Genomic DNA, 56,734 nt, shown 5'->3' with positions numbered 1-56,734 from the left:
TCGGTGAGCACCGAGACCGGCAGCTCGGCCCGCTGGTCGTCGACCAGCACGACCACCGGTCCTTCGGTGACGCCGTGCGCCAGCTCACGCACCGCGCGGTCGACCTCGTCCTGGCCGATCGCCGGAGCGATCACGTCGGTCGGCAGATCCACGGGCCTCGGCGCGGTGAGCCACCCCGCCACCAGGACGTCGCGGGAGCCCGTCGTGTCGACCGTGAGCCCGTCGGACGGAGCCGTGGTCTGCACCTCGCCGTCGACGAACACGACCGTGCCGTCCACGGCCGGGGTGTCGAGCGCGTCGGCGAGACCTGTGACGGCGGCGTCCAGCTCGGCGTCGTCGACGCGGGTGACCGGATCGACCGGGCCCCCGCCGAAGATGTGACGCCACAGCCGGGCGGGCTCGAGGCCGAACCCGGTCACCTGGTCCACGGTCGCCGCGGCATCGAGGGACAGGCCTGCAGCGACCGGGTCGAGCTCGGTGCGCTGGTCCCCTGCGGACACCGGGATCGGCTCGGTCGTGGCCTGCTCGAGACCGTCCTCGAGCGCCGTCACGGCCGCGTCGGCACCCAGCCCACCGATCGGTACGCCGGCGACGGTGGTGCCGGGCGGAACGCGGTCGGCGAGGAACCACAGCGCGCCCACGTAGAGCCCCGCGAGCACGACGAGGGTCGCGACGACGACGCCGAGCACCCGTGTCCACCGGCGCCGCGCGGGCGGTTCGGACGACGCCTCCGGTGCAGCGGTGACGACGACCGGCTCGACGACCGGCTCGACGACCGGCTCGAGGACCTCGGTGCGATCTGCGTCGAAGGTCGGTTCCTGAGCCGGCTCCGGGGTCGGCTCAGGCTCCGGCGTGGGGGTCGGCGCTGAGGTTGCCTCGGGCGCCGGAGTGGTGGCCGGTTCCGTTTCGGAGCCCGGGGTGGCCTCGGGTGCGAGGGTCGGCTCGGGGGTGGCGTCGGCCACCGGCGCGGGCTCCGGCTCGGTACCGGGCTCCGGCTCCGCGGCCGATGCAAGGACCGCCCCGGCCGTCGCCTCCGCCTCCGGCTCGGGTGCGGCCTCGGGCGACGCCGCGGGGGCCGGCTCGGGCTCGCGCTCCGGCTCGGCTTCGGGCTCGGGCTCCGGCTCCGGCTCCGGCTCCGGCTCCGGCTCGGACGAAGCTGCCGCGACCGGCTCAGGCTCCGGCTCAACCGCCGCCTCAGGCTCAGGCTCAGGCTCAGGCTCAGCGTCGGGCTCGGACTCGGGCGAAACCGCCGCGACCGGCTCGGGTTCGCCCCCAGCCTCCGCTTCCGGCCCGGACTCCGCCTCCGCTTCTGGCTCCCGCTCACCGTCGGGCGAGACCTGCGCCTCGGGCTCAGGCTCGGGTTCGGCCTCGGGCTCCGGCTCGGACTCAGACGAAGCCGCGGCGACCGGCTCGCGTTCGGCGTCAGCCTCCGCCTCAGGCTCGGACTCGACCCCGGCCTCCGCCTCAGGCTCGGACTCCGCCTCGGCTTCTGGCTCAGACTCACCGTCGGGCGAGACCTGGGCCTCGGGCTCAGGCTCGGGTCCGGACTCCGGCTCCGGCTCGGCCTCAGACGAAGCCGCGGCGACCGGCTCGGGTCCGGCCTCACCGTCGGGCGAGCCTTCCACCTCGGGCTCAGCCTCTGGTTCGGGCTCAGACTCACCGTCGGGCGAGACCTGCGCCTCGGGCTCGGGCTCGGGCTCGGGCTCGGGCTCGGGCTCAGGCTCGGCCGACTCGGCCTCGGCCTCCGCCTCGGACTCCGCGCCGACCGCGGCCTCCGGCTCCGAACCCGCCTCCGGGTCCGCCGTGTCCGCGTCGTCGGTGGTCGCTTCGGTCTCGTCGTCGGCCGCGTCCGACGGCTGGTCAGACTCGGGCACAGCAGTGTCGGGCGCGGGCTCCTCGGGCGTCGCGTCCGGGGCGTCGTCGCGCTCCGTCATGCGTGGTGCTCTCTCCTGCGGGTCGGGAGACTGGCGTCTCTTCAGCGCCGAACGGCGATTCTACGTGCGGAGGGTCACGCGTCGGGGCGCGATTCGGCGCGCTCTCGGAACCAGGCACCGGGCAGCAGCAGGGCGAGTGCCACGACGAGCGCGCCCACGTACCAGATGTAGCCGTACACGTCAGCCGGCACCAAGGTGTCACCGCCCGGACCCTCGGTCCCGAGCACCGCGGTCGTCGTCGCGACGCCCAGACCGAGTGCGAGCATCCCACCGCCACCGGTCCAGGCACGCGCCACCACGCCGCCGAGCAGCACGATCGCGAGCGCGAGCACGAGGCCCCACGGCCGAGAGAGGCGATGCACGCCGGTCCCGATCACGCCGATGACGACGCCGAGGAAGAAGCTGCCGGCCCACCGGGCCAGCGTGCGAGGGCTCAGGTCCACGGCGGTCACGGTACGCGAACTCCCTGAGGCCACCGCACAGCCGACGCGTCAGATCCGGGCGCGAGGCGGTACGACTCGGTCGCGAGGACGGGCTCGAGGAGTCCGCCGCTGAGGGCGTACTGCGCCACGACACCCGGCAGCACCACGGCCTTCGCGGCCTGGACCTGGGTGACGTGCGCCCGCAGCGCCTCGAGCAGCGGGTCGAGCACCGGTGCCACGTCCACCAGGACGTCGACCTCGTCGGGCGGCACGGCCGCCGACGGCAGCGGCGAGCCCACCGACGAGACCAGACCCGCAGGCACGCGCGCCGCGCAGCTCTGCCTGCCCTGGACGAGCGCGTCACCGTCCTGGGCAGCCCACAGGACGCACGGCACCTCCCACCCGGGAACCCCGTCAACGTCGTCCGCCGCGAGGCGCACGGCGCGCATCATCACCCGGTGGGCCTGGACGTGGTCCGGGTGACCGTAGCCGCCGCCAGGCTCGTAACCGACCACCGCGTCGGGGCGCCGGGCCCTCAGCAGCGCGGCCAGCCCCGTCGCGGCCAGGCCGACGTCCGCCCGGGCGAACGCTCCGGCCGGCACGTCGGGGCCGATCATCGCCCGGCCGTCCGGTCCCCAGACCATCCCCGAGTCGACCCACCGGTCGCCGCCGCCGAGCTCGTCGAGGAAGGCGTGGTCGGCGACGCCGAGCGCGGCGAGTGCACCTGCGAGCTCGCCGAGACGGTGCCGAGCCAGTCCGGCGGGGTCACCTGCCAGGTGCTGGTCCGGGCCGAGCACCTCGCCCTGCTCACCGCGGGTGCACGTGACCACGGTGACCGGCCGGCCGGAGCGCGACCAGGTGGCGAGCAGCGCGCCGGTCCAGAGGGTCTCGTCGTCGGGGTGCGCATGCACCGCGACGAGCCCGCCGGAACCGGCGCCGGGGGTCACGCCCGCTTGGCCCGCGCGGTGATCCGGGCCCGCTCGGCCTGGTCGAGCACGACCTTGCGGATCCGGACGATCTCCGGCGTCACCTCGACGCACTCGTCGTCGGCCGCGAACTCGAGCGACTCCTCGAGAGTCAGCTTGCGCGGCGGAACGAGGCTCTCGAACGTGTCGGCCGTCGAGGACCGCATGTTCGTGAGCTTCTTCTCCTTGGTGATGTTGACGTCCATGTCCTCGCGGCGCGGGTTCTCCCCCACCACCTGGCCCTCGTAGACCTCGGCGGTCGGGTCGACGAAGAACGAACCGCGCTCCTGGAGGTTGAGCATCGCGTACGGCGTCGCCTTGCCGGCGCGGTCGGCCACGAGCGACCCGGTCGTGCGCAGCTCGATCGGCCCGGCCCACGGCTCGTAGCCGTGCGCGATCGACGAGGCGATGCCGGTGCCGCGGGTCTCGGTGAGGAACGTCGTGCGGAACCCGATCAGACCGCGAGCAGGGACGACGAACTCCATCCGAACCCAGCCGGTGCCGTGGTTCGCCATGGTCTCCATCCGGCCCTTGCGCGCCGCGAGCAACTGGGTGACGGCGCCGAGGTACTCCTCCGGCACGTCGACCGTGAGGTGCTCCATCGGCTCGTGCACGGCGCCGTCGATCCGCTTGGTGACCACCTGGGGCTTGCCGACGGTGAGCTCGAAACCCTCGCGGCGCATCGTCTCGACCAGGATCGCGAGTGCGAGCTCGCCGCGCCCCTGGACCTCCCAGGCGTCCGGGCGCTCGGTGGGGAGCACGCGCAGCGACACGTTGCCGACCAGCTCCGCGTCCAGCCGATCCTTGACCTGGCGCGCGGTGACCTTGTGCCCCTTGCCGCCCTTGCCCGCGAGCGGCGAGGTGTTGATCCCGACGGTCATCGAGATCGCCGGGTCGTCGACCGTGATCAGCGGCAGGGGACGCGGGTCCTCGAGGTCGGTGAGCGTCTCGCCGATGGTGATCTCCGGGATGCCCGCGACGGCCACGATGTCACCGGGCCCGGCCTGGGCGACCGGCACGCGCTCCAGCGCCTTGGTCTCCAGCAGCTCGGTGATCTTCACCGGGGCGACGGTGCCGTCCGCACGCGCCCAGGCCACCTGCTGACCCTTGCGCAGCGTCCCGTTGTAGATCCGCAGCAGGGCGAGGCGGCCGAGGAACGGCGAGGCATCCAGGTTGGTGACGTGCGCCTGCAGCGGCACGCCGTCGTCGTAGGTCGGCGCCGGGATGGCCTCGACGATGGTGGCGAACAGCGGCTCGAGGTCCGCTGAGTCGGGCAGCTCGCCGTCGGCGGGCTGGGTCAGCGACGCTCGGCCGGCCTTGGCCGAGGCGTAGACCACCGGGAGGTCCAGCACCGAGTCCAGGTCCAGGTCGGGCTCGTCCTCGTGCAGGTCAGAGGCGAGGCCGAGCAGCAGGTCGGTGGTCTCGTGCACGACCTCGTCGATCCGGGCGTCGGACCGGTCGACCTTGTTGACCACGAGCACCACCGGCAGCCGCGCCGCCAGCGCCTTGCGGAGCACGAAGCGGGTCTGCGGCAGCGGACCCTCGCTGGCGTCGACCAGCAGCACGACCCCGTCGACCATCGACAGGCCACGCTCGACCTCACCACCGAAGTCCGCGTGGCCCGGGGTGTCGACCACGTTGATCGTGATCCCGTCCGCCTCACCGGCCGCGAGCGCGGCGGGCCCCCGGTACCGGACCGCGGTGTTCTTGGCGAGGATCGTGATCCCCTTCTCACGCTCGAGGTCGCCCGAGTCCAGGGCCCGCTCGTCGACGTGCGCGTGCGCACCGAACGAGCCGGACTGCCAGAGCATGGCGTCCACCAGCGTGGTCTTGCCGTGGTCGACGTGGGCGACGATCGCGACGTTGCGCAGGTCGGTGCGCATGGGCATGCCAGGACTCGCAGTTCATGGGGAGGACGCACCGACGCCGGTGCAGGACGGGCCATCCTATCTCGCGCACGCACCGAGCAGCGCACCGAGCGCTCTCGCACCCGGACCCCGCGCTGAAGACCTCCGCTCAGAACCCGCGGCTCGGGTCCTGCGTCTCGGCGTCCTCCACACCGTGCCGCACCGCGTCCTCGCCGTGCCGCCTACGGCGACCGTGACCCGCGGCAGCCTCCGCCTCCTCGCGCTCGATCTCGAGCCGCTGGGCCTCGAGCATCGCGTCGCGTGCCTCGCGCCGCTTGCGCTGCTCCTCCGGGTCGGGCACCGGCACCGCGGCGATGAGCCGCTGGGTGTACGGGTCCTGCGGGTGGTTGACGACCTGCGCGGTCTCGCCGACCTCGACCAGCTTGCCGTTGTGCATCACGGCGATGCGGTCCGAGAGCAGCTCGACGACGGCGAGGTCGTGCGAGATGAAGAGGCAGGCGAAGCCGTGCTCGCGCTGCAGCTCCTGGAACAGCTCCAGCACGGTCGCCTGCACCGACACGTCGAGCGCCGAGGTCGGCTCGTCGGCCACCAGGAGCTTCGGCTCGAGCGAGAGGGCTCGCGCGATGCCGACCCGCTGGCGCTGGCCGCCGGACAGCTCGTGGGGGTAGCGGTTGCGCATCCAGCGGGGCAGCTGCACCTGGTCGAGCAGACGCTCGACCTCACGATCCAGGTCGGCGCCCTTCTTGCCGCCGTGCAGTCGCAGCGGCTCGCCGATCGACTCACCGATCGGCAGACGCGGGTTGAGGGACGAGCCCGGGTCCTGGAAGACGATGCCGACCTGGGTGCGCAGCGGACGCAGCGACTTCCAGGTCGCGCCGACCATCGAGATGCCGCACACGTCGAGCTCACCGCCGGTGACCGGCAGCAGGCCGACGACCGAGCGCCCGATCGTGGTCTTGCCCGAGCCGGACTCGCCGACGAGGCCGACGACCTCGCCCTGCCGGATCATCAGGTCCACGCCGTCCACGGCCCGGAAGGCCGGGGTGCGGCGGCGCCCCGGGTACTCGATGATCATGCCGCGCGCGTCCATGACGACCGGCGCGGTCGACGGCGCTGTCGGGGCCGGCGCTGCGGCCTCCGGCTCCTTGACGACAGGGGCGACCGGTGCCTCCGCGGCCGGGGCGGTCGTCTCCTCGGGCCCTGCCTCGGCGGCCGCCCCGAGCGTCGCCGTCAGGTCGACACCGCCCGTCCGGCCCAGGTGCGGCACCGCGGCCAGCAGCTTCTGGGTGTACGGGTGGGTCGGGTTGCCGAAGATCTCCGCCGAGGTGCCGTGCTCGACGACCACGCCGTCCTTCATCACGATGATCCGGTCGGCCATGTCCGCGACCACGCCCATGTCGTGCGTGATGAGGATGATCCCGGAGTTGATCCGCGACCGCAGGTCACGCATCAGCTTGAGGATCTCGGCCTGCACGGTGACGTCGAGGGCCGTGGTCGGCTCGTCGGCGATCAGCAGGGTCGGGTCGCAGGCCAGCGCCTGGGCGATCATGGCGCGCTGGCGCTGGCCGCCCGAGAGCTGGTGCGGGTAGGAGTGGAACCGGCCCGCGGGGTCGGGGATCTCCACCATGGTGAGCAGCTCGATCGCCCGCTTCTTCGCCTCGCTGGGCGCCATGTCGAAGTGGGTGCGCAGCGTCTCGACGATCTGGAACCCGACGGTGTAGACGGGGTTCAGCGCGGTCATCGGCTCCTGGAAGATCACCGCGATCTCGCGGCCGCGGATCCGGCGCAGCCGCGAGGAGGGCATGCCGATCAGCTCGCGGTCGCCGAGCTTGACGCTGCCGCTCGCCCGGCCGTTGGGCGGCAGCAGGCCGATCAGCGACATCGACGACTGGGTCTTGCCGGAGCCGGACTCGCCGACGATGGCGAGCACCTCACCGGGATGCACGTCGTAGTTCATGCCGGTGGCAGCAGGGAACCACTGGCCGTCGACGTAGAAGTCGACGCCCAGGTCGCGGACGCTGAGCACCGGGGTGTCGGTGGCGACGGACGCGTCAGTGGTCACAGGTGGGTCCTTCCTGCGGCGTGGGCGGAGGTGACCGCCGGCCGATGAGGGAGCATGGGGGCATGGACGTCTACGTGTCGACGTACGGGCGAGTGCTCACGGTGGTCACCGCTGCGGCGGGCGCGCTCGGCGTCGGCGGTGTGGTGTCCGGCGGAGACCTGCGCACCTCGGTGCTCGCGGTGGCGATCGCGGGCTTCGTGGTCGGCATGAGCTGGGCGCTGTTCTGGCGTCCGCGCGTGATCCTCGACGACGGCGGCGTCACCGTGGTGAACGTGGTCCGCACCATCCAGGTGCCCTGGCCGCTGGTGGTCGATGCCGAGGCCGGCTGGTCCCTGGTGCTCAGCACCCCGCGGCACCGCTGGACCGCCTGGGCGGCACCCCGGGCGAGCGGCACCCAGCAGACGCTGTCCCAGGCCGCGCGGCGCGGTCGCCCACCGGCCGAGCCGAGCCGTGCGTCCGCCGAGGTGGTCGCCGCGGCGATCCGGCGCCGTCAGGACGAGCTGGTGGCCTCCGGCGCCCTGGACGGCGCTCGCCGTGCCGCCGAGGAGCAGGGTGTGACCGAGACGGTCACCTGGCACCGCGGCACGATCGCGGGCGCGCTCGCGCTGGTCACGCTCGTCGGCGTGGCCGCGACGCTCTGACCGCGGGAGCCGCACGTCAGGAACCACCGGAGTAGCCGCCCTGCTGGCCGCCCGACCTGCGCACGTTGTCCGCGGCGCGCTCGACGTTCGAGTCGAGCGGCCGGCCGGCCGCGTCGATCCGGTCGTCCGGGCCGCTGCCGCGCTGGGCGAGCTTGGCCTTCTCCATCTTGCGCTGGGACGGGATGCGCTTCTGCCGCGGGTCGAACGCGTCGCGCAGGCCGTCGCCGATGAAGTTCACGCTGAGCGCGATCGCCACGATGAACAGGCCGGGCCACCAGAACAGCCACGGCCGGGTCGCGAACGCGCCCTGGTAGTCCGAGATCAGCCGGCCGAGCGAGACCTCGGGCGGCTGGATGCCGAACCCGAGGTAGGACAGCGCGGTCTCGAGCAGGATCGCGGAGCTCATCAGCAGCGTCGTCGCCACGATGATCACGCCGATCGCGTTCGGCAGGATGTGCTTGAAGATGATCCGGGTGTTGCTCGCGCCGGCGACCCGCGCTGCGTCCACGAACTCGCGCTCGCGCAGCGTGAGGAACTCGCCGCGGACCAGGCGGGCCAGGCCCGTCCAGAGGATGAAGCCCATCGCGACGGCGAAGAGCATGCCCGACACCCGGCCCGCGAGCTTTCCGATCACCGCGCCGATCACGAGCACCGGGATCGTGATGACCAGGTCGGTCGCACGCATCAGCAGGGTGTCCACCTTGCCGCGGAAGTAGCCGGCGGACGATCCGACGATCACACCGATGATCATCGACGTCAGACCGATGATGAACATGACCATGAGCGAGGTCTGCGCACCGCGCATCACGCGCGCGAAGCTGTCATGACCCACCTCGTCCTGGCCGAACGGGTGCTCGCCGAGCGAGAAGCCGGTCCCGCCGAGCCACGTCGGCATGGTCAGGGTCGGGCGCCCGCCCGGGTTGACCATCGCGCCGGTCTCGTTACCGGTGAAGTGCCACCAGCCCGGGATCGGCCCGACGCCGACCGAGGACGTGGCCAGCACGATGATGAAGAGCAGCACAGCCAGGCCGGCGAGGGCGCCCTTGTGCCGGAAGAACCGGCGCCGGACGATCTGCCCCTGCGAGAGGCCCTCGACCTCCTTGAGCTCGATCGCGTTCTCGGCGTGCTCCAGGCCGGCGTCCGGCTGAGTCGGTTCCGTGCTCATGCTTCCAACCTGATCCGGGGGTCGACGGCGGCGTAGATGATGTCCGCGATGATGTTCGCGAGGATCGCCAGCGTGGCGGTGATCACCAGGTACGCCATCACCGGCTCGACCTCGGCGCCGCCGAGGGACTGGATGAACAGCTGGCCCATGCCCGGCCGGGCGAAGACGGCCTCGGTGATGATCGCGCCTCCGATCAGCGTGATGACGTCGATCGGCACGATCGTGGCGAGCGGGATGAGGGTGTTCCGGAAGGCGTGCCGGACCACGACGACCCGCTCCGGCAGGCCCTTGGCTCGCGCCGTCCGGATGTAGTCCTGGCCCATCACCTCGAGCATGCTCGAGCGCGAGTACCGGGTGTACGCGGCGAACGCGATGAGGATGAGCGTCAGCGTCGGCAGGATCAGGTGCGTGTACGAGTCGAGCACGCCGACCCAGTAGTTCCCGCCGATGTTCGGCGTGCGGTCGCCGAACGTCGGGATCGGTCGGCCACGCAGGTAGTTGGAGTACGGCCCCCAGACCTGCATCACCTGGTCGATGAAGATCAAGGCTGCTACCAGGAACGACGTGATCGCCGCGGTCCGCATCGAGATCCCACGGTCGGGCCCGGCGAACAGCCAGCCGATCCCGAGGCCGACCACGATCGAGACCGCGGCGAGGCCGAAGATCATCAGCGTCGCGGTCACGCTGCCGTTGGTGCCGAACATCGGCAGGGCGAAGAACGACTGCATCGGGAAGTACAGGACCACACCGAGCGCGACGGCGGTCAGCGCGGAGAACAGCGCCCGCCGGTTGCGCAGCCCGGCGCCGATCCCGGCCACCGCGAACGCGATCGCCGTGCCGACCACCGCGAGGAGCACCGGGCCGACGGTCGGGTTCTGCCACCAGTCCGTGAGCTGGAGGTAGGCCAGCATGGCGAACGTCGCCGCGGCCCCGAGCAGGAAGGTCTGCACTCGCCGCCGAGCGGTGCCGCCGATCGCGAACATCCAGAGCACGCCGGCGACCGCTGATATCGCGGCGACCACCGGCCATGGGATGAAGGCGTCCGCGAGGAAGTCGTTGAAGCCGATCGCCGCCCACTGCTTGAGCAGGACCGCGACCCAGAAGGAGGGAAGCGAGTAGAGCAGGAACGACAGGAAGATGATCAGGTAGTCGAACGTCGAGTACTGCCGCAGTGCAGACACGATGCCGACGGTGACGCCGAGGACCAGGGCCAGGAACGTGGCCGCCGTGACCAGCTGCAGCGTCGAACCGATCGCGTGGGCGATCAGCGGGCCGACCGGCTCACCGCTGCGCCAGGCCACCCCCGGGTCGCCCTGGACGAAGTTCCACAGCCACTTGAAGAACCGGATGACCACCGGTGTGTTCAGGTCGAGCTGATCGATGCGCTGAGCGATGAGCTGTTCCTTGTTGAGCGCGGTGGACTGCCGCAGGTCGTCGAGCGGGTCGACGGCGCGGTTCACCAGAAGGAACATCAAGAAGATCGCCGTGAAGAGCGTCGCCAGCCCGGTGAGGGTACGGCGGACGAGGAACGAGAGCACCAGGGGGCCTTTGCTCCGGCGGAAAGACTCAGCGGGTGATCCTAACCCCGGTGGAGGCGGTCACCCGCACGAACGGGGGCGTTCCGGGCACTGACCAGCGGCTGCGCCCGGCAGAACTGAGGGCGCCGGGGCAGGTGCTCCGGCGCCCTCAGTCAGGACCTCCGGTTGGGAGGGACCGCAGCCCCTCCCAACCGGGCGGTCAGGGTCAGGAGATCAGCTGGCCGCCGCGGCGTCGCCCGGCGTCCACTCCCAGAACCCGTAGAAGATCGTCGGCGAGAGCGAGATCTTCTGGACGTTGCCGATGTTCGCCGGGTTCCAGCCGGTGACGCCCGGGAACTGGAACAGCGTGACGCCGAAGGCGTCGTCGACGAGGTGCTTCTCGATCTGACCGAGGATCTCGCCCTGCTTCGTCGAGTCGGTCTCGACACCGAGCTGGTCGAACAGCGCGTCGACCTCGGGGTTCGAGTACCCGTAGAAGTTGTTCAGGCCGCCGGTGCGGTAGTTCGCATCGGACTCGGTCACGGCCGTCGAGGTGGACTGCCACCCGAACAGCGCCGCGTCGTAGTAGTTGATCGCACCGTCGAGGTCAGCACCCCAACCGTTCTGGACCTCGTAAGGAACGACGTCGAAGCCGGCGTCCTTGGCCGAAGCCGCGATCAGCTCGTACTCGTTCTGACGACGCGGGTTGTTGGGGTCGTAGAGCAGGCGCACCTGGACCGGCGTGGTGACACCGGCGTCGGCGAGCAGGCTCGCGGCCGTCTCGATGTCCGGCGAGCCGTAGACGTCGGCCTGGCCGTTGGCGGCCACGACGGCGTCGTAGTTCGGCGAGCCGGGCACCACGGTGAACGACTGACGCAGCTCGGCGTTCGGGTTGAGCGGCTTGATCAGGTTGTCCACGATCTGCTGGCGCGGGATCGTGTGCAGGAACGCCTGGCGAACCTTGAGCGCCACGTCAGCGTCGCCGCCGTAGGTGGCCGGGTCGAACGGGCCGCCGTTGGCGAACTGCAGGTCGACGTGCTCGAACACGGCCTCGTCCTCGGTGGTGACGGTCAGGCCGTCGATGGCCTTGAGCGCCTCGAGGACGTCCGCGGTCGACTGCGGGCTGATCAGGTCGACCTCACCGTTCTGGAGCGCCTGCACCTGGCCCATGGCGTCGCCGTTCCAGCGGATCGTCACGGTGTCGATGGTGGCCGCGTGGTCACCGGTGTAGTCCGCGTTCGCCTTCAGGGTCATGTACTGGTCCTGGACGAAGTCGGTCATCAGGTACGCACCGTTGGAGAGGTACAGCGACGCGTCGTCCGGGAGCGAGGTGTAGTTGAAGTCGTTGCTCCACACCTGCGAGATCGGGGCGATCGAGGTCAGGTCCTCGTTGTCGATCGCGTCGACCAGGGCCTGGGTGGCCTCGGTCGGGTCGTCGATCCCCAGCGCGCGCTGCGCCACGACGTGTGCCGGCATGAACGACCCGGTCATGCAGGTCTCCCAGTCGGCGAACGGCTTGTCGTACGTCAGCGTGATGGTGTTGCCGTCGATCGCCGGGGTCTGCGAGATGTAGTTCTGCACGCAGCCGCCGCCGGCGTCGAAGTAGATGCCCGCGTCGAGCTCGTCCTGGTTCGTGACGTTGTAGTCCTCGTCGTACGTCGGCTCGACGTTGTTGAACTTGCCGCTCTGGGCAGCCCACTCGAGGAGGAAGTCGGCCGGGGTGACCGCGACGCCGTCGGACCACATGGCGGTGTCGGCGAAGGTGTACTTGATGGTCAGCGGGTCGTCCGAGACCTTCTCGTAGCTGCCGAAGCCCGGGTCCTGAACGAGGTTCAGGTCCTTGTCGTAGTAGTTGAAGCCGTCGGTCATCAGGTACTTGATGATCGCGTTGGCCGTCGCGTTACCCGTCGCAGTGTTCTGGTTGTACGAGTAGAACGGCTGGTTCCAAGCGATGTTGACCGCGGTCTCCTGACCGAGCCCGGCATTGTCGGAGGTGGACGACGAGCTCTCGTCGCCACCGCTCGAACCCGAGCACGCGGTGAGCGCGAGCGCGCTCGCGGCGAGCACCGCCACCGCTGCCGACTTGCGTGTGATCCTCAATGTTCCTCCTGGTAAGGGAGAGCGGCCGCCCCCATTGCTGCACACACCCGTGGGTGCGCCACAGACTGACCGCTGTCGCGTGGGTGACACGGTAGCCCTCGGCGGAACGGGTGAAGTAACCCCTCCCGCCCGCCCAGGGGGATCGTTACGGGATTGATACTGCCAAGTACGTCCCGACATGCGAGACAGATCGTGGGTCAGCGATGGGAGGCGTCCACCGCGACAGACCGGCGGCGCCCGCCCCAGTTTGATCACGTTCCCCCTGGTCAGACCGCACTCGCCGGGCCGGCGAGAGGCGACGGCGCGCCGTCTTGCCGGTCAGTGCGTGGACAGGTTGTCCGCACCTCGGGCACCCCTCGGCCGCCACCGCGGAGCCGGGGCACCGGGACGAACCGGAACAGCCGAAACACAGGTTTTACTTCCGCCACGCCTAGAGTGCTCGCGTGCTGCCCGAGGTGACCCGATGACCCGCGTTCGCGGGCTGCTGATCTTGCTGTCCGCAGCCATGGTGGTCGACACCGCCGGCTACTCCGCGATCACCCCGCTGCTCCCCCACTTCGTCGACACCTACGGCCTCGGGCGGGTCGGCGCGGGACTGCTCGCCGCGGCCTACCCGCTCGGCACGGTGGGTCTCGCGCTGCCCGCCGCATGGCTCGTGGCTCGCGTCGGGCCGAAGCGGGTGACGCTGCTCTCGCTGACACTGCTCGGTGCTGCCTCGCTCGGCTTCGCGCTCGCCACGACGGCGCCGCTGCTCGCGCTCGCGCGCCTCGCGCAGGGCTGCGGCGCGGCCGGCCTGTGGTCCGCAGCGCTGGCCTGGGCCATCGCGATCGCACCCGCCGGCCGCCGCGCGGAGGTGATCGGCACAGTCACCGGCGCGGCGATCGTCGGTGCGGTCGGCGGTCCGGTGCTCGGGGTGCTCGGCGACCTGATCGGCATCCGGACCGTGTTCCTCGTGTTCGTCGCGGTGCCCGCCGTGCTCGGTGCGCTCGTGGCCAGGCGCCCGGCACCACCCACGGTGGCTCGAGCGTCGGGCCTCCGGGACCTGGTGCGGGCCGCGCACGACGGCCGGGTCCGGCTCGGCGTGTGGCTCATGGTCGTCCCGTCGATCGGGTTCGGCGTGATCGCCCTGCTGGTGCCGCTGCGGCTGGACGCCCGGGGCTGGACCGCCGCAGGGATCGGCGCCGTGTTCCTGGTCGCCGCCGTCACCGAGGCCCTCGCCTCGCCGGTCGCCGGCCGTGCCGCGGACCGCTACGGCCCGCACGTCCCGGGCTGGGTCGCGCTCGCCGCATCCGGCATCGGGCTCGCGCTGCTCGCACCGCGCTGGGGCGGCGGCCCGGCGAGCGCCTGGACGATCGCCGTGCTCGTGCCGCTGACCGGCGCCGTGCTCGGCTCGCTCTGGACGCCGGCCATGACGCTGCTCACGCACGGTGCCGAGGACGGCGGGGTCGATCCCGCGTTCGGGTTCGGGATGGCCAACCTCTCCTGGGGCGTCGGGACGGGCATCGGGAACCTCGCCGGTGGCGGGGTGGCCGAGATCGCCGGCGACTGGGCCGCGTTCGCGCTGGTCGCGGCGGTGGCGGCGGGCAGCGCCGTGGCGGTTCGGCGGATGGCGACCCCGCGGGTGCGCGAGCTCTAGCCCTCGAGGGCGGCGATCGGGACCCCGCCGGGACGTTCGAGCGCCGCGAACAGCGCACGCGCATCGGCATCGGCCGGGCGCGCGACACCCTCGGCCCAGTCGAAGTACCCCTCGAGCATCGCGACCACCGGCGCGGCGTCGGTCAGCCGTCCGTCGTGCTCGAGGCGTGGGTCGATGTGCAGCGCCACCAGCAGCATGCCGGGGACCCTCGGCAGCCCGGCGCCGAGCGACGGCTGGAAGTACGGGACGTCCAGGAGGCGTCCGCCGCCGCGCGCGTAGAACCGGACCCGGCGGGCCGGGTCGCCGCGCAGCGCGTGCGCCTCGTGGCACGCCGGGTCCTCGACCTCGGTGAGCACGACAGCCGGGGGATCTACCCGGGCCAGCCAGCGTGCCACCGCGGCCGCCAGGAGAGTTGCCCCCAGCCCGGTCGACCGGTGGCCCGGCGCCACGGCGAGGTAGCTGAGCAGCGCGACCCCGGGCGAGAAATCACCGACCGCGACGGCCTGCGGCTCCCCGTCGCGCGCCGTGACGAGCACCTCCGTCTCGCCCGCAGCGACGCCCTCGACGAGGCTCTCGACCGTGACCAGCTCGGTGGGCTCGAAGGCCGGCTCGAGCAGCCGGGCGTGGACCTGCGCGATCTCGGCCGGGTCCCGGACCTCCCGCAGCGTCACGGCGAGCCTCGGTCCGCCTCGACCTGGTCGCGCAGGGCACGCAGCTCGCGGGTGGCACGCCAGTTCAGGAACGCGAAGACCCCTGCGAGCACGACGAGGATCAGCACCGCCGCGAGGGTCGGCAGGCCGGACAGGTCGTACCCGGCCTGGAGCACCGACACGAGGCCGGAGAGCCCGATGATCATGATCCCGATCCCGACGGCCTCGATCAGCTGCCGAGTGCGCGCGCTCTGCTCGTTGCGGCGCTCCTCCAACCGGTCGGCGATCCGCCGGCTGGTGATCTCCAGCAGCTGCTGCAGCCGGTTGCCGAGCACCTGCTCCTTGGCCTTGACGAAGCCGTCGCGCAGCGCCGGGTAGCCGGACGACTCGAGGACGGTGTCCAGGTCGAGGCGCAACGACGTCGACGTCACCAGCGCCGGGGACTCGATGAAGAGCATCGTCGCCTGGTTGGACTGCACGAACCGCTGGAGCTCGAGCTCGCTGCGCTCGATCGCCACGATGGTTCGCTGCAGGGTCTCGATGCTCACCCGGTCCCGTGCCGCTGCTGCCGCACGCTGCCGGGCGGCCGCACGGCGAGAACGCTTCGGCGCGGCCGGTTCGGGGGCCTCGGCGAGCAGCCGGTCCACGACGTCGACCGCCGCGGCGATCTCCTGCGCGTGCTTGGCGACCTCGTCGTTCCAGCCCGCGTACATGCCGTGCAGGCTGTGCGCGAACTCGACGTATCCGCGGACCGTGCCGACCGAGTAGGCCGGTGAGCGGAAGCTCGCGAGCAGGGTCGTGTTCGCGTTCGCGACGAGGATCTCCTGGTGCAGCGTGAGGATCGGGTACTCGCGCAGGTCCTCGACGTCGTAGCTGGCCCAGTCGGCGATCGACGTCGCGCCGCCCGGCATCGGGTGGACCAGCGGCTGCGCCCCGAACAGCCGCGGCAGCACGCGCGCGTCGTCCGCGACCCGGCCGACGGTGTCCTGGGCGCCCGCACAGATCCGTGCCCGGTCGATGACGCCTATGACCGAGTACATGCCACGCCGCCAGCCGACCGACACCCCGGCCGGGCGCCCGTCCACGCCGACGTGGTGCGGCACGGCTCGGTCGACCTCGTCCGCGACCCGCCGGATGATCGTCGAGGCGACCGCGGCCAGGCGCGGCCACCGGGTCGGCGTCCCGGCCGGGTCGTCCGCCCGCACGAGGGCCAGCAGACCGCCGAGCTCGTCGAGGTCGCCGTACACCGGGGACGCCGTCGAGACGATCTCCGCCAGGTCGGACGGGTCGGCGTCGGCCACGGCGAGCTCGAAGCGCACGCAGTGGTTGCCCAGCTCGGAGAACTGCACCTTGACCCGGATGGGCCGGGTGCAGGCGCCGTGGCGGACGTCGGGGGTCCGGCGAAGCTCGAGGTCGGGGAGCACCAGCTCGGTGCCCGCGAAGTGGCGACCGAGCGCGTCGTCGCCCTGCCAGGCGTCGGAGATCTCCAGCGCGGCCGACGGGGGCTCGGTCGGCACGAGCCCGCCGAGGTCCCAGTCGCGACCGTGCGCCCGGACGGCCGCGACGACCTGCTCGTTGATCGCGGAGGCCGGCGAGCGCAGGCTGAACGGGTAGAGCACGACGATGCTGCCCTCGTCGACGCGCAACCACTCCGAGCTCCGCGCGGCGTCCAGCGCCTCGAGCGCGGCGAGCTGGCTGCGGACCTCGCTCGCGTCCTCGCCCCGGAGCAGCGGTCCGGCCAGGTCGCGGCGCAAGGCCTCGATCGCCGGCGCGACGCTCGGCTCACCGTCGCCGAGGAAGCCGATCGCGGCGCGGCACGCGGTGTCGACCGCCTCGAAGTACGCCACCTCGCGACGGACCTCGTCACGCACCTGATCGAGGCAGTCCGCTCCGGCAGCCTCGGCCGACGCGACGATCCGTCGGACCTCGGCCAGCGCCTCGCCCACCACGCGCTCGGCCACGGGCAGGCAGCCGGTCAGCATCGCGGACTCGACGGCGAACTCGTGCCTGAGGAACAGCAGCAGGTCACGGCACACCTCAGTGCCCTCGCGCCGGTCGGCCGGCAGCTCCTGCCAGGCGGCGTCGACCACGTCCATCAGGTCGGCCATCGTCCCGTGGTCCCAGGTGAGCTCCCAGGCCCGCTCGCACGCGTGCCGGACGTGCAGCAGCAACGCGGTCAGGGCCGCCGGCCGGGCCGCCGCCGACCGCACGACCTCCGGGACGAGCGCGCGGGCCGAGGCCGCACCGGAGGCGGTCCAGGCGTCGGCGTCGCCGAGCAGGTCCGTGAGGTGCGCGAGCCCGTCGAGGGCCTCGGCAGGCAGGGGCGCCGTGCCCCCGTCCTGCCCGGCGAGCGCGTCGAGGAGCCAGCGCTGCAGCGCGCGCCCGTCGCCGGCGAACATCGCCCCGGCGGCGGCATCGACCTCTGTCTCGACGGTCACCCGGCGAACCTACCCGGTGACGCCCACGGTCGCGCCGGCGGTCGTGTCGGCAGCTCGAACTAGCGTTCGACCCGTCGAAGGAGGCTGGGATGAAGGTGCTGGTGGCGACCGAGACGACCCAGGGTGCGCGGGCGGACGACTACTCGTGGGCCACGCCCGGCGAGCTCGTGATGTTCGGCCTGATCTGCGCGACCGACCTGCGCGGGGTCGGACGCGGCTGCGGGTGCGGGCGCGGCTTCGCCGGGCTGCACTCCGAGCGCGCGACGACCACGGCCGAGGTGGTCGAGTGGGGCTCGAGCCTGGACGACCTCGCGCTCGCGTTCCGGGACAGCCTGCAGCGTGGCGGCTGGCTCGAGAGCGCCACCGCGGAGGAGGCGGACGACGCCGTGCACTCCGCCGTGATGGAGGTGCTGCTGGTCGCCGACCGCTACCCGGCCGGCACGGTGATCGGCACCAACCTCGGCAACCAGTACGTGCGGCAGGAGGCGGCGGCGCGCTGATCGTCTAGCGTCACGTCATGGAGTTCTCCGACCCGCAGGTCATCCTGTTCGTCGCGGACTGCGAGCGGGCCGCGACCTTCTACTCCCACCTCGGCTTCCGCGAGACGTTCCGCTCCCCGGCGGCCGACCCGGTCAAGATCGAGATGCTCCAGGGCGGCTTCGGCCTCGGGCTGGCGCTGCCCGAGCCTGCGGCGCAGAGCCACGGACTCACTCCCGTGACCGCCGGGCACCGGGCGTGCCTCACGCTGTGGACCGACGACGTCGCAGGCGCCTACGCGACGGCACTCGAGGCGGGAGCGACCGCCTTGCGAGGACCCCACCCGTTCCGCGACGGCCTGCTCTCGGTCGCGTTCGTCGAGGACCCGGACGGCCATCCCGTGCAGCTGGTCGAGAAGGTCGCGCCGTAACGACGGCTACACGTTGAAGCGGAACTCGACCACGTCGCCGTCGGCCATGACGTAGTCCTTGCCCTCGATCCGGGCCTTGCCGACCGAGCGGGCCGCGGCGACCGAACCGGTCTCGACGAGGTCGTCGAACGAGATCACCTCGGCCTTGATGAAGCCCTTCTCGAAGTCGGTGTGGATCACGCCGGCCGCCTGCGGGGCCGTCCAGCCCTGACGGATCGTCCAGGCCCGCGACTCCTTGGGGCCGGCGGTGAGGAAGGTCTGCAGGCCGAGCGTGTGGAAGCCCACCCGCGCGAGCTGGTCCAGACCAGGCTCGCTCTGCCCGGAGGCCTCGAGCATCTCGGCGGCGTCCTCGGGGTCGAGCTCGACGAGCTCCGACTCGAGCTTGGCGTCCATGAAGACGCAGTCCGCCGGGGCGACGAGGGCCCGCATCCGGGCCTTCATGTCGTCGTCGGCGAGGCCGGCGTCATCGGTGTTGAAGACGTAGATGAACGGCTTGGTGGTGAGCAACCCGAGCTCGCGCAGGATCGCGGGCGTCGCACCCACCTTGGCGAGCCGGTCCGCGGCCGCGAACAGCGTGGTGCCCTCGCCGAGGATCTCCTGGGCGGCCTGCGCGACGGTCAGCACCAGCGGGTCGGCCTTCTTGCCGCGCACCTCCTTCTCCAGCCGCGGCACGACCTTCTCGAGGGTCTGCAGGTCGGCGAGGATCAGCTCGGTGTTGATCGTCTCGATGTCGTCGGCCGGGTCGACCGTCCCGGTGACGTGCACGACGTCGGCGTCGGTGAAGGACCGGACCACCTGGCAGATCGCGTCGGCCTCGCGGATGTTCGCGAGGAACTGGTTGCCGAGGCCCTCGCCCTCGCTCGCACCCTTGACGATGCCGGCGATGTCCACGAACGACACGGTCGCCGGGACGATCCGCTCGGAGTCGAACAGGTCCGACAGCGTCGCGAGGCGCGGGTCGGGCAGCGGCACCACACCCACGTTCGGCTCGATCGTCGCGAACGGGTAGTTCGCCGCGAGCACGTCGTTGCGGGTGAGGGCGTTGAAGAGGGTCGACTTGCCGACGTTGGGCAGCCCGACGATGCCGATGGTGAGAGCCACGGGCGAGAAGTCTACGGGCGACCGCGCCACCTCCCGTGCCGGTGCCCCGGGACGACCGCGGCCGTCCCCGCCGCGGGACCGCCCTCAGGCGACCGAGACCAGCTGCTGGAGCAGTACCGGACCTCGCCGGTCGATCAGGTGGCCGCCCCACCGCACCCCGATCACCAGCAGCACTGCACCGAGCACCACACCGACGAGCAGCGCGACCCAGCCGAGCGCGGCGGAGCCCCACAGCACGGCGAGCAGCCCGAGCAGGTTCCCGGGCAGCGCGAGCACACCCACCACGAGGAAGCCACCGAGCTGTCCGAGCACGGACACGACCGACGCCCCCTGCCTGGTCCCGAACGGGTTCTCCCCCGCCTGCTGGACCCGCAGCACCACGAGCGCGGACATCACGCTCGCCGCACCCAGCGCCGTGAGCAGCGTGCCGAGCGCCCCACCGAGGAGCGCGGGCAGGTCGGCCAGGTGCCCCGCGATCACGCCGAGCACCACCGTCAGCGCGATCAGGAGCGGGACCATCACGGCGCCCGCCCCGAGCACGCGACCGGCCCGGTCGTCCACGCCGCGCAGCGGTGAGGCGACGTGCAGCCACAGCGCCGTGCCGTCCGAGGAGGTGTCGGTGGACAGCGTCCAGCCCATCACCGCCGCGAGCAGCGGCACGAGGGCGATCACGCCCTCGCCGACCCCGAACGCCCACATCGCCAGCGGCATCAGCGGCACCGCGAGCAACGCGGTCGAGTAACGGGGGTCCCGACGCCAGTAGGTCAGCGAGCGAGCGGCGATCGCGCCGAGCGGCCGGTCCGGGAGGACGCCGAACCACCCGAGGCCACGCGCGCTGCCGCCCGTACCCGAGGCCTCGCCGAGTGGCTGGACCAGCGCACGCGCCAGTGCGCGGTCCCACACCAGCACGACCACCGCGAGGCTCACCACGAGGACGCCGACCCGGGCTGCCACGAACGACCAGTGACCCGCGACGACGTCGGCCGGCGCCTGCCACGCCGCCCCGAACGGCGTCCAGCCGAGCACGTCGACGACACCCGAGAGGGACTCCCGCAACCGGTCCGCCCTCAGCTCGCCGGTGACCAGCCGGCCGAAGAGCAGGTACCCGACGGCGAGCAGCAGCATCACCGCGACCCCCGTGACCTCGCGTGACCGGCGGCCGCTGAGGGCCCGCGCGGCGGCCGTGGTCGTCGCGCGCGAGGCGGAGACCGCGAGCGCGACGGCCAGCGCTCCGGTGAGCAGCGCCACCAGGACCGCGGCGGGCGAGCGCCACCAGACCATCGCCGAGCCGGCCACCGCGAGGACGGTGACCGCACCGGGCACCCCGATCAGCCCGGACAGCCCCAGCCCGGCGAGCAGGCGACGCCGAGGGATCGGGAAGGTGACGAAACGCGCCGGGTCGAGCGTCGCGTCGACACCGAAGGCGACCAGCGGCAGGACCGCCCAGCCGAGCACGAGCGCGGACCCCGCCACGACCAGCACGGCCTGCTTCAGGACCACCGAGTCCGACATGGCCAGACCCACCAGCCCGAAGGACACGAGCGCGAGCGCCCCGAGGCCGTAGAGGGCGCCGAACACCATCGCGACGACCTGCCAGGGCGAGCGCCGCAGACCGTTGCGCAGCAGCGCGAGCTTCAGTCGGACGAGGTGCGCAACCACGCGAGCCCCTCCCCCGTGGTCCGTCCGCCGACCAGCTCGACGAACCGGTCCTCGAGGCTCGCCCCGGCCCGCACCTCCTCGACCGTCCCGGCCGCGAGGACCCTGCCGCCCGCGATCACCGCGACGTGCGAGCACATGCGCTGGACGAGGTCCATCACGTGGCTCGAGACGATCACCGTGCCGCCGGAGCCGACGTACGACGCCAGCAGGTCGCGGATGTTGGCCGCCGAGATCGGGTCGACCGCCTCGAACGGCTCGTCCAGCACGAGCAGCGAGGGCGCGTGCACCAGCGCGCAGGCGAGGGCGACCTTCTTGGTCATGCCGGCCGAGTAGTCGACCACCAGGGTGTCGCGATCGGCGACCAGGTCCACCGCGGCGAGCAGGTCCGCGGTGCGCGCCGCGACGGTCGGCCGGTCGAGCCCTTGGAGCAGCCCCGCATAGGTGATCAGCTGCGCTCCGGTGAGCCGGTCGAACAGCCGCAGGCCGTCCGGCAGCACGCCGACCGTGCCCTTGACCGTCGGGTCCGCCCACAGGTCGCGGCCGTGCACCAGCACCCGGCCCGCGTCAGGCACGAGCAGCCCGGTGGCCATGGACAGGGTCGTCGTCTTGCCCGCTCCGTTCGGGCCGACCAGCCCGTAGAAGGACCCGCGTGGCACGTCGAGGTCGATCCCGGCGACGGCGACCTTCCGTCCGAACGACCGCCACAGCCCGCGAACCGCCAGCGCGGGCACCGGCAGCGAACCCGCCGGCGTCGTCGCGGCCGGGTCGGAGAGCTGGGCCGGGCCTGGCGACGGGGCCGGGGGCACCGGCGGCTCGGGCGGCGGGGGCGGAACGGTCACCGGGCCACGGTAGGCGAGGCCGGCCACCGTCCGCGTCCGCCCGACGGATGAGTGTCGGTGCGCGGTGGCACCGTGACCTGCATGGACGTCATGGTGGCAGTGCTGTGGGTGGCCCTCGGGCTGGTGCTCGGCCTCGCGGCGGGCTGGACGGTCGGCACCGCGCGCGGCGCCGCACGCGTCCGTTCGGCGGAGCTGACGGCCGCGCGCGCGACCGCTCGGTGGGAGGCCGAGCGGGGGCACCAGGCCGAGCAGTTCAAGGCGCTCGCCGCCGAGGCGCTGACCACCAGCAGCGAGCAGTTCCTCGCCCTGGCCCACCAGCGCCTCGCCGCCGCGCAGCAGCACGGCGAGATGGAGCTCGACCGCCGGCAGGACGCCGTGCGGGAGCTCGTCGAACCGCTCAGCAGGACGCTGGAGGCCGTGCGGCAGGAGGTGAGCACCGCCGAGCGCGCCCGGGCGGAGGGCACCGCGGCGCTGCGCGAGCAGGTCACGGCGATGCGCGAGTCGTCCGAGCGGCTGCGCGGCGAGACCGCACGCCTGGTGACCGCGCTGCGCGCGTCGCACGTGCGCGGCCGTTGGGGCGAGCTCCAGCTCCGCCGGCTCGTCGAGACCGCGGGGATGCTGCCGCACGTCGACTTCGTCGAGCAGGCCCAGGTACACACCGACGACGGCACCGTGCGGCCGGACATGGTGGTCAACCTCGCAGGCGGCAAGAAGGTCGTGGTCGACGCGAAGGTCGCCTTCCTCGGGTTCCTCGAGGCGGCCGAGGCCGACGACGCCGGGCTGCGGTCGGAACGGCTCGCGGCCCATGCGCGGCACGTGCGCGCGCACGTCGACGCCCTCGCGGCGAAGCGGTACTGGGAGCAGGTCGCCCCCGCGCCGGAGTTCGTCGTGATGTTCGTCCCCGCGGAGGCGTTCTGGCAGGCCGCCGTCGAGATCGACCCCGGGCTGGTCGAGTACGCGTTCCAGCGCAACGTGGTGGTCGCGACACCGTCGACGCTGCTCGCACTGCTCCGGACGGTTGCGTACGGCTGGCGGCAGGACTCCCTGGCGGCCAACGCCCAGGCGGTCCTCGACCTCGGACGAGAGCTGCACGGCCGGCTCAGCACGCTCGGCACGCACGTCGCGCGGCTCGGCCGCGCGATCGACACGGCGACCACGGCCTACAACCAGACGGTCGCCTCGCTCGAGACCCGGGTCCTGGTCAGCGCGCGCCGGTTCGCTGCGCTGGACGTGGTGGACGGTGAGCTCGAGCCGCCGCGGGCCGTCACGTCGCGTGCCGCCGTGCCCAGCGCCCCCGAGCTGGTCGACGACCTCGCCCCGTGAGCGCGCCTGCCTCGGCGCGCTCGGTGCGTCCCGGCGTGCTCAGTGCGTCCCGGCGCGCTCGGTGCGTCCCGGCGCGCTCGGTGCGTCCCCGGTGCTCAGTGCGTCTCGGCCGGCGAGCGACGACCGTGCGCGTCGTCACGACCCGCAGCGCGCAGATCCGTGCGCAGCTCGCGCGGCAGGGAGAACATCAGGTCCTCGGTCGCGGTGCGCACCTCGCTGACCTCGTCGAAGCCGAGCGACGCGAGGCGCTCCAGGACGTCTCGGACCAGGATCTCCGGGACCGAGGCGCCCGACGAGACCCCGACGGTCTGCGCGTCGGCCAACCACGCCGGGTCGATCTCGGCCGCGGTGTCGATCCGGAACGACGCGCGCGCCCCGGCGTCCAGCGCAACCTCGACCAACCGCACCGAGTTCGACGAGTTCGCCGACCCCACCACCACGACGACGTCGCACTCGGGCGCCATCTTCTTCACCGCCACCTGGCGGTTCTGGGTGGCGTAGCAGATGTCGTCGCTGGGCGGGTCCTGCAGGTTCGGGAACCGCTCGCGCAGCCGACGGACCGTCTCCATCGTCTCGTCCACGCTGAGCGTGGTCTGGCTCAGCCACACGACCTTGTCGGGGTCACGCACGACGACGTCGTCGACCTCGTCCGGGGAGTTGACCACCTGGATGTGCTCGGGCGCCTCGCCCGCGGTGCCCTCGACCTCCTCGTGCCCGTTGTGGCCGATCAGCAGGATGTCGAGGTCCTGGCCGGCGAACCGCACGGCCTCCTTGTGGACCTTGGTCACCAGCGGGCACGTCGCGTCGATCGTGCGCAGGTTCCGCGCCGCCGCCGCCTGGTGCACGGCGGGCGAGACCCCGTGGGCCGAGAACACCACGCGCTCGCCCTCGGGTACCTCGTCGGTCTCGTCGACGAACACCGCACCGCGCGCAGCCAGGGTGGCCACGACGTGCTTGTTGTGCACGATCTCCTTGCGGACGTAGACCGGCGGACCGTAGTGCTCCAGGGCCTTCTCGACCGCGATGACGGCCCGGTCGACCCCGGCGCAGTACCCGCGGGGGGCGGCGAGCAGCACACGCTTCATGGGTACGAGTCTAGGTAGCCCGGCCGGGTCGGCCTCTCGGGCGGCCCGGCCCGGACGGGTCGGAGCCGTTGCTTCACGCCCGGATGCGGCAGGCTTGGGCGGGTGAGCGACCTCCCCGCCAAGGCGCTGGACACCTCGGCCGAGCAGCCGTGGCCGGTGCGGCACCTCTCGGCGAAGATCGGCGAGTACATCCAGCGGATGCCCGGGGTCTGGGTCGAAGGACAGCTCGTCCAGCTCAACCGCCGCGCCGGGATGAGCTTCATGACGCTGCGCGACACCGAGGCGGACGTCAGCCTGAGCCTCGTCGCGCACACCCGCGTGCTCGGTGAGATCGGCGAGGGCGCCCACGTCGTCGTGCACGCCACCCCGACGTTCTGGTCCAAGCGCGGCACTCTCCAGCTGCAGGCCGACACCATGCGGGTCGTCGGCCTCGGCGACCTGCTGGCTCGGATCGAGCACCTGCGCGGCGTGCTCGCGGCCGAAGGGCTGTTCGACCGGGAACGCAAGCGACCGCTGCCGTTCCTGCCCGCCGTGGTGGGCCTGGTGTGCGGGCGGGAGTCGAAGGCTGAGCACGACGTGGTGGTCAACGCCCGCGCGCGCTGGCCCCAGGTCGAGTTCGTGATCCGCGAGGTCGCGGTCCAAGGACCGCGAGCGGTGCCCGACGTCAGCGCGGCGATCGCGGAGCTCGACGCGATGGCCGACGTCGAGGTGATCGTCGTGGCCCGGGGCGGCGGCTCGGTCGAGGACCTGCTGCCGTTCTCCAACGAGACCCTGGTGCGCGCTGCCGCGGCCTGCCGCACACCGCTGATCAGTGCGATCGGTCACGAGACCGACGCTCCGCTGCTCGACCTGGTGGCCGACTACCGCGCCTCGACGCCGACCGACGCCGCCAAGCGCCTGGTGCCGGACGTCGCCGAGGAGCGCCTGCGGATCAGCCAGGCCCGGGCGCGCACGCTCGCCGCCCTGGACCGGATGCTGCACCGCGAGTCCGAGCGTCTGGCAGCCCTGCGATCGAGGCCCGCGCTGGCCGCGCCCACGTCACTGCTCGACCGGCACGCCGAGGACGTCGAGCGCCGGCGTTCGGCACTGCGCCGGGGGCTGGCGGCCGTGCTCGACACCGAGTCGGCGGCGCTCGGCCGGCTGACCGCCCAGGTCACCGCGCTGTCCCCGGCCGCGACCCTGGCCCGCGGCTATGCCGTGGTGCAGCGCGCCGACGGGGCCGTGGTCCGCTCGCCCGCCGAGGTGAACGAGGGCGAACGCCTCCGCCTGCGGGTCGCCGAGGGTGAGATCGCGGCCGACGTCGTGGGCACTGCGGAGCGGGCACGCCCATGACGAACGAGGTCCCACGCGCGGCACGGTTTACTAGGTCCGTGGTCGAACTTCCCGCCGACGTGGCCGAGATGACCTACGAGCAGGCCCGGGACGAGCTCGTCACCGTGGTGCAGCGGCTCGAGGCCGGCGACCAGACCCTCGAAGGCTCGCTCGAGCTCTGGGAGCGCGGCGAGGCACTGGCCGCGCGCTGCCAGGAGTGGCTGGACGGCGCGCGCGCCCGCCTGGAGGCCGCGCGCTCCGGTCAGCCCGGCGCCGAGTCCAGTTCCCGCGCCGACGACGGCGCCGACCCCGAGGAGCCGTGATGAGCGAGCCCGTCGCCACCACCGATCACCCTGAGCGGGAGTACGACCCGCTCGCCGAGCGGACACCGGAGTCGACCGTCGAGGAGAAGGAGCGCCGCGCGCTCGTGGTCGGCGAGTCGCTGATCGACGTGGTGCACCGGGCGGACGGCGACGTCCGCGAGCACGCCGGGGGCAGCCCGATGAACGTCGCGATCGGCCTGGCCCGCCTGGGCCGCGGCGTCGACCTGCTGACCTGGTTCGGCAAGGACGAGCGCGGCACGATGATCGCCGAGCACCTCGCCGCGTCCGGGGTCGCGGTGGTGCCCGGTTCGGACGGCGCGGAGCGCACCCCGGTCGCCATCGCGACGATCGGCCCGGACGGCGCCGCGAGCTACGAGTTCGACGTGTCGTACGAGATCCCCTCGACGTGGACGGCCCCGCCGGCAGCGCCCCTCGTGGTGCACACCGGCTCGATCGCGACCGCGATCGAGCCCGGCTCGCACGACATCCCGCACATCCTCAGCGCGCACCGCCCGACCGCGACCATCACCTACGACCCGAACCTGCGCCCCTCCCTGATGCCGCCGCCCGAGGAGACCCGGCCGCTGGTGGAGCACCTCGTGGGGCTGGCCGACGTGGTCAAGGTGAGCGACGAGGACCTCGCCTGGCTCGTCTCGGGCAGCGAGCCGCTCGACACCGCGGCCGCGTGGCTCGAGCTCGGCCCGTCGGCGGTCGTGGTGACCCAGGGCGGCTCGGGAGCCGTTGCCCTGACGGCGACCGGCCTGCGCGTCGAGGTGAGCGCGCCCCGGGTCCAGGTCGCCGACACGGTCGGCGCGGGCGACTCGTTCATGGGCGGCCTGATCGACGGACTGTGGTCGGCCGGTCTGCTCGGCGGCGATCGGCGAACCGCCCTGCACGCCGCCGACGCCGATGTCTGGCGCGCCGTCCTCGACCGCTGCGTGCGGATCGCGGCCATCACGGTGAGCCGGGCCGGCGCCAACCCGCCGACCGCCGCCGAGCTCGACCAGCCCTAGACTGCCGCCCACGACGGCGGCGCCACCCGGCCCGCGTCAGGGTGCTGTGAGGAGCCGACGATGACCGTGCCGGAGATCAACATCTGGGCCGTCGTGCTCGCGACGCTGTCCACGATGGTGGTCGGCTCGTTGTGGTACTCACCGAAGGTCTTCGGCGAGTACTGGATGGCGAAGGCCGCGGTGAACCGGGACACGACGACGTCCCGCGGCGCGTGGCCGATCGTCGTGACCGTGGTGGTGAGCTTCGTGACGGCGTGGGTCCTCGCCGGGGCGACCGCCATCGCACACGACTTCTACCAGGGCTCGTTCCTCGGTGACGCCATGATCACGGCGCTGCTGCTCTGGGCCGGCTTCACGGCAGCCCGGATGATCACGCACGACGCGTTCGAGGCCCGGCCCGCCGGGCTCACCGCGGTGAACCTCGCGCACGAGCTCCTCACCGTGCTCGTGATGGGCCTCGTGATCGGCCTGATGGGGGTCTGACCGACCCGCCGCGCCGGGTCGGGGCGCACCTGCCAGGATGGCGGGCATGAACCCGGCCGAGGCATGGTCCGCGCTGCTCGCGGGCAACGACAGGTTCGTCCGCGGCGAGATGGAGCACCCGTCGCAGGACGTCGACCGGCGCGGCATGCTCGCCGCCGCACAGACCCCGTTCGCGGTGCTGTTCGGCTGCTCCGACTCCCGCGTGGCTGCCGAGATCGTGTTCGACCGGGGCCTCGGCGACCTGTTCGTGGTGCGCACCGCCGGGCACGTCGTGGACACCACCGTGCTGGGCTCGATCGAGTACGGCGTGCAGGTGCTCGGCGCCCCGCTGGTCGTGGTCCTCGGGCACGACTCGTGCGGTGCGGTGGCCGCTGCGGCCGAGGCGCTCACCACCGGCGTGATGCCCTCGGGGTTCGTGCGCGCGGTGGTGGACCGGGTGATCCCCAGCATCGTCGACCTGCCCTCCGCCGACGAGGTGCGCGCTGACGGCGAACCCCGGCGGGTCGTGGTGCCCTCCCCCGAGGCCCTCGGCCGCGAGCACCTGACGCACACGGTCGACATGCTGCTGTCCTACTCGCGCACGCTGGCCGAGGCCGTCGACGCCGGCCGCTGCGCCGTGGTCGGCGTCGAGTACACCCTGGCCGAGGGGCGCGCGCGAGCCGTTGACGTCCGCGGCGCTCTCACCTGAGCCGGGTGCACCGGGGCCGGACCCGGGACTTTTGAGCCTACTTTCTCGACAATTCATCTGGTATTCTTGATTCGATTCTTCCGCACATTCTCTGATAGATGAATGTGCATGCCCGACACCACTCTTCCGGTTCCCAGCCCGACCGCGCTGATGTCCGCTGCGGCGCGCGCAGCCCACCTCGAGGTCGACGGCCCGCCCCACCTGCTCGCCGACCCCTTCGCCGCCGCCCTGGTCGAGGCGGCCGACCCCGGACCCCTCGAGTACCACCGCCGGTTCCCCGCCGAGCCCGTGCTGGCGGGCTCCCGGGTCTCGGCGACCCTTCGCTCGAGGTTCGCCGAGGATCGACTCGCCGCCTCGACCGCCGACCAGTACGTGGTGCTCGGCGCGGGGCTCGACTCGTCCGCGCTGCGGTGCGCGGGCAGCCGCGCGGTGTTCGAGGTCGACCTTCCCGACGTGCTCACCTGGCGACGCGCGACCTTCGCGGCGGCCGGGATCGACACGCCACCGCACGCCCGGGAGGTCCCGGTCGATCTGGGCACCGAGCCCCTGCTGTCGACCCTGGTCACCGCCGGCCTCGACCGGACCCGACCGGCGTTCGTCTCGTGGCTCGGTACGACCATGTACCTCGACGAGCCCGGAGCCCGGCGGACGCTCATCGAGCTCGGCACGCTCGCGCCGGGGACCGAGCTGGTCCTCGACCACGTGCTGCCCGACCCGCAGCGGGACGACGCGGGCCGCGTCTACGCCCGTGCCATCGCGGCCGCCGCCGGCGCCGGTGGCGAGCCGTGGCACTGGGCGCCGACCCCGGACGAGGTCCGGTCGATGCTCACGACCTGCGGCTTCACGGCCGTGACGACGCTGCCGGACGCCGAGGCCGTGGGCCCGGACGCCTGGCAGCGCCCGGACCACCTGCGCCCCATGCGCCTCGTCGGGCTCGTGCACGCACGGGTGGCCTGAGCCTGCCGGGCGTCGCGCGGGCCCGGTCGATGCCAGGATGGGCGCATGACCGACACCACCCCCGCAGCGACGCCAGGGTTCCGGATCGAGCACGACACCATGGGGGACGTCCAGGTCCCCGTCGACGCGCTGTACCGCGCGCAGACCCAGCGGGCGGTGGACAACTTCCCGATCTCCGGCACCCGCCTCGAGCGCACCCACATCGAGGCCCTGGCCCGGATCAAGAAGGCCGCCGCCCTCGCCAACGCCGAGCTCGGCGTGCTGCCCGCCGACGTCGCGCAGGCGATCGTCGCGGCCGCCGACGAGGTCGCCGCGGGTCGCCACGACGAGCACTTCCCGATCGACGTCTTCCAGACCGGGTCGGGCACCAGCTCGAACATGAACATGAACGAGGTGCTCGCGACGCTCGCCACCCGGTCGCTCGGTCGCGATGTGCACCCGAACGACCACGTCAACGCCTCGCAGTCGTCCAACGACGTGTTCCCCACCTCGGTGCACGTCGCCGCGACCGCCGGCGTCACGCACGACCTCATCCCCGCCCTCGAGCACCTCGCCACGGCGCTCAAGGCCAAGGCCGAGGAGTGGGACACCGTGGTCAAGTCCGGCCGCACCCACCTGATGGACGCCACCCCGGTGACCCTCGGCCAGGAGTTCGGCGGCTACGCGGCGGCGACGTGGCACGGCATCGAGCGGCTCGTGGCGGCGCTGCACCGGACCGCCGAGGTCCCGCTCGGCGGTACCGCGGTCGGTACCGGCATCAACACCCCGGCGGGCTTCCCGCAGCGGGTCATCGCCCTGCTGCGGGAGGACACCGGGCTGCCGATCACCGAGGCGCGCGACCACTTCGAGGCCCAGGGCGCCCGGGACGGCCTGGTCGAGCTCAGCGGCGCGCTGCGCACCATCGCGGTGAGCTTCACCAAGATCTGCAACGACCTGCGGTGGATGGGCTCGGGTCCGAACACCGGTCTCGGCGAGATCGCGCTGCCCGATCTCCAGCCCGGTTCGTCGATCATGCCGGGCAAGGTGAACCCGGTGATCCCCGAGGCGGTGCTCATGGTGTGCGCCCGCGTGGTCGGCAACGACGCGACGGTGGCCTGGGCCGGCGCGAGCGGGGCGTTCGAGCTGAACGTGCAGATCCCGGTGATGGCGCTCGGCGTGCTGGAGTCCATCCGGCTGCTGGCCAACGCGAGCCGTCTGCTCGCGGACAAGACCGTGGCCGGCCTGACGGCCAACACCGAGCGGGCGCGCGCGTACGCCGAGTCCTCGCCGTCGATCGTCACCCCGCTGAACCGGGTGATCGGCTACGAGGCCGCGGCGAAGGTCGCCAAGCACGCCGTGGCACAGAAGATGACCGTGCGCGACGCCGTGATCGACCTCGGCTTCGTCGAACGGGGCGAGGTCAGCGAGGAACAGCTCGACGCCGCGCTCGACGTGCTGTCGATGACCCGCCCGCCGCGGGCCCGATGAGCAGCCGATGAGTCAGGAGACCGACGGCGTCCGACGCCTGCGCTGCGCACTGTTCGTCGACTTCGACAACGTCTACATCGGGCTGCAGCGCCTGGACCGAGCGGCGGCCGACGCGTTCGCGGCGTCGCCGGCGCACTGGCTCGCCGCGCTGGAGTCCGGGAGCGACGAGGACGGGCCGTTCACCCGCAGGTTCCTGGTCCGCTCGTGCTACCTCAACCCGTCGGCGTTCTCGCAGTTCCGGCCGAACTTCACGCGCGCCGGCTTCAGCGTGGTCGACTGCCCGTCGCTGACCCAGCAGGGCAAGTCCAGCGCGGACATCAACCTGGTGCTCGACGCCGTCGACGCGCTCGCCGCCCACACCCGGTACGACGAGTTCGTCATCGTCTCGGCCGACGCCGACTTCACTCCACTGGCGCTGCGCTGCCGGGCCGCCGACCGGCGCGTCACGATCGTCACGGCCGGCCCGGCGGCGAGCGCCTACCGCGCGGTCGCGGACACGGTGGTGACCGCCGACGAGCTGGTCGAGCTGGTCCGTGAGCCGACCGTGACCGACGAGGCTCCCACCGAACCCGCAGAGCCCGCGGAGCCCGCGGAGCCCGCGGCCGCGCCGGCTGCGAGCCGAGGCTCCCGCCCCGCGGCCGGCCCCGCCCGCCGAGCCGTGCTGCGGATGGTCCGCACCGCTGACCGGCCGCTGCACGGCGGGACGGTCGCGCAGGCCGCGCAGAACGCTGACCCGTCGCTCGCCGGGTCCGGCTGGGCGGGCGCGGGGAACTTCTTCGACTGGCTGGCGAACGTGGTGCCCGAGCTCGGCACGGCGTCCAAGCCGGCGCCCGGCTGGGTCTGGGACCCGCGCCGGTTCAGCGAGGCCGATCTGCCGGGCGTGGACGGCGTGGACCTGCCGCCGCTGCAGCGCCAGGTCGTCGAGGTCACCGACATCCCGAACCTGCCGACCGAGCGGTACGCGGTGCTGCTCGGCGAGCTCGCCCGGGACGTGGCTGCGACGCCGTTCGAGCGGGTCGAGACCGCCCGCCGGGTGCACGACGCGTGCCAGGCCAAGGGTGAGCCGATCGGACGCTCGTCGGTGAACGCCGTCATCGCCGGCGTGCTGTACTCGGGCCTCGACCTGGCCGCGTCCCCGACGCTCGCGCAGGTGACGCGCACCTGGACGGACTACGTCGTCGGGCTCTGCCGCGGAGCACGGATGGAGCTCGGCCCGCAGGACGAGGCAGCGATCCGGGCCTGGGTGGGCGGCTCGAAGCGCCGCTGACTACCCGGCCACGACCGACGTCGGGACGAGTCGGGTCCGCCGCTCACCGGCCAGCGTGGTCGCGACGAGCACGAGCCCGGCGCCGGCCCAGATGCCGAGCACCGTGAGCGGGAAGGCGGAGGCGGAGCCGTCGAAGAACGCGACCGACCGCAGCGCCTGCACGAGCGCACCCGGCGGGAGTGCCTGCCCGAGCGACGCCCAGCCCGCCGGCAACAGCTCGGGCGCGGTGGCTGCGGCCGACAGCGGGTTGCCGAGCAGGAAGATCGCCGGCGCGACCAGCGCGACGCCGAGGCGGCCGAGCAGGGCGTGCGCCCCGGCCACCGCACCGCTCACCGCGACGACGCCGAGGCCGAGCACACCGGCGACACCCCAGGTGGCGGGCACGATCTCGAGCCACGACCCGGCCACGAGCGTCACGACCGCGCCGGCGACCACGCCACCGACGAGCAGTGCCGTCAGCCGCGCGGCCGCGCCGCGCACCGCCAGCGACGCCACGAGGCCGAGCAGCAGCGATCCCATCACGACGGGCAGCGTCATCATCGGGAAGCCGACGCCGTAGCCGTCCCCCACGCCGCCGGGCACGACGACCTCGGTCGTGGCAGGCGGGGTGACGGCGACGCCCTGGGCGGTCAGGAGCTGGGCACCGAGCGCGTCGCCGACGCCCGCGAGCAGCGTCGCGACGGCCTGCCCGCCGCCCGGAGCGGTGAGGACCGTCACGCCCTGCTGGCCGAGGACGATCGCTCCGGCGACCTCTCGCGACTCGATCGCGGCGCGAGCATCGGCCTCGTCCACCGCCGGGACGACCTGGATCGCGCCCGGCTCCGCCTGCTCGAGCGCACCGGCGACCTGCTGGACCGCAGCCTGCGGCCCCACGACGGCGACCGGCACGTCCCGGGGGCTGGTGCTCACGGCCGGCCAGGCGAACGCGGTGACCATGACCCCGACGACCAGGGCGAGCAGCGCGCCCACGCCGCCGGCACGGCGCAGGCTCCAACGCGCCGGGACAGCCGGGGCGATCGTGGGTGCGGACATCGTGGCGACCATCTCTCCTCCTAAAACGAACGTTCGTTCTGTATAGTTAGCATGCGCCTCGGCGCTCGCCCACGTCAAGAACGATCGTTCGGAATAGGCTCGTGCCGACGGCCGGCCACCCGCCCCGGCCGCGTCGCAGACCCGGAGACCAGGAGCCCACAGTGCCTCGAGTGACCGACGAGCATCGAGCGGCCCGACGCGCCCAGGTGCTCGACGCCGCGCGTCGGTGCTTCGCCGCCGAGGGCTTCCACCAGACGTCGATGGACGACGTGATCCGCGCCTCGGGCCTCTCGGCGGGAGCGGTCTACCAGTACTACCGCAGCAAGGACGAGCTCATCGTCGCCGCGGCCGCCGAGGCGCTCAGCTCGATCCGTGACCGGCTCGACAGGCTCGACCTCGCCACCGGGACCTCACCGGCGGCGGCTGTCGTCGACGTCCTGCGGACCCTGCCGTTCGCGAGCTCGCCCGGAGGTGTGGACATCACCCGGATCGCACTGAACGGCTGGACCGAGGCGCTGCGGAACGACGAGCTGCACTCCCTCGTGCACGAGGGCTACGGCACGTTCCGCGCCCAGATCGCCACGCTGCTGCGCTCCTGGCGGGACGAGGGCCGGGTGCGGCCGGACCTCGACCCCGAGGCCGTCGCACCGATCCTCCTCAGCCTCGTGCTCGGCCACGTCGTGCAGCAGGCGCTCTTCGGGGACGAGGCGGACCCGGGGATCTACGAGCGAGGCATCGCCGACCTGCTGGGCGACTGAGCCCACCCCTCGAGCCGACCAGCCTCCGCCGGCTCCTCCAGGTCCTCCAGCCCCACCGGCCTCGCCGGCAGCAGGCATGCCGCAGCGTCGTCCCCGAGCCGTCGCACCGCGAGCACGCAGAACCACACCCAGGGCACCAGCGAGACCAGCGAGAAGACGACGCCGACCACGCCCACCGTCGACGGGACGAGCATGAGGACGCCGGCGACGCCACAGGTCCGCCAGGCTGCCGGCCCCCACACCCCGGTCCGCCGCAGGGCGAGCGCGAAGAGCAGCAGGGCGACCCCGCCCAGCACGTAGGAGACGAGGAACGCACTCCCCGAGCTGCGAGCGAGCGTGGCCTCGACCGCCCCGATCACGACCTCGCGCTCCGCACCTGCCGACGCCCGGCCGGCCAGGTCCCACAGCTCCGCCGCGACGTTGCTCGGCACGAACGTCACGACCGACACCAGCCCGGCCGTGACGCCGCCGAGGGCGAGCGCCGGCTCTTCGGCGGCGAGCCGCACCGCCAGCCCGAGGTACACGGGGATCAGCAGGACCGTCGAGACCAGGTAGAGAGCGTCGGCGTTGATCAGGCCCAGCAGCGGCGAGCGGGCGAAGACGTCGAGCCACGCCTCGGCGCTGCCCGGCGGCGGCCACACGGCGAACACCACGAGCTGGATGGCGATCAGCACGAGCACGGCGAACGCGGACCAGGACGCGCCGCGGTAGACGGGACGGCGGAGCTCAGACATCAGTTCTCCCGGTGATCAGTGCCCGAGGACGGCACGGACGGCCGCTCGGATGTCGGCGAGGGTGGTCTCGGTGTCCGGCACGGCGGGCCCGGACGGCCGCGCGGGTCTCCGGCGCCCGGCTGAAGAACAGCTCGAAGGCTGCGGGGTGGTCGAGGTGGAACCGCGCCAGCCCGACGAAGACCTCGGCGAGCTCGTCGATCGTGCTCGGCGCCGGGTCGACCAGGCGCCCGAGGTCCGCGACCAGGTCGGCCTCGAGCCGGTCCCGGACCGCCGCGAGCAGGTCCTCGATGCCGTCGACGTGGTTGTAGAGCGAGGCGACCGAGTACCCCGCCTCCGCGGCGACGCGGCGCACCGTCACGGCGGCGACGCCCTCCTCGAGGAGCAGCCGGGTGGCGGCGTCGACCAGAGCGCGGCGCGCTCGGCGGCGCCCGGCGAACTCGGGAGCAGCGCCTTGCGGGCGCGGCCCGCTGCGCGGGCGCGACGCCGCGTCTAGAGGTCGAGCCCCTCCAGCATCTCGGTGACCAGGGCGGCGATCGGCGAGCGCTCCGACCGGGTCAGCGTGACGTGCGCGAACAGCGGGTGGCCCTTGAGCGCCTCGATCACCGCCGCGACGCCGTCGTGCCGGCCCACCCGCAGGTTGTCGCGCTGCGCGACGTCGTGCGTGAGCACCACCCGCGAGCTCTGCCCGATCCGGCTCAGCACCGTGAGCAGCACGTTCCGCTCGAGCGACTGCGCCTCGTCGACGATCACGAACGCGTCGTGCAGCGAGCGCCCGCGGATGTGGGTCAGCGGGAGGACCTCGAGCATCCCGCGATCGATGACCTCCTCGACCACGTCACCGGAGACCACCGCGCCCAGCGTGTCGAACACCGCCTGCGCCCACGGGTTCATCTTCTCGTTCTCGCTGCCGGGCAGGTAGCCCAGCTCCTGGCCGCCCACGGCGTACAACGGGCGGAACACCACGACCTTGCGGTGCTGGCGACGCTCCAGGACGGCCTCGAGCCCGGCGCACAGCGCGAGCGCCGACTTGCCGGTCCCGGCCCGGCCGCCGAGCGAGACGATCCCGATCTCCTCGTCCAGCAGCATGTCGATCGCGATCCGCTGCTCGGCGCTGCGGCCGTGCAGGCCGAACGCGTCGGCGTCCCCGCGGACCAGCCGCAACTGCTTGTCCGCCGTCACCCGGGCGAGGGCGGACCCGCGCGGGGAGTGCACGACGACACCCGTGTGGCACAGCAGCGGGCCCGGGTCCTGCCCGGTGAGGTCGACGTCGGCGAGCTCGAGCCGCTCCGACTCGTAGATCTGGGCCATCTGCTGCTCGGAGACCGAGAGCTCGGCCATCCCGGTCCAGCCGGAGTCCACGGCGAGCTCGTGGCGGTACTCCTCGGCGGTCAGGCCGACGGCCGAGGCCTTGACCCGCATCGGCAGGTCCTTGGACACCAGCGTGACGTCGTGCCCCTCGTCGGCGAGGTTCTTCGCCACCGCGAGGATCCGCGTGTCGTTGTCGCCGAGCCGGAAGCCCGCCGGGAGCACCGCAGGGTCGATGTGGTTCAGCTCGACGCGCAACGTGCCGCCGACGTCACCGACCGGCACCGCCTCGTCCAGCCGGCCGTGCTTGATCCGCAGGTCGTCGAGGGTGCGCAATGCGCTTCGCGCGAAGTAGCCCAGCTCGGCGTGGTGCCGTTTGGCCTCGAGCTCGGTGATCACGACCACGGGCAGGACCACGGAGTGCTCGGCGAACCGCAGCATCGCGCGCGGGTCGGACAGCAGGACCGAGGTGTCCAGGACGTAGGTGCGGCTCACGTGGGCTCCCCTCGCGCGGCGGCGCGCCGCGTCGGGTCGTGGTCACCGACGCGCACGCCGGCTCCCGGTGCGGTGGGCCCGGTAGACCGGCCGTGAAGCCGGGACCCGGCCTCCCACGGTCAGAGCCATCGGCTGGCCTCCCGAGGGACGACGGATGCCGTCCGTAGTGCTTCGACGCTACGCCGGGGCCTCCGCGTTCCCGCCGCGACACGCACACGCCCAGGTTCACGTCACACAGAGTTCACCTGAGGGCACTCGTCCGGGTGCAGCCGTGCGCACCCGTGTCGGTCAGCGCCCGAGGCGCCGCTCGCGGGCCGCGTACGAGCGCAGCGCACGCAGGAAGTCCACCCGCCGGAAGTCGGGCCAGTACGCCTCGCAGAAGTAGAACTCCGAGTGCACCGACTGCCACATCAGGAAGCCGGACAGCCGCTGCTCACCCGAGGTGCGGATCACCAGGTCGGGGTCGGGCTGACCCTTGGTGTAGAGGTGGTCGGCGATGTGCTCGACGTCGAACGTCTCGGCGAGCTCCTCGATCGCCGTGCCGCTCGCGGCGTGCTCCCGCAGCAGCGACCGCACCGCGTCGGCGATCTCACGGCGGCCGCCGTAGCCGACCGCGACGTTCACGTGCAGCCCGCGCACGTCGCGGGTGTCCCGCTCGGCCTTGCGCAGCACTTCCGCGACGTCCGGCGGCAGCAGCTCGAGGGCACCCATCGCCTGCAGGTGCCAGCGCTTGGTGGCGGCGAGCCCCCGCACGGCGTCCGCGATGATCGCGAGCAGGTCGTCCAGCTCCTCGGCGCCGCGTGCCAGGTTGTCGGTGGAGAGCATCCACAGCGTGACCCGGTCCACACCGACGTCCTCGCACCAGCCCAGCAGCTCGGCGATCTTGTCGGCGCCGGCCCGGTGACCGTCGGCCGCGCGCGCGCCCGTCGTCCTGGCCCACCGACGGTTGCCGTCCAGGATCACGCCGATGTGCCGCGGGATGGTGGGCAGCGATCTGGCCAGGTGCCGCTCGTACAGACCGTAGAGCGGGTTGGGCAGGCGCATGCGGTGAGGCTACCCCTCGCGGGCCTGCCGACCGTGCTGCGTCCGTGGCGCCGTGCGGTGCACCATGTGGAGGTCCGGTGCGCATGTCGCCCGACCGGCGGTCGGGGCTGGGTTTCGTAACCTACGGTAGCGTAGGTTACGGTTCCGTATGGTTGACCCGGCCGGTCCCCGGCCCTGCACGGAGAGGCCGGACATGGCCGACATGATGCTCGAAGGAGGCAGTCGGATGGACCCCGTGCGGGCGAGCAGCGAGGCGGCCTCGGAGCTCATCGCAGCAGTCAAGCCCCGCCTTCGCGGCTGGATCCACGCGGGCATGTCCCCGCTGGTCGTCGCCGCCGCGATCGTGCTCGTCGCGCTCGCGCCGACCACGGTCGGCAAGGTGTCGTGCGCCGTCTTCGGCCTGACCGCGATCATGCTGTTCGGCACGAGCGCGATCTACCACCGGTTCTCCTGGGGCCCCCGCGCCAACGCGGTCCTGCGCCGGATGGACCACACGAACATCTTCCTCATCATCGCGGGCACCTACACCCCGCTGGCGGCGCTGCTGCTGCCGCCGGAGACGGCGCGGACGCTGCTGATCGTGGTGTGGGTCGGCGCGCTCGGCGGGCTGCTGGCACGGGTGTTCTGGCTGCAGGCGCCGCGCTGGGCGTACGTGCCGGTCTACGTCGCGCTGGGCTGGGTCGCCGTGTGGTTCCTGGACGACTTCTGGAACACCGAGCTCACGCCGTACGGCCCGGCGATCGTCTGGCTGGTCGCCGCGGGCGGCCTGGCGTACACGCTGGGCGCGGTGGTCTACGGCACGAAGCGGCCGAACCCCAGCCCCCGCTGGTTCGGCTTCCACGAGATCTTCCACGCCCTGACGGTGGTCGGGTTCGTCTGCCACTACGTGGCGGTCAGCATCGCCGCGTACACGGTGCAGCGCTGACCGCTCGGGCCCGGGAGTCGGCGACGGGGCGGCCTGTGACCGGTGGCGACCGCCGTCAGCGCGGCACCACCGTGTAGCGCCGGTTGGCGAGCGACGGGTTCGTGACCCGCACCTCGGCGACCACCGCGGGGTCCGCGCTGACGTCCACGGCGTCCACCAGACGCGGGCCCCTGACCCCCGGGGCCGGCGCCGCCTCCGCGACCACCTCCCCGAGCGGATCCACCGCGAGCAGGTCTCCCACCACCCCGGCACCTCGCATGGGCACGCCGAACGTCCACACCGTGTTCTCGATCGCCCGCGCGCGCAGCAGGGTGCGCCAGTGGTCGGACTTGAGCTCCCGGTTCGCCGCGGACCCCGCCCACGCCGCGGGGACCGCGATCGCCTCGGCGCCCGCGTCGACCAGCCGCCTCGCGGACTCCGGGAATCGCAGGTCGTAGCAGGTCATGACCCCGACCCTCAGCCCGGCGACGTCCAGAACGAGCGGCGCGACGTCGGGCGGCCCCGGCACCAGGAGGTCCGACTCGCGCTGGCCGAACGCGTCGTACAGGTGCACCTTCGCATAGCTGCCGAGCAGCACGCCGTCCCGCACCGCGACCACGACGTTCACCGCGCGGTCGTCCGCTGCGGGAACCACGGTGCCGGCGATCGTGGTGATCCCCGCGCTCGCGGCGCGCAGCGCACCGACGAACGGACCGTCCAGCGGCTCGGCGAGCTCGCGTCCCACGCCTCGCGGGTCGAAGCCGCCGGCGAACTCGGGCAGCACCACCAGGTCCAGGCCGTCAGCGGCGGCGTCGCGGACGGCCTGGACCGCCGCCTCGCGGTTCGCGGCCGCGTCCGCGGTCGCGGCGAGGCCCACGAGCCGGGCTCGCACGTCAGTCCTCGCCGGGTCGGTCGGGCTCCGGCTCGTCGGTCTCGGCCCGCCTGCGGGCCTCGGCCTCCTCCAGCTCTGCACGGTGCCGCAGCCGCCGCAGCTTGCCGGTCATGTTGAGGAAGATCGGGATCACCGCGAGGACGACCGCGAAGATCACCACGAAGCCGAGCAGCCCGGGCGTCACGTCGTACGCGTCGAGCTCGGTCCCGTCGGTCGGGGACGGTGTGGCCGTGCCGGCGACCGTCCCGGACACGGGCACGTGCGCGAACACCTCTGCGCCCGGCACGACGGCGGTCACCGCCGGTCCTCCGGGTGGATCCCGGCGAACAGGTCGTCCTCGGGCAGCGAGACCGGGACCCGCGAGTCGGCGAGCTCGTACTCCTCGATCGGCCAGATGCTCGGTTCGACGTCGCGCGGCACCGCGAAAAAGAACCCGTCGGGGTCGACCTGGGTCGCGTGGGCGCGCAGCGCGGCGTCGCGGGCCGGGAAGTAGTCGGCGCACTGGACGCGGGTGGTCACCGGGCGCTCGGGCACCTCGCGGACCTCGCGGCTCTCGATCCAGTCCCCGAACGGCGACTCGAGGCCGAGCCCGAGCAGCGCCTCGTGCACGGTGCGCATCCGGTGCAGCGAGAAGTCGTGGTTGTAGTAGAGCTTGAGCGGGGTCCACGGCTCACCACGGCCCCGGTAGTGATCCGGGTTGCCGGCCGCGTGGTACGCCTCGAACGCGACCCGGTGGGTCATCACGTGGTCGGGGTGCGGGTAGCCACCGGTCGGGTCGTACGTCGTGATGACGTGCGGGCGGAACGAGCGCACGAGCTCGACCAGCGGCGCCGTCGCATCCTCGAGCGGCGTCGCCGCGAACGAGCCCTCCGGCAACGGCGGCAGCGGGTCGCCCTCGGGCAGGCCCGAGTCCACGAACCCGAGCCAGTGGTGCCGCACCCCGAGCGCCGCAGCGGCCGCGGCCATCTCCTCGCGCCGGACGGCCACCATCTCGGGGCCTTCGGCGACCTGACGCGGGTAGCTCGGGTTCAGCAGCGACCCGCGGTCGCCGCCCGTGCAGCTGACCACCATCACCTCGGCGCCCTCGGCGGCGTACTTCGCGGTGGTCGCAGCGCCCTTGCTCGACTCGTCGTCGGGATGGGCGTGCACCGCCATCAGCCTGAGACCGGTCCGGTCCGTCACGATGCTCCCTCCGTCGCCCGCTGACCGGGCGCACCGGGGACAATGGTGTCCCATCGACCCGACGGGCAGCCACCCGGCCGCTCACCGACCCGATCCAGCGCCGACGGTCAGCACCGCATGACCACGAGGAGACCGCATGACCGCACCCACGGTGCCCGAGGGCCGCTACGGCCGACCCGCGACCCCGGGGCGTCGCCGGCGTGCGGTGCTGGGCGTCGCCGCGCTCGCCGTCGCGGGCCTCGCGGTGCTCGGCTGGGTGATCTCGAACACCGCGAACCCGGCGGTGAGCTGGCGGGACGTCGGCTTCGAGGTCGACGGGAGCCGCGCGGTCACCGTGACGTTCGACGTGATGCGGGCCGACCCGTCGGTCCCGGTGCAGTGCCGGGTCCAGGCGTTGAACATCCACTACGCCCAGGTCGGGGTGGTGACCGTGGACGTCGAGCCCGGCGAGCTCTCGGCCCAGCGCGAGCGCGTCGAGATCGCCACCACCGAGGAGGCCGTCACCGGTGTGGTCCACTCCTGCTGGGTGACGCAGGAGTGAGGTTGCTATCCTTGTCGTTCCCCGCGCCGAGGATGGCGGTGGCAGAGGCAGGCCGCCGCACCGCGCGACCCTGAACCACCCCCGCACGCCTGAACCACCACCGCACGGAGGACGCAGTGCCCGAGACGACGTCGACCACCTGGCTGACCCAGGAGGCCTACGACCGGCTGTCCGCCGAGCTCTCCGAGCTCTCCACGACGGGCCGCACGGACATCGCCAAGAAGATCGAGGCTGCTCGGTCGGAGGGTGACCTCAAGGAGAACGGCGGCTACCACGCGGCGCGTGAGGAGCAGGGCAAGATCGAGGCCCGGATCCGCCAGCTCACCGAGCTGCTGCGCAACGCGACCGTCGGCGAGGCGCCCGCGGACAACGGCGTGGTCGAGCCCGGCATGGTCGTGACCGCGGAGATCGCGGGCGACGAGATGACCTTCCTGCTCGGCTCGCGCGAGGCGGCCGACGGCACCGACCTCGACGTGTACTCCGAGAAGTCCCCGCTCGGCGCGGCGATCCTCGGCCGCACGCCGGGTGAGACGACCAGCTACACCACGCCCGCGGGCAAGGAGATCTCGGTCGTCGTCAAGGACGCCAAGCCGTTCATCCCCTGAGCCCGGCCTGAACGGCCTTCGCGCTCAGCGGAGCGCGAAGCCGTGCTCGCGGAGGGTGCCCAGCAGCAGCTCGGCGTGGTCGGCCCCGCGGGTCTCGACCTGCACCGCGATCTCGACGTCGTCGACCGCGAGGTCGGGCGCCGTCCGGTCGTGCTCGACGTGCACGACGTTGCCGCCGGCCGCGGCGATGTCGGTCAGGAGCGCCGCGAGGTGGCCGGGAGTGTCGTCCACCCGGACCCGCAGCTGCAGGTACCGGCCGGCCGCGACCAGACCGTGACGGACCACCCGGAGCAGCAGCAGCGGGTCGATGTTCCCGCCGGACAGCACCACGACGGCGGGCGTCTCGACCTCGAGCCCGGCCATCAGCGCCGCGACCCCGGCGGCGCCCGAGGGCTCGACGATCAGCTTGGAGCGCTCGGCGACGTGCAGCAGCGCGCGCGAGAGGTCCTCCTCCTCGACCGTGACGACCTCGACGCCGGCCGCGACCAGCAGGCCGAACGGCACGTCGCCCGGCCGCGCGATCGCGATGCCGTCGGCCATCGTGGACATCGAGGCGCACGGGATCGGGTGGCCCTCGCGCAGCGAGGTCGGGTACGCGGCCGCTCCGGCGGCCTGCACGCCGACGACCCGGACCCCGGTCCCGGCCAGTGCGACCGCGATCCCCGCGGCGAGCCCGCCGCCACCGATCGGCACGACGACGGTGCGCACGTCGGGCACCTGCTCGAGGATCTCCAGGCCGACCGTCCCCTGGCCGCGAACGATGTCCTCGTGGTCGAACGGGTGGATCAGCACCGCGCCCGTCTCGTCGGCGATCGAGCGCGCCGTGACCAGAGCCTCGTCGACGCTCGAGCCGGCGAAGAGCACCTCGGCGCCGTACCCGCGGGTCGCGGCGACCTTGGGGATCGCGGCGCCCTCGGGCATCACGACGGTCGCCGACAGCCCGAGGATCTGCGCGGCGAGCGCGACGCCCTGAGCATGGTTGCCCGCGCTCGCGGCGATCACCCCCCGGGCCTTCTCCTCGGCGCTCAGGCGCGAGATCCGGGTGTAGGCGCCGCGGATCTTGAACGACCCGGCCCGCTGCAGGTTCTCGCACTTCAGCGTCACCGGACCGCCGACCAGCTCGGCGAGGGCCCGGCTGTGCACCACCGGCGTGCGGATCGCCACACCTTCGAGCGGGCCTGCCGCTGCTTCGACGTCGGCGCGGGTCACGCTCACCGGTCGGTCTCCTCGTCGGTCGTCGTGGACGGGTCTGTCGGGCTCGCGCCACTGACGGGCGGTGGGTCGGTCGGGCTCTCGCCGCGAGCCGGCGCGGGGCCGGCCTCCGCCGTGACGGCCACGACCTCGTCGATCTGCCCGGCGTTCAGGGCGGCGAGCCTCGCGTCGAGCCGCGGCAGGTCGGACCCGAGCTCGGGGAACTTGTCGTGCCCGTGCAGGTAGAGCACCACGGTGTTGAGGGTCGCGACGAACGGCACGGCGAGCAGCGCACCCACCACACCGGCCGCGAGCGACCCTCCGGTGACTGCGAGCAGCACCGCGACGGGGTGCACGCTGACCGCGTGGCCGAGCAGCAGCGGCTGCAGCACGTGGCCCTCGATCTGCTGCACCGCGAGGACGACCGCGAGCATGATCAGCGCGGTGACCGGCCCTTGGTCGACGAGTGCGACGAGCACCGCGATCGCCCCGGTGGTGATGGCCCCGACGAACGGCACGAAGCTCGCCAGGAAGACCAGCACGGTCAGCGGGACGACGAGCGGCAGCCCGAGGATGAGCGCGCCGAGCCCGATGCCGACCGCGTCGATCAGCGCGACCAGGATCTGGGTGCGGGTGAACGCGCTGAGCGTCACCAACCCGCGCCGGCCGGCTTCGTGCACGCGCGGGCGGGACGGCGCCGGGAGCAGCCGCACCAACCAGGTCCAGATCAGCGGGCCGTCCTTGAGGAAGAACAGCAGCGTGAAGAGCGTGATCAGCGCGCCCGCGAGGACGTGCCCGATCGTCGTGGTGACCGACAGCGCACCGGAGAGCAGCGACTGCGAGTTGGAGCCGAGCTGGCTGCCGATCTGGTTCATCCAGCTGTCGAGCTGGCCGGGGTCGAGGCCGAGCGGCCCCTCGGACAGGTAGGTGAGCAGCTCCTGGAGCCCGGCCGCCGCCTGGGCCCACAGGTCCTGGACCCCGGTGATCAGCTGGCGCCCGGCGAGCGTCAGCAGCCCGGCGACCACGCCGACCAGCGCGAGCACGGCGACCACCGCCGCACCACCACGCCACATCCGCAGCCGGTCGACCAGGAGGTCGACCAGGGGCTGGAGCAGCACGCACAGCAGCAGGGCGATGACCACCGGCACCCACAGCAGCTTCGCGACCGAGAGCAGCCCGACGAGGGCCACGACCACCAGCGAGATGACGAGCACACGCCACGACCACGACGCGGCAGCCTTGACCGAGTACGGGACGGCGGCGCTGGGCGACGGGTCGGAGCTCACGGAGCCAGGCTAGGGGTTCGCACCATCCGCGTCGGACTCCGCCGCGAACGCCTCACGTCGTGGCGCGCGGGAACACCGCGGACCTGCCACGACGTTGACCACCCCGGAGGTGCACCCATGTTCGGCATGCTCAACCCCACGATGGTCTCCCCGGAGCACGCGCTCAGGGGCCGCGACGACTACGCATACTGGATCCCCGAGCGGCACGCGGTGCTCGGCACCCCGCTGATGGGCCCGTGGCCCGAGGGCACGGCGGTGCTGCACCTGGCCCTGGGCTGCTTCTGGGGCGCGGAGAAGGCGCTGTGGCAGCTGCCCGGCGTGGTGACGACCGCGGCCGGGTACATGGGCGGGTACACGCCCTTCCCGACCTACGAGGAGACCTGCACCGGTCGGACCGGCCACACCGAGACCGTGCTGGTCGCCTACGACCCGACCGTGCTGTCGCACGCCGAGCTGCTCCGCACGTTCTGGACCCTGCACGACCCGACGCAGGGCTTCCGGCAGGGCAACGACCGCGGGACGCAGTACCGCTCCGCGATCTTCACCACGACGCCCGAGCAGCTCGAGGCGGCGTTCGCCACCCGCGACGCCTACGCCCCCGAGCTGCGCGCGCACGGCTACGGCGACATCACCACCGAGATCCGCTCGGTCGACGACCGCGACGGCGTGCCGGGCGCGGGCCGGTTCTACTACGCCGAGGACTACCACCAGCAGTACCTGCACAAGGTCCCGAACGGCTACTGCCCGGTCCACTCGACGGGCGTCGCCTGCCCGATCCCCGGCTGACGAACGAAGACCGCCGCCCCGGTGCTCTCCCGGGGCGGCGGTCTCGCGATGTTCGTCGGGTCAGCGGCGCGACGTGCCGATGATGTCGACGACGAAGACGAGGGTGTCGTCGCCGCGGATGCCCGCGGCGGGCATGCCGCCGGGGCCGTAGCCGAGGTGCGGCGGGATCGACAGCAGCACGCGCGAGCCGACCTGCTTGCCGACCAGGCCGTCGTCCCAGCCACCGATCACGGCGCCGACGCCGATCGGGAACGAGATCGACGAGCCACGGTCGTAGGAGTTGTCGAACATCCGGCCGCCCCAGCACTGGCCGTAGTAGTTGACCTCGATGGTGTCGCCGGCCGAGACGGTGTCGCCGGAGCCCTGGACGAGCACCTCGACGCCGAGGTCCTCCGGGATGGGCGTCTCGGGGAACGTGAGGACGGGCTTGTCGCCGAAGCCGCCGCTGGCGCTGGGCAGAGTCATGGGTCGCCTTCCTGTCGGTGTGGGCGTCGGCCATCCTCGCAGACAACCGTTGACACGGCTTGGCTAATGGTCTTAGCTTTTCGGTATGACATCACTGACGGGAGCGACCATGAGCATGCTCGAGCGGCCCGACGGCCGGATCGCGTACACCGACGAGGGCACCGGGCCGCTCGTCGTGCTGGTGCCCGGGATGGGCGACACGCAGGCGACCTGGCGCGACGTCGTCGAGGGGCTGCGCGGGTCGTACCGGGTGGTCACGACGGACCTGCGCGGCCACGGCGACTCGGACACGAGCTTCACCCGCCACGGCGACGACGCGACCGGTGAGGACGTGCTCGCCCTGGTCGAGCACCTGGACGCCGGGCCGGCGGTGCTGATGGGGAACTCGATGGGCGCGTCGGCGGCGGTGTGGGCTGCGGCGCAACGGCCCGACCTCGTGGCCGGCCTGGTGCTGGTGTCGCCGCTGCTCTCCACGGGCGGGCGCGCGATGGAGGTGGCCGTGAAGATGACCTTCCGGGTCCTCTTCTCGGGCCCGTGGGGTCCGGCGCTCTGGGGGCGCTACTACACGTCGCCGCTGAGCCGCGGCCGGCGCTCCCCGCGACTCGCCGAGCACGTCGAGCAGGTCGTCGCCGCGTTGCGTCGGCCCGGACGGATGCGAGCGTTCCGCGCGCTCGTGAACCAGCTCGACCATGGTGTGGCCGACGCCGTCGCGGACCAGGTCACGACCCCGGCCGTGGTGGTCGTCGGCGACCGCGACCCGGACTACCGCGACCCGGCCGCGACGCTCGCGACGATGGCGGAGCGCCTGCACGCCTCCGCTGTGCTCGTCCCCGACGTCGCGCACTACGCGCAGCACCAGGCACCCGAGGTCGTGCTCGATGCGACGGAACAGCTCATCGCGTCACTGACGCGCGACGGTGAGCGCTGGGCGGTCCGCGGTGCCTAGGGCCGGCCTCAGCCGGACGCGGGTCGTCGAGATCGCCCTCGCCACGCTCGACGAGGACGGGTGGGACGGCATGACCCTGGGAGCGGTGGCCGCGCGCGCGGGCGTCGCGGTGCCGAGCCTCTACAAGCACGTCGCAGGCCTGCCCGGGCTGCGCCGCGACGTGGCCCTGGTGTGCGTCGAGGAGTTCGACGCCGTGCTCCGCGCCGCGGGGCCCGACGTCGTCGCGCTCGCCCGGGCGGCTCGGCGGTACGGCGTGAGCCGACCGGGCCGCTACGCCGCTGTGCAGGGCGGCGACTGGGCGCACGGGCCGGACGCGCAGGAGCTGGCTGCGGCCTCTGCGGTGACCGTGGAGACGATCGCCGACGCGCTGCGCTCCCTCGGCCTGGAGCCGGGTGCGGAGATCGACGCGGTACGCGCGGTGCGTGCCCTGGTGCACGGGTTCGTCACCCTGCAGGCCGCGGGCGGATTCGGCCTGCCCGACGACGTGGACGCGAGCTTCGATCGCGCGGTGGCCTCGCTGGTCGCCGGCCTCACCCGCTGAGGAAACCGGCCCCGCGTCATTCACCACGACAGGGGCGCGTCACGCGGACGTGCTGAGTTTCGAGGACAGACCCCGTATCGCCCGAAGCGCGACCCACCCGGTAACCGCCTCCGAGACCCGCATCACCCGACACACGCCCCACCCGGCCACCACCTCCCAGACCCGCATCACCCGACACACGCCCCACCCGGCCACCACCTCCCAGACCCGCATCGGCCGACGCGCGGCCAGGTCCGGCGTCGGTGGAGGCGCACGACCGATGGCGACACCGCACTGTCCCGGCAGACGGCACCGCTCCCTCGACGCGTCGAACGATGCACGACCCGGAGAGCAGCACCGCTCCCTCGGCGTACCGAACGATGCAGGATTCGGACGACACCACCGCCACCCCGACGTACCGAACGATGCAGGATTCGGACGACACCACCGCCACCCCGACGTACCGAACGATGCAGGCGGTCGCGTCCGCTCGTCGACCGCGGGCCAGTGCACCCGAGCGGGGTCGCGCTCTCCGGCGCATCAGTCGGGTCGCACCGGGGATACGAGAGGGCCGACCGCACGAGGCGGTCGGCCCTTTCGCCGACAGTCAGTTCCAGCCGACGGTCAGTTCCGGTTGAAGATCGCAAGCAGGCGCAGCAGCTCCAGGTACAGCCAGATCAGGGTGACCATCAGGCCGAACGCCGCTGACCAGGCGTACCGGGCCGGCACGCCGCGCTGCACGCCGCGCTTGATCGAGTCGAAGTCCACGATCAGCGACATCGACGCCAGGACCACGCCGACCAGGCCGGCAAGGATCCCCCAGCCGCCGTTGCGCAGCGGGCCGAAGCCGTCGCTCGCCATGAAGAACGAGAGCCCGAAGTTCAGCAGCGAGAAGAGCAGGTAGCCGCCCATCGCGACGAGCAGGAACCGCGTGAACTTCGGCGTGACCCGCACCTTGCCCGAGCTGTACAGCGCGAGCGCCGCGCCGAACGTCGCGAAGGTGGCCAGGACCGCCTGCAGCACGATCGGCTGCGCCGTCCCGGTCGTGGTGCCCTCGACCACGATGTACTGGAACAGGAAGCTGATCTGGCCGAGCAGCATGCCCTCGAAGACCGTGTAGCCGATGATCAGCGCCGGGCTCGGCTCGCGCTTGAACGCGTTGACCAGGCCGAGCACCAGGCCGCCGAGCATCCCGATCCACAGCAGGTACGGCATGGTCGGGGTGAGGTACCAGGCGACCGCCGCGACCGCGACGAGCAGCACGAGCAGCCCGGCGGTCTTGACGATCACGTCGTCGTAGGTGAGGCGCTTGGTGTCGCGCGTGGTCGCGCTCGGGGCGCCGTACATGGTCTCGAGGGACGCAGCGTCCACGCCGGCCTGCGCGGTGGTCCCGTACCCGGCGGTGCCGTACTGAACGGGCCCCTGCGACGTCGCGGTACCGGCGCGGCCGCGGCGAGGCTCGCCGAAGACGTCGCTGGAGTTGAAGACGGGGTTGGCCACTGTTCCTCCTGGTCTGCGCGCGGGCGCGCGCGGGTCTGCGCCCATCCTGCCCTGGTCAACGTACGTATGCCCAAGTTCGTTCCCGGGCGTCGGGTGCCGCGCCTCGCGACGGGCCCGGGCGGCGCCCCGCTCAGTCCGCCCAGCGACGCCACGCATGGCGGACCAGACGTCGCGCCTCACGCCTCGCAACCTCCTCGGACGACGCGAGCCGCTCGTGCAGCGCACCGAGCGAGAAGGCCGGGGCCCCGGCCGCGAGCGCCGACTCGGCCAGCGCGCGCAACCGCGCCTGCGCGACCACGTCGTCCTGGTGCGCGCCGAGCAGGTCCTGTACCTGGGTGAGATCCGCCACCACGACGTGGGCGCGCTCCCCAGCACGAGGAACGACGACCTCCGTGGCGTAGCGGGCGCGCTTGGCGGCCTTGCGCACGGCGTGCAACGCCGCCGCAGCCTCGGGCGTGCCGCGAGCCGCACGCGCCGCACGCAACGACCGGCGTACCCGGCGCAGGTCGTGCCGGACCGAGGCGCGGACGCCGCGCCTCGGCTTCCCGTCGGTCACCCGCGGCGGCAGCGACCCGCCTGCAACCAGCGCCTCAAGGTCCTCGAGCAGCGCGAGGTACCGCGGCGACCCGAGCTCGGCGAGCAGCGCAGCACGGGCCGCCGCGAGGTCGGCGGTGAGCTCCTCAATCGTCTGGCGCTCGCTGGCCCGGCTGCGGAGGTCAGTCGGCAGCGCGGCGAGCTCGGTAGGCAGGCGCTCGAGCAGCACCTCCGCGTCCCGCGCCGCGGACGCCTCCGTCGCCAGGTGCCGCAGCTCGTCGCGCAGGTGCGTCACGAGAGCCGGCTCGAGCAGGCGCCGATGCGTCGCGAGCGTGCTGCGCAGGCGGCGCGTCGCCACCCGGAGGTCGTGGACCCCCTCGGGCTGGTCGAGCCGCACCCGCGCGTCGGCGTCGACCAGCGCATCCACCTGAGCGCGCAGGTAGGTGAGGACCAGACCGGGAAGCTTGCGCGGCCGCCGCACCGGCGGACGGACCGCTGCGGGCGTGCCGAGCGCGCGCCCGAGCTTCGACGGGCCACCGGCCGGTCGTGCCCCGGCGTCCAGGAGCACATGGACCGCAGCCTCGAGCAGCTCCGGTCCACCCGCCACGAGCTCGACCTCGACCTCGCGCCACGACTGCGCCGGGCCGCCGGGCGCCTGCGCGGTGACCCGGTCGTCCGCGAGCTCGGCCAGCACCGTGCCGTCCGCCGCGACCAGGTTGCGCACGTGGCGGATGGTGACGAGCTCCATCACCGGCTCGAGCGCCGCGCCGCGCGTGCGCGCCGTGACCGCGTCCGCGAGCGCGGTCGGCACCGCGTGCGGGGGCCGGGGGTGCTCGCGCCGAACCTCGAGGCGTGCGCCGTCGGGACCGGCCGGCAGCTTCAGGTGCCACCCGGCGTCGTGACCGCCGGTCCTGCGGCGCAACGTCGCGCGGGCCGCGAGAAGCCGGTGGTCAGCGGTGTCGTGGTAGGTCGCGACGAGCTCGTGCTCGCCCCCGTCCTCGACGTGGTCCACGCCCGGTACCTCTGTGAGGTCCGGGACCGTGAAGTCGGCGTCGACGTCCAGCTTGACCTCACGCTCCACCGCGGTCGTGGTCACGCGCACTCCTCCCCACCCGGGTCGCCCCCTCGGACTCGCAGTGCCCCCGGCAGGGCTCGAACCTGCACTGGGCCGGGTTTAAGCCGGCTGCCTCTGCCAGTTGGGCTACGGGGGCGCTGAGGGGTCGCGACGACCCAGCAGCATCCTGCCAGCGATGCCGCCCCCGTTCCTCACTCCTCCTCGGTGGCCTCGCGCTGCGCCTCGGCCGCCACCTCGGGATCGGCCGCGTCCTTCGCGGCGTCCTTCGCAGCGTCCTTCGCGGCGCCAGCCGAACCCGGCTTCGTCGGCGGCACCGCCGCGGCCCGGAACTCGGCCCGGGGGTCGTGCAGCGTCCCGAGCGCGACGACCTCGCGACGGAACAGCAGGGTCGCGGTCCACCCCGAGGCGATCCGGAACTTCCGGTTCAGGGTCGGCATCGCATAGAGGTGGTACGTGCGGTGCAGGAACCAGGCGAGCAGTCCGCGGACCTTGAACCGGCCGAACATCTGCGCGACGCCCTGGTGCATGCCGAGCGAGGCGACCGTGCCGACGTTCGAGTGCTTGTACTCGTGCACCGGGGCCGAGCGCAGGTAGGCAGCCATGTTGTCGCCGAGCACCTTGGCCTCGCGCAGCGCGTGCTGCGCGTTCGGCGGGCAGAACTGCCCCGGGTTCAGCAGGTCCGGAACCGCCGCACAGTCCCCCGCGGCCCAGGCCCCTTCGACCACGGTCCCGTCTTCGTCGGCCACCTGCAGCGTCGCCGAGCAGCGCACCCGGCCGAGCTGGTCCAGCGGCAGGTCCGAGTCCGCGAGCACCGGGTTCGCCTTCACCCCTGCGGTCCAGACCACGGTCTCCGAGTCGTACTCGGTGCCGTCGGAGAGCACCACGTGGCGGTCCACGCAGGACTTCAGGAACGTCGACAGGTGGATGTCGATGTTCCGCTTGCGCAGCTGGTCCAGCGTGTAGCCGCCCAGCTCGGCGCTGACCTCCGGCAGGATCCGCGGGCTCGCCTCGACCAGCACGAAGTGCAGGTCCTCGGGGCTGATCGTCTCGTAGCCCTCGACCGCGTCCCGCGCCATGTCCTCGAGCTCGGCGAGCGCCTCGATGCCCGCGAACCCGCCACCGACGAACGTGAACGTGAGCATCCGCTCGCGCAGCTCCGGGTCCCACGTGCTCGCCGCGAGATCGATCCGGCCGAGCACGTGGTTGCGCAGCGCGATGGCCTCCTCGACGTTCTTGAAGCCGACCCCGACCTCCGCAAGACCCGGGATCGGCAGCGTGCGCGCGACCGCGCCGAGGCCGACGACGAGGTGGTCGTAGGTCACCCAGTACGGGTCACCCTCCTCCGGTGTGACCTCGACCTTGCGCTCCGCGTGCACGATCCGGCTGACCTTGCCCTGCAGCGAGTCGATGCCCGGCAGCGCGAACCGGTGGGGAGCCACCACGTGCCGCGGGTCGATGGACCCGGCCGCGACCTCGGGGAGGAACGGGGCGTACGTCATGTACGGCCTCGGGTCGACCACGACGATCGCCGCCTCGCGCCGGCCGAGCCGCTTGCGCAGCCGGCGCGCCGTGTACAGCCCGACGGTGCCGCCGCCCAGGATCAGCACCCGGGGAACCTTGCGCGGTTTCGTAGCCGCTGCCGCCTCAGCTGGGGTCGTCATGACGCCACGGTATGGCGGTCCGCGCACAGGCACCACGTGGGGAGGCGATCGACTGCCGGTGTCACGCGCACCCGGCGACCGGGTCGAAGTGTGCCGCAGATCACACCACGGAGGGTTACGACCCGGTACTTTTGGCCCGGCCGCCCACGCCTCAGAGGCTCGGCCCTCCACACCCACCTCGACGGGGAGACTCGATGTCCTTGCAGCGCTCGCGGCTGCGCTGGGTCGTCATCGGCGCGTCGGTCGCGCTCATGCTCCTCGTCCAGCTCGTCGCCGCCGGCATCACCGGCTCGGCGGCGGAGCGCACGGCGCTCGACGTGGCCGCGGACGCGATCGACCGGGAGGGTGAGACCACGGTCGAGTCGGTGCTGCGGCACCTCGACCCCGCCGAGCAGTCCGTCGAGGTGACCGCGCGGCTGATCGCCGGAGACCTGCTCGACCTCGCCGCACCCGGCCTCGAGCGCTACCTGTACACGCAGCTCGCGGTGATGCCGCAGACCACCGGCATCTTCGTCGGCTACCCGGACGGTGCGTTCGTGTTCGTCACGCGCGACGGCGACGGGTACCGGACCAAGCGGATCACCACGCAGCCGACCCGCAGCGTCGTGGTCACCGAGCTCGACAGCGACTTCGACGTGCTCTCGGTGGACACCCCGCAGGACGAGTACGACCCCCGGGAACGACCCTGGTACGGCAAGGCGGTCGAGTCGGACGACGTCACCTGGACCGACCCCTACGTGTTCTTCACCTCGGGCCACCCCGGCGTGACCGCGAGCCGCGCCGTGGTGGGCGCCGACGGCGCGGTCGACGCCGTGGTCGGGGTGGACGTCGAGCTCAGCGGGCTCACCCAGTTCATCGACGAGCTCGCGGTGTCCGCGAACGGGGAGGCATTCATCGTCTCCGGGGACACCGTCGTGGCCGCGCCGTCGCGCTACACCGAGCAGTCGACCGTCGACGAGGACGGCTCGCTGCGCCTGCTCACGACCAGCGAGCTCGGCATCGACACGCTCGTCGAGGCGTCGTCCGGCGTCGCGGTCACTGTCACGGTGATGGACGGCGAGCGCCAGCTCGTGCGGCGCACGGACTTCCCTGCGGACAACGGGCTCGGCTGGTCGGCCGTGATCCGGGCGCCGCAGAGCGACTTCACCGAGGCGGTGCGCCAGCAGCAGCGCGCCATGACCCTGGTCTGGCTGGCCGGCGCCGTCGTGCTCGCGCTCGCCGCGGTCGTGATGTTCCGGGTCACCCGCCCGCTGCGCCGGCTCCAGGACGACGCGACGCTCGACCCGCTCACCGGCGTCGTCAACCGGCGGGCCCTCGCCGAGCTCGGTGCCCGCGTCGTGGCCGACGCCGCGCGGCGCGGGCAGGTGACCGCCGTCCTCGTGATCGACCTGGACGACTTCAAGTCGCTCAACGACGCGCGTGGTCACGCGGTCGGCGACGAGGCGCTGCGCGGCGTCGGCGACACGTTGCGTGAGCTCACGAGGCCGGGGGACGTCGTGGGCCGGCTCGGCGGCGACGAGTTCGTCGTGGTCTCCGCCGTCGCCGACGCGAAGGACGCCTCCGGCCTGGCCCAACGCGTGGTCGACGGCGTGACCACGAACCTGCGCAGGGCCCACCCCGAGTTCACCGGTCTGGGCGCCTCCGCGGGGCTGTGCGTCACCGCCGGCCACGACGACTTCGACCTCATGCTGCGCCGCGCGGACGAGGCGCTGATCGCGCAGAAGAGCCAGCGCAAGGGCCGGGTCCGCTTCTGCGCCACGGCCGCCGAGGAGTGACCTAGGCGAGCGGACCGGCGGCGAGCACGGCCGTCGCCACCGCGTCGTCGAGCATCGCGGCGGTCAGCCGCCCGGTCGAGGTGTTCTGCTGCGAGACGTGGTAGCAGCCCACCAGGGTCACCGCGACACCGTCCGGCCTGGTCAGCGTCGCGGTCGCGCCGTGGCCGAACCGGGGGGCCGGCCGCGGCACCACCCAGCCCGCGTCGCGCGCCGCGGCCAGTGACGCGGCCCAGCCGATCCCGCCCAGCGCGAGCAGCGAACGCACACCCCGCAACAGCTCGAGCTCGCGGCGCAGCCAAGGTGCGCAGGTGTGCCGCTCGGCCGTCGTCGGCACGTTGTCCGGCGGCACGCACCGCACGGGCGCGACCATCCGCGCGCCGACCAGGCGTAGCCCGTCCGCCCCATCGGTGCTGGTGGGCGAGGTCGCGAGCCCGGCCCGGTGCAGTGCGGCGGTGATCCAGTCGCCGGACCGGTCGCCGGTGAACAGCCGCCCCGTGCGGTTCGCGCCGTGCGCACCGGGCGCCAGCCCGACCACGAGCACCCGGGCGTCGGGGTCTCCGAACGACGGCACGGGCCGCCCCCAGTACGGCTCCCCCAGGTACGCCCGCCGCTTGGTGACGGCGACCTCCTCGCGCCACGCGACCAGCCGCGGGCACGCGCGGCACACGCTCGACGCCGCCTGCAACGCGTCGAGGTCCGCGGATGCGGCGACCGCGACGACGTCGGCCGGGCCCGCCGCGGCGGGCGTCGCGGCGTCCGCCGGGTCGCCCGGCCAACCGGCTCCTGGCGGGACGGGCGACTCGAAGACCTGCCCGGTGCGCGGGTGTGGCAGGGTCACGAGTAGCGCTCGCCCGCGGCGTCCATGCGGTGCACCAGGACGGCCGGCAGCCCACCCGACCTCAGCGCCTCGAGCACCCGCAGCTCGTGCGGGACCACCGGCTCCGGCAGTGCGTCGAGCGCGAACCAGTCCATCGCGGCCGTCCGGTGCGGCTCGCGGACCGAAGGCTCGCCGGTCCAGCGGCGGGTCTCGAAGAACACGTCGATCCGCTGTTCCACCGGCGGCCCGCCGGCCTCGAAGCGGTGCATCGCGGTCAGCGGGACGAGGTCGGCCGGGTCGACGTCGACCCCGCCCTCCTCGTGCGCCTCGCGCACCACGGCGTCCACCACCGACTCCCCCGGGTCGACGTGCCCGGCGAGCAGCGCCCAGTGGCCGTCGCGGTACCCGGTCCCGGCTCGCAGCTGGAGCAGCACCTCGTCGCCTCGACGCAGCACGAGGTAGGCGGCGGCGACCAGCAGGGTGCGGTCCTCGAGCACGGCCCGACCCTAGCCCTGCACGCCGGCGGCGCTCATCGCGAGCCCGTCGAGGATGTCGCGCTCCGAGGTCACGACACCGGTCAGCTCACCGCCGTGCGACGCCACCTCGTCCTGGACCCGCGCGACCACGTCCGCCCAGACCAGCGCCCCGGCGCCGATCACGTCGACCCTCCCGGGGTGCACGTACGGCAGCGCGGCACGCTCGGCACGCGTCATGGCGAGCAGCGAGCGGCACGCCTCGAGGGTCTGCGTGACGCCGAGCACGGCTCCGTCCACCCGGGCGGAGTCGTAGCGGTCCAGGCGCAGCGCGTGCGCGGTGATCGTGGTCACCGTCCCCGCCACGCCGACCAGGGTCGCGGCGTCACCGAGCGCCACGTGCAGCGCAGCCTCGTCCAGGGCCTCGGCGATGTCCGCGCAGGCTGCCGCGGCCTGCTCCGCGGTCGGCGGGTCGCCGAAGGCGTGCCGTTCGTGCAGTCGCACCGACCCAACGTCCATCGAGAACGCCGCGGTCATCGACCCCGCACCGAGCACGAGCTCGGTCGAGCCACCACCGAGGTCGCAGACCAGGAACGGCGCCGGGTGCCGGCCGGCGAGCGCGGACGTCGCGCCGCGGAACGACAGCTCGGCCTCCTCGGCGCCGGTGAGCACCTCGGGCTCGACCCCGATCGCGTCCAGCACGCCGGCGACGAACTCGTCCCGGTTGCTCGCGTCACGACTCGCCGACGTCGCGGCGAAGCGGGTCGCGGTCACGCCGAGCTCGGCGGCCTCGGCCGCGTAGCGCCGGGTCACCTCGAGCGTGCGGGCCAGGGCCTGCGGGGCGATCCGTCCGGTGCGGTCCACTCCCTCACCCAGGCGCACGACCTCCTGGCGGCGCACCACGTCGGCCACCCGGCCGCTCGCCGGGTCGACGTCCGCCACCAGCAGGCGCAGCGAGTTCGTGCCGCAGTCCACAGCGGCCACGCGCGTCACGGGGCGCCACCCGTCCCGGCACCGCCCGCGGTCCGCGCGGCGTTCGTGAGGCCGTTCGCGGGGACGTTCCTGGGAACGCTCATGGGCACCAGCACACCCGGGGCGACCACTCGTGCTCGATCAGGGTGAGGGTCTCGTCGCCCAGCGGCGTGACGCCCGGGCCGACCGCGAGGGCATGGCCCACGAGCACGTGCAGGCACTTGACCCGGGTCGGCATGCCGCCCGCCGACACCCCGGCGATCTCCGGGACGTCACCGAGCTCCGCCCGCCGGGCGAGGTAGTCCTCGTGGGCCCGCGCGTGCGCGGCGGCCAGCTCCGGGTCGGCCGCGAGCCGTTCGTTCATCTCCTTCATCGCGCCGCCGGCCTCGAGGCGCGAGACGGCCGCCACCGCGACCGGGTGCGTCAGGTAGTAGGTCGTCGGGAACGGCGTGCCGTCCTCGAGCCGCGGCGCGGTCCGCACCACGGTGGGCCGGCCGCACACGCACCGGGCGGCGACGTCGACCACCCCCCGAGGCACGCGGCCGAGCTGCGCGGCCAGCGTCGCGAGGTCCGCCTCGGTCGCGGGGGTCGGGCCGTACGCCGCCGGCTCCTCGGCCATCAGCCGTCGCCTTCGTCGGCCGGGTCCTCGGCGGTGCCGGTCGCGGGGTCCTCCGCGGGGCCGAGCTCGCCGTCCGACGCCTCGGTCCCGGCCGACCCGCCGCCGGGCAGCGGCGCCTCGCCGGCCAGCTGGACCGACTCCCAGACCGTCGTGTACCAGGGCGCCGCGGAGCCGCCGACCGGCAGGGCCAGGCCGGTCTCGGAGTCCGGGTCGGACGAGGAGACATGGCTCTCCTCCTGCACGACCTCCGGGTCGATCACGCGGTAAGCGGTCTCGCCCGGCATCACGTAGGACAGCCGCTCACGGGCCTGCGCGATCACGTACGCGTCGGTCTGCCACCGGGCGAGGTCGGCGTTCAGCTGCTCCTCACGCGCCTCGGCGGCGGCGACCTCCGCGGCGAGCGCGTCGAGCTCGGTGCGCTGCCCGAGGTAGGCCCGCACGGTCGGGAACACCATGGCGAACGCGATCAGCGCCACGACGCCGAGCAGCAGCGCACGCACCGAGAGCAACCGGGCGAGGTCGACGCCGCCGGTGCGCTCCTCGCGACGCGGCGCGCGGCTCGAGCGGGCCGGGCGCGTGGACGAGTCACGGCGCTGCTGGGCCGGTCCGCCTGCCGGCCCGTGGGCGTGCGGAAGCGTCGGCCGTCGGGTCACCCCTTGATCGTGCCACCCGGATCCCCGGGCGCGCGGGCGGGCGCGCCGGACACCTCCCGTCGAGGCGTCGCGGGAACGACGAGGGGGGGGGGGGGGGGGGGGGCGGGGCCCCGGCGGCGGGCGGGGGGGGGGGGGGGGGGGGGGGGGG

54 protein-coding genes and 1 tRNA gene (1 of these 55 cut by a window edge) are annotated in these 56,734 nt (G+C 73.2%); 21 read left to right on the top strand and 34 right to left on the bottom strand.

All coding sequences use genetic code 11. The features are described 5' to 3' along the window. From OEB99_RS19070 to OEB99_RS19050, 5 genes are all read right to left on the bottom strand, one after another. On the bottom strand, positions 1–1,934 hold the 5' portion of the coding sequence (locus tag OEB99_RS19070; protein WP_263578888.1) for a VanW family protein. It extends 982 nt beyond the left edge of the window; the window shows 1,934 of its 2,916 coding nt (coding positions 1–1,934); the start codon lies at positions 1,932–1,934; its stop codon lies off the left edge, out of view. A gap of 74 nt (positions 1,935–2,008) precedes the next feature. Further along, positions 2,009–2,377, bottom strand: a complete 369-nt coding sequence (locus OEB99_RS19065; RefSeq protein ID WP_263578887.1) for a hypothetical protein — start codon at positions 2,375–2,377, stop codon at positions 2,009–2,011. Between the two features lie 5 nt (positions 2,378–2,382). Next, positions 2,383–3,303 (bottom strand): PIG-L family deacetylase, encoded by a 921-nt coding sequence (locus tag OEB99_RS19060; protein WP_263578886.1) that lies wholly within the window; start codon positions 3,301–3,303, stop codon positions 2,383–2,385. After that, positions 3,300–5,210: a translational GTPase TypA gene (gene typA / locus OEB99_RS19055; RefSeq protein ID WP_263578885.1), complete on the bottom strand. Its 1,911-nt coding sequence runs from the start codon at positions 5,208–5,210 to the stop codon at positions 3,300–3,302. The genes OEB99_RS19060 and typA overlap by 4 nt, the downstream gene beginning before the upstream one ends. Positions 5,211–5,337: 127 nt before the next feature. Then, positions 5,338–7,251 (bottom strand): ABC transporter ATP-binding protein, encoded by a 1,914-nt coding sequence (locus OEB99_RS19050; RefSeq protein ID WP_263578884.1) that lies wholly within the window; start codon positions 7,249–7,251, stop codon positions 5,338–5,340. Positions 7,252–7,313: 62 nt separating this feature from the next. Here OEB99_RS19050 and OEB99_RS19045 point away from each other — a divergent pair, with 62 nt between their 5' ends. Next, on the top strand, positions 7,314–7,892 hold the full coding sequence (locus OEB99_RS19045; RefSeq protein ID WP_263578883.1) for a PH domain-containing protein: 579 nt from the start codon (positions 7,314–7,316) through the stop codon (positions 7,890–7,892). 16 nt (positions 7,893–7,908) lie between these two features. Here the strand turns inward: OEB99_RS19045 and OEB99_RS19040 are convergent, their stop codons facing one another. From OEB99_RS19040 to OEB99_RS19030, 3 genes are all read right to left on the bottom strand, one after another. Then, positions 7,909–9,057, bottom strand: coding sequence for an ABC transporter permease (locus OEB99_RS19040; RefSeq protein ID WP_263578882.1), 1,149 nt, complete (start codon positions 9,055–9,057; stop codon positions 7,909–7,911). Then, positions 9,054–10,595 carry an ABC transporter permease gene (locus OEB99_RS19035; RefSeq protein WP_263578881.1) on the bottom strand — a complete coding sequence of 514 codons (1,542 nt, stop codon included), beginning with the start codon at positions 10,593–10,595 and terminating at the stop codon, positions 9,054–9,056. Before OEB99_RS19035 ends, OEB99_RS19040 begins: the two co-directional genes overlap by 4 nt. 213 nt (positions 10,596–10,808) lie before the next feature. Then, positions 10,809–12,674, bottom strand: coding sequence for an ABC transporter family substrate-binding protein (locus OEB99_RS19030; RefSeq protein ID WP_263578880.1), 1,866 nt, complete (start codon positions 12,672–12,674; stop codon positions 10,809–10,811). Between the two features lie 463 nt (positions 12,675–13,137). Between OEB99_RS19030 and OEB99_RS19025 the strand changes: the two genes are divergently transcribed. Further along, entirely contained in the window at positions 13,138–14,310 is a 1,173-nt protein-coding gene (locus tag OEB99_RS19025) for an MFS transporter (protein ID WP_263578879.1), read from the top strand. On the opposite strand, the gene OEB99_RS19020 is transcribed toward OEB99_RS19025, so the two are convergent. Together OEB99_RS19020 and OEB99_RS19015 are read right to left on the bottom strand one after the other, a co-directional pair. Continuing rightward, entirely contained in the window at positions 14,307–14,981 is a 675-nt protein-coding gene (locus OEB99_RS19020; protein WP_263578878.1) for a GNAT family N-acetyltransferase, read from the bottom strand. The two genes, OEB99_RS19025 and OEB99_RS19020, sit on opposite strands and share 4 nt — an antisense overlap. Beyond that, positions 14,978–17,398 carry a hypothetical protein gene (locus OEB99_RS19015; protein ID WP_263578877.1) on the bottom strand — a complete coding sequence of 807 codons (2,421 nt, stop codon included), beginning with the start codon at positions 17,396–17,398 and terminating at the stop codon, positions 14,978–14,980. Before OEB99_RS19015 ends, OEB99_RS19020 begins: the two co-directional genes overlap by 4 nt. Before the next feature lie 89 nt (positions 17,399–17,487). On the opposite strand from OEB99_RS19015, the gene OEB99_RS19010 reads away from it, so the two are divergent. Continuing rightward, positions 17,488–17,898 carry a DUF7715 family protein gene (locus tag OEB99_RS19010; RefSeq protein ID WP_263578876.1) on the top strand — a complete coding sequence of 137 codons (411 nt, stop codon included), beginning with the start codon at positions 17,488–17,490 and terminating at the stop codon, positions 17,896–17,898. A 17-nt stretch (positions 17,899–17,915) separates the two neighbouring features. Beyond that, on the top strand, positions 17,916–18,305 hold the full coding sequence (locus tag OEB99_RS19005) for a VOC family protein (RefSeq protein ID WP_263578875.1): 390 nt from the start codon (positions 17,916–17,918) through the stop codon (positions 18,303–18,305). A 6-nt stretch (positions 18,306–18,311) separates the two neighbouring features. Here OEB99_RS19005 and ychF read toward each other — a convergent pair whose 3' ends face one another. From ychF to OEB99_RS18990, 3 genes are all read right to left on the bottom strand, one after another. Next, on the bottom strand, positions 18,312–19,406 hold the full coding sequence (gene ychF, locus OEB99_RS19000) for a redox-regulated ATPase YchF (RefSeq protein WP_263578874.1): 1,095 nt from the start codon (positions 19,404–19,406) through the stop codon (positions 18,312–18,314). A gap of 84 nt (positions 19,407–19,490) precedes the next feature. Further along, positions 19,491–21,065, bottom strand: a complete 1,575-nt coding sequence (locus tag OEB99_RS18995; protein WP_263578873.1) for a hypothetical protein — start codon at positions 21,063–21,065, stop codon at positions 19,491–19,493. Then, positions 21,041–21,904, bottom strand: coding sequence for an ABC transporter ATP-binding protein (locus tag OEB99_RS18990; protein WP_411910711.1), 864 nt, complete (start codon positions 21,902–21,904; stop codon positions 21,041–21,043). The genes OEB99_RS18995 and OEB99_RS18990 overlap by 25 nt, the downstream gene beginning before the upstream one ends. Positions 21,905–21,985: 81 nt before the next feature. Between OEB99_RS18990 and OEB99_RS18985 the strand changes: the two genes are divergently transcribed. Further along, positions 21,986–23,227, top strand: a complete 1,242-nt coding sequence (locus tag OEB99_RS18985; protein ID WP_263578872.1) for a DNA recombination protein RmuC — start codon at positions 21,986–21,988, stop codon at positions 23,225–23,227. Between the two features lie 95 nt (positions 23,228–23,322). Here the strand turns inward: OEB99_RS18985 and OEB99_RS18980 are convergent, their stop codons facing one another. Continuing rightward, entirely contained in the window at positions 23,323–24,312 is a 990-nt protein-coding gene (locus OEB99_RS18980; protein ID WP_263578871.1) for a 4-hydroxy-3-methylbut-2-enyl diphosphate reductase, read from the bottom strand. Between the two features lie 102 nt (positions 24,313–24,414). Between OEB99_RS18980 and xseA the strand changes: the two genes are divergently transcribed. From xseA to OEB99_RS18940, 8 genes are all read left to right on the top strand, one after another. After that, positions 24,415–25,644, top strand: coding sequence for an exodeoxyribonuclease VII large subunit (gene xseA / locus OEB99_RS18975; RefSeq protein WP_263578870.1), 1,230 nt, complete (start codon positions 24,415–24,417; stop codon positions 25,642–25,644). Continuing rightward, positions 25,641–25,946 carry an exodeoxyribonuclease VII small subunit gene (locus tag OEB99_RS18970; RefSeq protein WP_263578869.1) on the top strand — a complete coding sequence of 102 codons (306 nt, stop codon included), beginning with the start codon at positions 25,641–25,643 and terminating at the stop codon, positions 25,944–25,946. The genes xseA and OEB99_RS18970 overlap by 4 nt, the downstream gene beginning before the upstream one ends. Further along, positions 25,946–26,959, top strand: a complete 1,014-nt coding sequence (locus tag OEB99_RS18965) for a carbohydrate kinase family protein (RefSeq protein ID WP_263578868.1) — start codon at positions 25,946–25,948, stop codon at positions 26,957–26,959. Before OEB99_RS18970 ends, OEB99_RS18965 begins: the two co-directional genes overlap by 1 nt. A gap of 60 nt (positions 26,960–27,019) precedes the next feature. Beyond that, positions 27,020–27,442: a DUF1761 domain-containing protein gene (locus OEB99_RS18960; protein ID WP_263578867.1), complete on the top strand. Its 423-nt coding sequence runs from the start codon at positions 27,020–27,022 to the stop codon at positions 27,440–27,442. A 46-nt stretch (positions 27,443–27,488) separates the two neighbouring features. Continuing rightward, entirely contained in the window at positions 27,489–28,130 is a 642-nt protein-coding gene (locus tag OEB99_RS18955; protein ID WP_318011441.1) for a carbonic anhydrase, read from the top strand. 108 nt (positions 28,131–28,238) lie between these two features. Beyond that, positions 28,239–29,087: a class I SAM-dependent methyltransferase gene (locus OEB99_RS18950; protein WP_263578865.1), complete on the top strand. Its 849-nt coding sequence runs from the start codon at positions 28,239–28,241 to the stop codon at positions 29,085–29,087. A 45-nt stretch (positions 29,088–29,132) separates the two neighbouring features. Beyond that, complete coding sequence (locus tag OEB99_RS18945; RefSeq protein WP_263578864.1) at positions 29,133–30,554, top strand: class II fumarate hydratase; 1,422 nt, start codon at positions 29,133–29,135, stop codon at positions 30,552–30,554. Positions 30,555–30,561: 7 nt separating this feature from the next. Beyond that, complete coding sequence (locus OEB99_RS18940; RefSeq protein WP_263578863.1) at positions 30,562–31,821, top strand: NYN domain-containing protein; 1,260 nt, start codon at positions 30,562–30,564, stop codon at positions 31,819–31,821. Here the strand turns inward: OEB99_RS18940 and OEB99_RS18935 are convergent, their stop codons facing one another. Beyond that, positions 31,822–32,865, bottom strand: a complete 1,044-nt coding sequence (locus tag OEB99_RS18935) for a hypothetical protein (protein ID WP_263578862.1) — start codon at positions 32,863–32,865, stop codon at positions 31,822–31,824. Between the two features lie 158 nt (positions 32,866–33,023). On the opposite strand from OEB99_RS18935, the gene OEB99_RS18930 reads away from it, so the two are divergent. Beyond that, on the top strand, positions 33,024–33,611 hold the full coding sequence (locus OEB99_RS18930) for a TetR/AcrR family transcriptional regulator (RefSeq protein ID WP_263578861.1): 588 nt from the start codon (positions 33,024–33,026) through the stop codon (positions 33,609–33,611). Here the strand turns inward: OEB99_RS18930 and OEB99_RS18925 are convergent. From OEB99_RS18925 to OEB99_RS18910, 4 genes are all read right to left on the bottom strand, one after another. Continuing rightward, positions 33,575–34,345, bottom strand: coding sequence for a hypothetical protein (locus tag OEB99_RS18925; RefSeq protein ID WP_263578860.1), 771 nt, complete (start codon positions 34,343–34,345; stop codon positions 33,575–33,577). The two genes, OEB99_RS18930 and OEB99_RS18925, sit on opposite strands and share 37 nt — an antisense overlap. Next, positions 34,338–34,751 (bottom strand): TetR/AcrR family transcriptional regulator, encoded by a 414-nt coding sequence (locus OEB99_RS18920; RefSeq protein WP_263578897.1) that lies wholly within the window; start codon positions 34,749–34,751, stop codon positions 34,338–34,340. The genes OEB99_RS18925 and OEB99_RS18920 overlap by 8 nt, the downstream gene beginning before the upstream one ends. Before the next feature lie 83 nt (positions 34,752–34,834). Then, complete coding sequence (gene phoH2 / locus OEB99_RS18915; protein WP_318011443.1) at positions 34,835–36,091, bottom strand: RNA 5'-3' helicase PhoH2; 1,257 nt, start codon at positions 36,089–36,091, stop codon at positions 34,835–34,837. A gap of 342 nt (positions 36,092–36,433) precedes the next feature. Further along, entirely contained in the window at positions 36,434–37,189 is a 756-nt protein-coding gene (locus OEB99_RS18910) for an isoprenyl transferase (RefSeq protein WP_263578858.1), read from the bottom strand. Between the two features lie 226 nt (positions 37,190–37,415). Between OEB99_RS18910 and trhA the strand changes: the two genes are divergently transcribed. Next, a complete protein-coding gene (gene trhA, locus OEB99_RS18905; protein ID WP_263578857.1) occupies positions 37,416–38,114 on the top strand; it encodes a PAQR family membrane homeostasis protein TrhA in 699 nt (232 codons plus the stop codon). Positions 38,115–38,169: 55 nt separating this feature from the next. Here the strand turns inward: trhA and OEB99_RS18900 are convergent, their stop codons facing one another. Genes OEB99_RS18900 through mca form a run of 3 tightly spaced genes read right to left on the bottom strand, consistent with a single transcriptional unit; the run spans position 38,170 to position 40,140 of the window. Next, on the bottom strand, positions 38,170–38,985 hold the full coding sequence (locus OEB99_RS18900; protein WP_263578856.1) for a nitrilase-related carbon-nitrogen hydrolase: 816 nt from the start codon (positions 38,983–38,985) through the stop codon (positions 38,170–38,172). Position 38,986: 1 nt separating this feature from the next. Continuing rightward, entirely contained in the window at positions 38,987–39,283 is a 297-nt protein-coding gene (locus OEB99_RS18895) for a hypothetical protein (RefSeq protein WP_263578855.1), read from the bottom strand. Then, on the bottom strand, positions 39,280–40,140 hold the full coding sequence (gene mca / locus OEB99_RS18890) for a mycothiol conjugate amidase Mca (protein WP_263578896.1): 861 nt from the start codon (positions 40,138–40,140) through the stop codon (positions 39,280–39,282). Before mca ends, OEB99_RS18895 begins: the two co-directional genes overlap by 4 nt. 163 nt (positions 40,141–40,303) lie before the next feature. Between mca and OEB99_RS18885 the strand changes: the two genes are divergently transcribed. Together OEB99_RS18885 and greA are read left to right on the top strand one after the other, a co-directional pair. Beyond that, positions 40,304–40,708, top strand: coding sequence for a DUF4307 domain-containing protein (locus OEB99_RS18885; protein WP_263578854.1), 405 nt, complete (start codon positions 40,304–40,306; stop codon positions 40,706–40,708). 116 nt (positions 40,709–40,824) lie between these two features. Then, positions 40,825–41,313 (top strand): transcription elongation factor GreA, encoded by a 489-nt coding sequence (gene greA / locus OEB99_RS18880; protein WP_263578853.1) that lies wholly within the window; start codon positions 40,825–40,827, stop codon positions 41,311–41,313. A 24-nt stretch (positions 41,314–41,337) separates the two neighbouring features. On the opposite strand, the gene ilvA is transcribed toward greA, so the two are convergent. Continuing rightward, a complete protein-coding gene (gene ilvA, locus OEB99_RS18875) occupies positions 41,338–42,528 on the bottom strand; it encodes a threonine ammonia-lyase (RefSeq protein WP_263578852.1) in 1,191 nt (396 codons plus the stop codon). Beyond that, positions 42,525–43,790 (bottom strand): AI-2E family transporter, encoded by a 1,266-nt coding sequence (locus OEB99_RS18870; RefSeq protein ID WP_263578851.1) that lies wholly within the window; start codon positions 43,788–43,790, stop codon positions 42,525–42,527. Before OEB99_RS18870 ends, ilvA begins: the two co-directional genes overlap by 4 nt. Before the next feature lie 117 nt (positions 43,791–43,907). On the opposite strand from OEB99_RS18870, the gene msrA reads away from it, so the two are divergent. Continuing rightward, positions 43,908–44,576, top strand: a complete 669-nt coding sequence (msrA, locus tag OEB99_RS18865) for a peptide-methionine (S)-S-oxide reductase MsrA (protein ID WP_263578850.1) — start codon at positions 43,908–43,910, stop codon at positions 44,574–44,576. A gap of 60 nt (positions 44,577–44,636) precedes the next feature. Here the strand turns inward: msrA and OEB99_RS18860 are convergent, their stop codons facing one another. Then, on the bottom strand, positions 44,637–45,041 hold the full coding sequence (locus tag OEB99_RS18860; protein WP_263578849.1) for an FKBP-type peptidyl-prolyl cis-trans isomerase: 405 nt from the start codon (positions 45,039–45,041) through the stop codon (positions 44,637–44,639). Between the two features lie 85 nt (positions 45,042–45,126). Between OEB99_RS18860 and OEB99_RS18855 the strand changes: the two genes are divergently transcribed. Continuing rightward, a complete protein-coding gene (locus OEB99_RS18855) occupies positions 45,127–45,987 on the top strand; it encodes an alpha/beta fold hydrolase (protein ID WP_263578848.1) in 861 nt (286 codons plus the stop codon). Then, a complete protein-coding gene (locus OEB99_RS18850) occupies positions 45,980–46,528 on the top strand; it encodes a TetR/AcrR family transcriptional regulator (RefSeq protein ID WP_263578847.1) in 549 nt (182 codons plus the stop codon). The genes OEB99_RS18855 and OEB99_RS18850 overlap by 8 nt, the downstream gene beginning before the upstream one ends. A 603-nt stretch (positions 46,529–47,131) precedes the next feature. Here OEB99_RS18850 and OEB99_RS18845 read toward each other — a convergent pair. The 4 genes from OEB99_RS18845 to OEB99_RS18830 form a co-directional block, all read right to left on the bottom strand. Then, positions 47,132–48,007: a Bax inhibitor-1/YccA family protein gene (locus OEB99_RS18845; RefSeq protein WP_263578846.1), complete on the bottom strand. Its 876-nt coding sequence runs from the start codon at positions 48,005–48,007 to the stop codon at positions 47,132–47,134. A gap of 130 nt (positions 48,008–48,137) precedes the next feature. Further along, entirely contained in the window at positions 48,138–49,637 is a 1,500-nt protein-coding gene (locus OEB99_RS18840; RefSeq protein WP_263578845.1) for a CYTH and CHAD domain-containing protein, read from the bottom strand. 41 nt (positions 49,638–49,678) lie between these two features. Continuing rightward, positions 49,679–49,752, bottom strand: a tRNA-Leu gene (locus tag OEB99_RS18835). Between the two features lie 55 nt (positions 49,753–49,807). Continuing rightward, the gene (locus OEB99_RS18830) at positions 49,808–51,277 is read right to left on the bottom strand and encodes an NAD(P)/FAD-dependent oxidoreductase (protein WP_263578844.1); all 1,470 of its coding nucleotides are present in this window, start codon (positions 51,275–51,277) and stop codon (positions 49,808–49,810) included. Between the two features lie 194 nt (positions 51,278–51,471). Between OEB99_RS18830 and OEB99_RS18825 the strand changes: the two genes are divergently transcribed. After that, entirely contained in the window at positions 51,472–53,052 is a 1,581-nt protein-coding gene (locus tag OEB99_RS18825) for a diguanylate cyclase domain-containing protein (protein WP_263578843.1), read from the top strand. Position 53,053: 1 nt separating this feature from the next. Here the strand turns inward: OEB99_RS18825 and OEB99_RS18820 are convergent, their stop codons facing one another. The 5 genes from OEB99_RS18820 to OEB99_RS18800 all read right to left on the bottom strand — a co-directional run bounded on the left by OEB99_RS18820 (position 53,054) and on the right by OEB99_RS18800 (position 56,586). Then, positions 53,054–53,890, bottom strand: a complete 837-nt coding sequence (locus tag OEB99_RS18820) for a uracil-DNA glycosylase (RefSeq protein WP_411910710.1) — start codon at positions 53,888–53,890, stop codon at positions 53,054–53,056. Continuing rightward, on the bottom strand, positions 53,887–54,366 hold the full coding sequence (locus OEB99_RS18815) for an NUDIX hydrolase (RefSeq protein ID WP_263578842.1): 480 nt from the start codon (positions 54,364–54,366) through the stop codon (positions 53,887–53,889). The genes OEB99_RS18820 and OEB99_RS18815 overlap by 4 nt, the downstream gene beginning before the upstream one ends. A 9-nt stretch (positions 54,367–54,375) precedes the next feature. After that, positions 54,376–55,335: a Ppx/GppA phosphatase family protein gene (locus OEB99_RS18810; protein ID WP_263578841.1), complete on the bottom strand. Its 960-nt coding sequence runs from the start codon at positions 55,333–55,335 to the stop codon at positions 54,376–54,378. 79 nt (positions 55,336–55,414) lie between these two features. Further along, on the bottom strand, positions 55,415–55,933 hold the full coding sequence (locus OEB99_RS18805; protein WP_263578840.1) for a DUF501 domain-containing protein: 519 nt from the start codon (positions 55,931–55,933) through the stop codon (positions 55,415–55,417). Next, entirely contained in the window at positions 55,933–56,586 is a 654-nt protein-coding gene (locus OEB99_RS18800) for an FtsB family cell division protein (RefSeq protein WP_263578839.1), read from the bottom strand. Before OEB99_RS18800 ends, OEB99_RS18805 begins: the two co-directional genes overlap by 1 nt. Positions 56,587–56,734: the final 148 nt, after the last annotated feature.

Source organism: Actinotalea endophytica, assembly GCF_025717005.1.
Lineage (GTDB): Bacteria > Actinomycetota > Actinomycetes > Actinomycetales > Cellulomonadaceae > Actinotalea.
Note: the sequence above shows the minus strand (reverse complement) of the source record. Positions and strands in the feature narration are given on the sequence as shown.

What these genes read in the sequence shown, in the direction of transcription:
- typA (WP_263578885.1), bottom strand. Translation starts at nt 5,210, where the DNA reads ATGCCCATGCGCACCGACCTGCGCAACGTCGCGATCGTCGCCCACGTC.
- OEB99_RS19045 (WP_263578883.1), top strand. Translation starts at nt 7,314, where the DNA reads ATGGACGTCTACGTGTCGACGTACGGGCGAGTGCTCACGGTGGTCACC.
- OEB99_RS19040 (WP_263578882.1), bottom strand. Translation starts at nt 9,057, where the DNA reads ATGAGCACGGAACCGACTCAGCCGGACGCCGGCCTGGAGCACGCCGAG.
- OEB99_RS19025 (WP_263578879.1), top strand. Translation starts at nt 13,138, where the DNA reads ATGACCCGCGTTCGCGGGCTGCTGATCTTGCTGTCCGCAGCCATGGTG.
- OEB99_RS19010 (WP_263578876.1), top strand. Translation starts at nt 17,488, where the DNA reads ATGAAGGTGCTGGTGGCGACCGAGACGACCCAGGGTGCGCGGGCGGAC.
- OEB99_RS19005 (WP_263578875.1), top strand. Translation starts at nt 17,916, where the DNA reads ATGGAGTTCTCCGACCCGCAGGTCATCCTGTTCGTCGCGGACTGCGAG.
- OEB99_RS18985 (WP_263578872.1), top strand. Translation starts at nt 21,986, where the DNA reads ATGGACGTCATGGTGGCAGTGCTGTGGGTGGCCCTCGGGCTGGTGCTC.
- OEB99_RS18980 (WP_263578871.1), bottom strand. Translation starts at nt 24,312, where the DNA reads ATGAAGCGTGTGCTGCTCGCCGCCCCCCGCGGGTACTGCGCCGGGGTC.
- OEB99_RS18970 (WP_263578869.1), top strand. Translation starts at nt 25,641, where the DNA reads ATGACGAACGAGGTCCCACGCGCGGCACGGTTTACTAGGTCCGTGGTC.
- OEB99_RS18965 (WP_263578868.1), top strand. Translation starts at nt 25,946, where the DNA reads ATGAGCGAGCCCGTCGCCACCACCGATCACCCTGAGCGGGAGTACGAC.
- OEB99_RS18960 (WP_263578867.1), top strand. Translation starts at nt 27,020, where the DNA reads ATGACCGTGCCGGAGATCAACATCTGGGCCGTCGTGCTCGCGACGCTG.
- OEB99_RS18955 (WP_318011441.1), top strand. Translation starts at nt 27,489, where the DNA reads ATGAACCCGGCCGAGGCATGGTCCGCGCTGCTCGCGGGCAACGACAGG.
- OEB99_RS18950 (WP_263578865.1), top strand. Translation starts at nt 28,239, where the DNA reads ATGCCCGACACCACTCTTCCGGTTCCCAGCCCGACCGCGCTGATGTCC.
- OEB99_RS18945 (WP_263578864.1), top strand. Translation starts at nt 29,133, where the DNA reads ATGACCGACACCACCCCCGCAGCGACGCCAGGGTTCCGGATCGAGCAC.
- OEB99_RS18940 (WP_263578863.1), top strand. Translation starts at nt 30,562, where the DNA reads ATGAGTCAGGAGACCGACGGCGTCCGACGCCTGCGCTGCGCACTGTTC.
- OEB99_RS18935 (WP_263578862.1), bottom strand. Translation starts at nt 32,865, where the DNA reads ATGGTCGCCACGATGTCCGCACCCACGATCGCCCCGGCTGTCCCGGCG.
- OEB99_RS18925 (WP_263578860.1), bottom strand. Translation starts at nt 34,345, where the DNA reads ATGTCTGAGCTCCGCCGTCCCGTCTACCGCGGCGCGTCCTGGTCCGCG.
- phoH2 (WP_318011443.1), bottom strand. Translation starts at nt 36,091, where the DNA reads ATGCTGCGGTTCGCCGAGCACTCCGTGGTCCTGCCCGTGGTCGTGATC.
- OEB99_RS18910 (WP_263578858.1), bottom strand. Translation starts at nt 37,189, where the DNA reads ATGCGCCTGCCCAACCCGCTCTACGGTCTGTACGAGCGGCACCTGGCC.
- trhA (WP_263578857.1), top strand. Translation starts at nt 37,416, where the DNA reads ATGGACCCCGTGCGGGCGAGCAGCGAGGCGGCCTCGGAGCTCATCGCA.
- mca (WP_263578896.1), bottom strand. Translation starts at nt 40,140, where the DNA reads ATGGCGGTGCACGCCCATCCCGACGACGAGTCGAGCAAGGGCGCTGCG.
- OEB99_RS18885 (WP_263578854.1), top strand. Translation starts at nt 40,304, where the DNA reads ATGACCGCACCCACGGTGCCCGAGGGCCGCTACGGCCGACCCGCGACC.
- msrA (WP_263578850.1), top strand. Translation starts at nt 43,908, where the DNA reads ATGTTCGGCATGCTCAACCCCACGATGGTCTCCCCGGAGCACGCGCTC.
- OEB99_RS18860 (WP_263578849.1), bottom strand. Translation starts at nt 45,041, where the DNA reads ATGACTCTGCCCAGCGCCAGCGGCGGCTTCGGCGACAAGCCCGTCCTC.
- OEB99_RS18855 (WP_263578848.1), top strand. Translation starts at nt 45,127, where the DNA reads ATGACATCACTGACGGGAGCGACCATGAGCATGCTCGAGCGGCCCGAC.
- OEB99_RS18830 (WP_263578844.1), bottom strand. Translation starts at nt 51,277, where the DNA reads ATGACGACCCCAGCTGAGGCGGCAGCGGCTACGAAACCGCGCAAGGTT.
- OEB99_RS18825 (WP_263578843.1), top strand. Translation starts at nt 51,472, where the DNA reads ATGTCCTTGCAGCGCTCGCGGCTGCGCTGGGTCGTCATCGGCGCGTCG.
- OEB99_RS18805 (WP_263578840.1), bottom strand. Translation starts at nt 55,933, where the DNA reads ATGGCCGAGGAGCCGGCGGCGTACGGCCCGACCCCCGCGACCGAGGCG.